This is a genomic window from Streptomyces sp. NPDC048604 (genome assembly GCF_043199435.1).
In the GTDB taxonomy this organism is placed as follows: Bacteria; Actinomycetota; Actinomycetes; order Streptomycetales; family Streptomycetaceae; genus Streptomyces.
Window position 1 is genome coordinate 503,102 of the sequence record NZ_JBICVX010000001.1, and the last position, 56,929, is coordinate 560,030.

Consider the following 56,929-nt stretch of genomic DNA (forward strand, 5'->3'; position numbering starts at 1 on the left):
GCGAGACGTCGAGGTCGTCCTCCAGGAGCACGGTCACCGACTGCGCGCTCCGGGCGACCTCGACGGGTCGGCCCAGCAGGTCGATGCCGGAGATCCGCGAGGTGCGGCCGGACGGCAGCACGGTCACCGCCTCGCCGACCCGGAAGGACCCGGCGGCGATCTGGCCCGCGTAGCCGCGGTAGTCGGGGTGCTCGGCGGTCTGCGGCCTGATCACGTACTGCACGGGCAGCCGGGCGTGCCGGTCGCCCGGGCCGTGACCGGCCGGGACCCGCTCCAGGTGCTCCAGGACGGTCGGGCCGCCGTACCAGCCCATGGTGGCGGACGGTTCCACCACGTTGTCGCCGGCCAGCGCGGAGATCGGGATGGCGGTGACCTCCGGGACGCCCAGCTCGGTGGCGTACGCGGTGAACTCCTCGGCGATCGCGGCGAAGACGGGCTCCGCGTAGTCGACGAGGTCCATCTTGTTCACGGCCAGGACGACGTGCGGGACACGAAGGAGCGCGGCGATCGCGGCGTGCCTGCGGGTCTGCTCGACGACGCCGTTGCGGGCGTCGACCAGGATCACCGTCAGGTCGGCCGTCGACGCTCCGGTGACCATGTTCCGGGTGTACTGGACGTGGCCGGGCGTGTCGGCGAGCACGAACCGGCGTCGCGGCGTGGCGAAGTAGCGGTACGCCACGTCGATGGTGATGCCCTGCTCGCGCTCGGCCCGCAGGCCGTCGGTGAGCAGCGCGAGGTCCGGGCCGTCCTGCCCCCGCGCGGCCGAGGCGCGTTCGACGGCCTCCAGCTGGTCGGCGAGGACCGACTTGGAGTCGTGGAGCAGCCGGCCCACGAGGGTGGACTTGCCGTCGTCGACGGACCCGGCGGTGGCGAAGCGCAGCAGGGTGGTGGCCGCGGGCGTCTCGGCGGTGGTCGTGGTCAGCGTGGTCATCGTCAGAAGTACCCCTCGCGCTTGCGGTCTTCCATGGCCGCCTCGGACAGCTTGTCGTCGGCGCGGGTGGCGCCGCGCTCGGTGAGCCGGGAGGCGGCGATCTCGGCGATGACCTGCTCCAGGGTCGCCGCGTCCGAGTCGACCGCGCCGGTGCAGGACATGTCGCCGACGGTGCGGTAGCGGATCCGCCGGGTCTCGACGTGCTCCCCGTTCCTGGGCCCGCCCCAGTCGCCGGCGGTCAGCCACATGCCGCCCCGCGGGAACACCTCGCGCTCGTGGGCGAAGTAGATCTCCGGCAGCTCGATGCCCTCGCGCCGGATGTACTGCCAGACGTCCAGCTCGGTCCAGTTGGACAGCGGGAACACGCGGACGTGCTCGCCGGGTGCGTGCCGGCCGTTGTACAGGTTCCACAGCTCGGGGCGCTGCCGGCGCGGGTCCCACTGCGAGAACTCGTCCCGCAGCGAGAACACCCGCTCCTTGGCCCGCGCCTTCTCCTCGTCGCGCCGGCCGCCGCCGAACACCGCGTCGAAGCGGTGCTGCTGGATGGCCTCGGTGAGTGGCACGGTCTGCAGCGGGTTGCGGGTGCCGTCCGGGCGTTCCCTGAGGGCCCCGCGGTCGATGTACTCCTGCACGCAGGCGACGTGCAGCCGCAGCCCGTGCCGGGCGACGACGCGGTCGCGGTACTCGATGACCTCGGGGAAGTTGTGCCCGGTGTCGACGTGCAGCAGCGTGAAGGGGATCGCCGCGGGGGCGAAGGCCTTCAGCGCCAGGTGCAGCATGACGATGGAGTCCTTGCCGCCGGAGAACAGGATCACCGGCCGCTCGAACTCACCCGCCACCTCACGGAAGATGTGCACCGCCTCGGACTCCAGCGCGTCCAGGTGCGAGAGGGCGTACGGGGACTCCGTACCCCCCGCCACCGTGGTGACGGTGGTCGTCATGCCAAACCCCTTTCGTTCAGCAACGCGTACAGACAAGCCGCCGACTCCTCCACGGTCCGGTGCTGGGACTCGATGCGCAGATCCGGCGACACGGGCGCCTCGTACGGGTCGTCGACGCCGGTCAGGCCGCTGAGTTCGCCCGCGGCCTGCCGGGCGTACAGCCCCTTCACGTCGCGCACGGAGCACACCTCCACCGGAGTGGCGACGTGCACCTCGACGAACGGCGTGCCCTCGGCGGCGTGCCGTGCGCGGACAGCCGCGCGGCTGTCCGCGTACGGGGCGATGACCGGGACGAGGACCTTCACGCCGTTCGAGGCGAGCAGTTCGGCGACGAAGCCGATCCGCTGCACGTTGGTGTGCCGGTCCTCGCGGCCGAAGCCGAGGCCCGCGGAGAGGAACGTGCGGATCTCGTCGCCGTCGAGCACCTCGACCCGGTGGCCCTCGCCGCGCAGCCGGCCGGCCAGCTCGTACGCGATCGTCGTCTTGCCCGCGCTCGGCAGACCCGTGAGCCAGACGGTGGCGCCGGTCACCCTCAGACCGCCGGGAGCGCCGTGGCCAGGGAATTCGCCGCCTGCAGGCTCAGGTTCAGGCCCGCCGCGGCCGGGTCGTCCGACCAGGGCTGGACGCGCGCGGCGGCGGTGAAGCGGCGCAGTGCGGCCGTGGGCGTGCTGCGCGGGGCCAGCCGGCCCGCTCGCCACGCCTCGCGGAACGCGATGCCGGCGCCCTTGCTGTTGCGGTGCGCGACCCGGAGCGCGGGCACGAAGTACACCTGGCGGTCCGACTCCGCGAGCCGTTCCACGAGTCCGTTGTCGCTGGCGGTGACCACGTCGGGGAAGCCGCCGGCGGTCAGGAACAGCTCGGTCCAGACGGCCGAGTTGCCGCCGGCGAAGAAGGTCACCGGGCTGTACGGCGCGTGCTGCGCGTAGCGCACCTCGTACCGGTACTGCCTGGCCCGCGCGACCACGCTGCTGTCGAACGGCAGGACCCGGCCGGTGATCGCGGCCCGTTCCGGGGTGAGCGCCTCGTCGAGGACGTGGAACCAGTCCGGCAGCGGGCGGGCGTCGTCGTCGAGGAAGGCCAGCACGTCGCCGGTGGCCTCCTTCGCCGCCAGGTTGCGGCTGGCGGCGGCGCCGCGCCGGGTGGCGTTGCGCAGCACCCGGACGGGGAAGGGGTACTCCGCGCCGTCGGTCTGCAGCGGCGTGTCGGACGCGTCGTCGACGAACAGGACCTCGTGGACGACGCCGGTGTCGCAGGCGGCGATCGCGGTCAGCAGGTGGCGGACGTCGCCGGGCCGGTTGCGGGTGGCGACGACCGCGGTGACGCGTTTGCTCGGGCTCTGTGCCGTGCTCACTGCCGTACTCCTCGGGCGGGCTCGTTCGTGGGGTTCGTGGTGGCGTTCATGTCGGCGGCGAAGGGGTCGAGCACCTCGTCGACCTCGTCGAGCAGCTCGCCGAGGGTGGCCTCGGGGGCCCCCGCGCCGGCCGCGGGCGCGGTGGTGATCACGATGCGGGCGGCGGCCTCCGCGGCGAGCCGTACGGCGGTCGCGGTGTCCTCGGCGTACGCCATCACGTAGCCGCAGCGGTCCTCCGACCAGCGCAGTTCGTGCACGGTGTCGCCGGGCTCGACGTCGACGTCGACGTCGACGACGCCCGGCGCGTTCTCGGCGTCCTCTGCGCCGGTCACGGAGGTGACGACGCCGGGCGGGGCGACGAGGTAGCGGATGGCGGCGGCGCCGTCGGCCGGGGCGGCCCGCAGCGGCGCGTCGTCCTCGGCCAGCCGGTAGGTGGTCTCCTCCAGGTCGACGCCGTGGACGAGTCGTACGAGCTCGTTGATGCGGTCGCCGCCGCGGCGGCTGTGCGACTCGACGACGCGCGGTCCGTCGGCGGTGAGGATCAGCTCGGTGTGGGCGGGGCCGTCCACGAGCCCGACCGCGTCGAGGAGGTCCAGGACGATTCGGTGCACGGCGGCGAGCTCGTCGTCCGCGAGGGGGGCGGGGACGACGTGGCCGAGCTCGACCACTCCCCCGCCGGTCTCCTTGCCGGTGACCGCGACGACCGTGTGCCGGCCGCCCGCGGAGAACGTCTCGACGCTCAGCTCCTGTCCGACGAGGAGCTGTTCGACCATGAAGGCGTCCAGGCCGAACTCCTCGCGCCAGGCCCATGCCGCGTCGGTCTCGTCCGGCGAGTGGATGAGGCGCACGCCGATGCTTCCGGAGCCCATGGTCGGCTTGAGCACGGCGGCGCCGTGCGTCTTCACGAAGTCCCGCAGCTCGTCGAGCGTGGGGCGGGTCAGGGTGGCGACCGGGCCCCTGCCGCGCTCGTTGAGCAGTGCGCGGAGTGCGGGCTTGTCGTGCAGCAGGCGGGTGGTGCGCGTGGTGTTGCCGGGCAGGCCCAGGGTCTCGGTGAGATGGCCCGCGACGACCTGGGCCGCCTCGGTCTGGGTGAAGACCCGGGCGATCGGCCGCTGTTCGTGCAGGGCGCGGACGAGGGCCGTGACGGTGGGGACGTCCTGGTAGTCGACGAGGAGCACCTCGGCGCAGTGCTCCACGACCGACGCGTCGAAGGCGGACGGCTTCTGGACGTGCACGAGCTCGTAGCCCAGGGCGGCGGCCTTGCGGACGATGCCGGCCTTGCCGCCGAGGACGAGGACTCGGGGTGCGGACATGGGGGTGGTCACCTCGGCGTGCTGGTGGTGGTCGTGAGGGCGGGGGCGGGCGCGGCGGCCTGTTGCAGCGCCGCCCAGACGGCGGCGGTCTCCGGCGGCAGGAGGTCGTCGGCGTGGGCAGCGGGATTGCGGGAGGCGAGTCCGGCCAGGTACGGGCGCAGGCTCATGCCCGTGAACTCCTCCAGGCGGGCGGTCTCCTCGCCGCGGCACAGCGCCTGGTACTCGATGACGAGGCGCCGTTCCGCCGGCACGCGCGGCGCGAAGTCCAGCCAGTGCGCGTTCCACGCGGTCCACTTGGCGAGGGCCGCGGCCTCGGTGACCGGCACCCAGGGCCGGTCGCCGGTCCACCGCAGCATGGACCGCGCGGCCTCCAGGGGGTGGCGGACGAGCATCACGTACCGCGCGTCGGGCAGGACCTCGCCGAGCCAGGGCAGGTGCAGCAGGTACTCGTTGTACTTGTCGCCCCAGCAGGGCAGGTCCTGGGTGCTCTCGGTGAGGACGCGCCGGGCGAGGGCCGCGAGGTCGTCCCCGGCGGCGCCCTCGGCGACCTCGCGCGCCGCGGTGCGCAGGCTCTGCTCGACGCGGGCCCGCCAGGCGTCGACGCCGGCGCCGTCCGGCGGCCGGCGGTCGAGGGCGTGCAGGATCTCGTCGGTGCGCAGGTGGCGGTCGGTGAGGTCCTGCCGGGACAGCCAGCGGTGCAGCAGGTACGGCACCTTGCCGTTGACGGTGAAGTGGCCGCCGGCGTCGTGGAAGGCCAGGTTCAGGGCGTAGGCGAAGGCGGTGGTGCCGCAGCGCTGGGCGCCGAGAAGGATCAGCGGTGACGTGGTCATGCGAGGTCCTCCACCATCTCGCGCAGCAGCCGCATGCACTGCGAACTGGCCTCGAAGCCGCCGGCGGTGAACTCCTCGCCCCACGGTTCGTCGCGCTGCTCCTGGGTCAGGGGGGCGCGGCCGACCCGCCAGTGGGTCTCCAGGGAGAGCCAGCCGTCGTAGCCGTCGCCGGCGAGCCGGGCGAGGATCGCGGGCCACGGCAGGTCGCCGTCGCCGAGGCGGACGTAGGCGGCCTGCCCGTCGGGGTCCTTCACATGGACGTGCCGGATGCGTTCCCGGCCGAGTTCGTAGTCCTGCGGGAAGGGGGCGGGGTCCCAGCCGCTGAAGACGCTGTTGCCCGGGTCCCACAGGATGCCGAGCCGGTCGTCACCGAGCTCGTCGAGGAACGCGAGGGTGTGGCGCATGGTGGGGCTGTTGGTGCGCATGCCCGTCTCCACGACGAGCGGGACCCGGTCGAAGGGGACGCCGTCCAGGACCTCCTGTGCGGCCTTCGCGGCGGCGCGCGGGTCCGGGTCGCCCTCGCGGTAGAACGTGAAGATGCGGACGAACGGGGCGCCGAGCAGTTCGGCCCGCCGGACCGCGTCGACGACGAGGTCGCGTACGGCGGTGATCTCGGCGCCGGTGCGCGGCAGGGCGCACTTCAGCGCGGGCGGGTCGAAGCCGGCGACGGCGAGGCCGTGGCGGGCGACCGTGTCGCGTACGGCGGTGAGTTCGGCGTCGCTCATCAGGTGCGGGGGCACGCCGCCGGAGGAGCGGATCTCCAGGCCGCCGAAGCCCAGCCGGGCGGTCTGCGCCGCGGCCGCCTCGATGTCCTGGGACAGCTCGTCGTTGATGATGGCGAGTCTCATCGGGGGGTTCTCTCTCGTGAGTGCGAGGCGTCGGGCGCGTACCAGTCGAGGAGGAGCGCGGTGTCCTCGGCGAGGGACGGCGCCTTCGACTCGACGGTGACCGCGCGCAGTTCGCCGGCCGCGGCGAGCACCTCGCGGGTGGCTTCGGCGCAGGAGGCGAGGGGACGGTGCCGGGACGTGCCGGGGGCCGTCCAGTCGAAGCCCTTGACCTGTCCGTGGCTGGTCCAGGGGGCCAGCCGGGCGGCGGCCGCCGCAGGGTCGTCCGTGATGCGGGCGAGGCCCATGGTGTCGAGCAGGATGCCGGTGCCGGCGCGCTCGCACAGGTCGGCGAGTTCGCCGACGGGCGCGTAGCCATGATGGGTCTCGACGAGGACGAGGCGGCTGTCGCCGGTGCGGGCGGACAGCGCGGCGAGCTGGGCGAGCGTCAGCTCGTAGCGTCCGGGGGCTGTGCAGCCCTCGGCCGCGAACACCTTCACGGGCCGGCCCGGCTCCAGCCAGGGCAGCACGGCGCAGCCGTCCGCCGGGTGGGCGGGGTCGCCGAGGACGGTGCCGACTCCGACGAAGCTGACGTCCACGCCCGCGGCCCGCAGCCCGTCCAGGCCGCCCGTGGCCTCCCAGCCGTGGCCCTTCCCGGCGCGTACGTCGACGGTGCTGCCCCCGAGGTCCCGGGTGAGCGCGGCGAGGGCGGCGGCGTCCAGGCCGGGGGCCGAGCCGGAGGAGAGTCCGACCCGGGTGGGCGGTGCGGTCACCCGGCTCACGGGGCCACCGCCAGTCCCTGCGCGACGAACGTCAGGATCTCCGTCACCGGGCGGGCGCCCTCCAAGTGGCAGCGCAGCGGCGGCCGTCCGGTCGCCACGGCCTCGGCCATGTCCTGGTAGACCATGCGCCGCAGTTCAGCGGTGGGCACGGTGGGCAGCGTCTGCTCGGTGTCGCCGATCTGCGTGGTGACCATGCCGTCGGCGACGCAGATTCCGCCGTCGGGGCCGAGGATCTGCAGCCGTTCGCTGCGGACGGCCGACTCGGCGGTGACGGTGAACGCGAGGGTGGCGCCGGCCCGGAACTCGATGTGGCCGGTGACCCGGGAGTCGATGCCGGGGGCGAGCTCCCGGCTGGGCGCGAGCCGTACGGTCTCGGGGTGGCCGAGCAACTGGCAGGCGAGGTCCAGGTAGTGCACGCCGAGGTGGGCGGCGATGCCCCCGAAGGCCTCGGCGGGGTCGCTGCGCCAGCCGGCCCTGCGGTAGTGGGCCGGCGGCCGGAACCGCGACACCTCCAGGACCGCCGTGACGGCGGGGTCGGCCCAGTTCGCGGCGAGGGCGGCGGCGGGCAGCCGCATCCGGTGCTGCAGCATGACCCCGACCGGCCGGCCGGCGCGCTGCGAGGCGGCGCTCACCAGGTCGATCTCGGTCACGGACAGGGCCGGCGGCTTCTCCAGGAGTACGGCCTTGCCCGCCTCCAGGGCCTGGACGGCGAGTTCGGCCCGGCGGCCGGGCGGCAGGCACAGGGACACCAGGCCGATGCGGGGATCGGCGAGGAGGTCCTGCCAGGAGCCGGCCCGGGGCAGACCGGCGACGTCGACCGCCGGGTCCAGTTCGAGCACGGCCAGGATCTCGGCCGCGGGGTGTCCGTCGAGGGCGGCGGCGTGCTGCCGGCCCGCGGCGCCGAAGCCGACGAGGCCCACTCCGATGCTCATCGCGCTCCTCCCGGGACGGCGGCGGTGCGGTCCGCGGTCCAGCCGAGCCGCTCGACGACCGCGAGCGGCACGGGTATCCCGTCGTCGCGGGCCGCCGCCTCGGCGAGCTCCTCCTGCTGTTCGGGCAGGTGGACCCGGGGGGCGCCCTGGGGGTAGCCGGCGGCGACGGCGTTCGACAGGACGGTGAGCAGTTCGTCGACGGGCGGGTCGCCGAAGGCCGACGGGGACAGGGCGAGGAACAGCTGGGAGCAGTCCATGGCCCGGTCGGGTTCGGCGCGCTGCTTGTGCACCAGCGGGCTGACGGTGTGGCCGGCGAGGATGCCGGCGAGGACCTCGGTGATCACGGCGACGCCGAGTCCCTTGTGGCCGCCGAACACCGGGACGGCGCCGCCGCGGTCCAGCTCCTCCGGGTCGGTGGTGGGCCGGCCCTGGCGGTCCACCAGCCAGGTCGCGGGCACGGGCTCGCCGCGGTGGGCGGCGTGCCGGATCTTGCCGCTGGCGACGGTGCCGGTGGCGAAGTCGACGACGAGCGGCCGGTGTTCGCCGCGGGGCACCACCATGCAGACGGCGTCGTTGCCGAGGGTGGGGCGTCCGGCGCCGGGGGCGGCGACGCTCGGTCCGGAGATGTTGAGCACCAGGCCGACGACGTCGTGCCGGACGAAGTGGTCGCGGTAGGCGGCGAGCATCCCGATGTGGTTGTTGCCGCGGACGGCCACGGCGGCGAGTCCGGTCTCCGCGGCTCGCTCGGCGCAGCGCGCGGCGGCGAGCTCGGCGGCGACCTGCCCGAAGCCGCCGCGGGCGTCGAGGACGGCGACGGGCCCGTCCTCGGAGTTCCACGCGGGTTCGGCGGCGGCGTCGATGCCGCCCTGCGCGAGCCGGTCCAGGTACATGGGGAGCAGGCCGACGCCGTGCGAGAAGTGGCCGCGCGCGTCGGCGTCGACGAGTACCCGCGCCACCAGGGTGGCGCGCTCGGCGCCGACCCCGGCATCGACGAGGGAGCCGACGGCCGCGTCGGTGAGCGCCGCCACGGAGAACCGGGCCTCGGGCTCCGCCGCGGCCGGCGGCTTCGGGGGCCGGTTGAGGTGGACGACCCGGTCGGCGGCCGCCGCGATGTCCGGGTCGGTGGTCACCAGGAGCACGCCGCTGCCGCCCCGGGCGGCGGCCTGCGCGGGCGCCGTGTCCGGTGCGCCGGCGGCGGGCCGGGTCGCGTCGACGACCACGACGGGCCGCGGGTCGCCGCCGGGCAGCGGCTGCCCGGCCCGTACGACGCCGACACCCGCCGGCCGGGCGGGGGCGACCCGCCGTGGGCGGCTGCCGCCCACGGTCATGGCCCCGTACTGGGCCCGCCGCCGTCCGTCCAGGACCTGCACCAGGGCGTCGGCCGCCTCCCTGTCGTCGGCGTGGACCGCGACGATCTCGCCGGCGGCCACGCCGACGGTCAGCCCGGCGATCAGGATGCGCTCGGCCCCCTCGGGGCCCTCGGCCACGATCAGGTCCGCCACGCTGAGTGCGGGCGGCCTGCCCGCTGCTTCGGTCATCACTGGCTCCTCTTGGTGCCGTGGTACGGATCGGACGGCGGTGGACCGCCGGTCGGACGGTCAGGAGGCCTGGGGCTCCAGGAACTCCAGCCGGTTGCCGAGCTTGTCGAAGGCGTAGAAGCGGTCGTGGCCGGGGAAGTTGTCGTCCCACGTCACCTCGTGGCCGCACTCCTCCAGGCGCTTGGCGAGGTCGCGCAGCGAGCGGACGAGGATGCCCGGGTGGGCCTTGCGGGCCGGGCTGAAGTCCTGCTCGACGCCGAGGTGGACCTCCAGGCCGCCGCCGCGGAACCAGCAGCCGCCGCGGGCCGCGAGCACCGGGGGCTTCTCCAGCTCGGTCATGCCCATGACCTCGCCCCAGAACTGGCGGCACAGGTCCTCGGCACCGGCCGGGATGGCCAACTGGACGTGGTGGAGGCCGCCGAAGGAGTACTCGGAAGCGGTCCCGGCGGTGTTGTCGGCGGTGTTCTCGGTGGTCATGTGCGTATCTCTCTTTCCTGTGCGTGCTGTTGCGGTCGGTGCGCGGGCGGCTGACGAAGGGTCAGCCGGTGGTGGCGGCGAGCGCCTCGTGGCGTGCGGCCATGCCGTCGCTGCGGACGGTGAAGGACAGCTTCCGCACCCCCTCCTTGGCGCGCTCCAGCGCCTCGTCCGGAGTGCTTCCCACGGCGCAGACGTGCGCCCCGCGCGCGAACGAGCCTGTCACGCCGTCGAGTCGCTTGCCCGGCTCGCGCAACACCTCGACGTCCACGACGCCTTCGAGGCCGCGGGCCTCCTCCTCGCCGGTGACCTCGGTGATCTCGCCGACGGCGTCAGGGCAGGCGTACCAGATGGCGGCGGCGCGCGGCCCGTCCGGCGTGCGCTTCAGGGCGTCCCGTACGTCGTCGAGGACGCTCAGTCCGACGGCCTGGCGGGCGACCACGTCGATCAGGTCCACACCGCTGATCCGCGCCCACAGTTCGGGGATCTCGTCGCCGGCGGGGCGCAGATGGGTCTCCACGACGTGCACCGCGTCGGCGGCGACGATCACCTCGGTGTGGGTGACTCCGCGGCGTACGTCCAGGGCGGTGAGCATGTCCCGGACGGCGGCGGTGATGCGCTCCTCGTCCCCGGCGGCCAGCGGGGCCGGGACGACGTGCCCGACCTCGACGAAGTGGTCGTGCTCGGAGATCTTGCGGGTGACGCCGACGACGAGGTGCTCGCCGTCCTCGCTGACGCTCTCGACGCTGTACTCGTCGCCGGCGAGGAACGGCTCGACGAGCAGTTCGGGCGAGTCGAGGTCGCCGGCCCCGGTGGCGCCCCACTCCAGGGCGCGCTCGATGTCGGCGGGGCCGTCGATGCGGGTCACGCCCTTGCTGGCGACGCCGCGGACGGGCTTGCAGATCAGCGGGTACCCGGCCTTCGACGCGACCTTCAGGATGCCCTCGGCGTCCCGCACGGTCTCGGCCACGACGTCACTGACGCCGGCGGCCGCGAGGACCCGCCGCATCTCGCACTTGTCGGCGACGGCGCGCACGGTCTCGGGGCTGTGCCAGGGCAGGCCGAGGTCGAGGCCGATGGCGGCGGTCTTCTCGGTGTCCTTCTCGGTGAAGTTGGTGAGCCGGTCGACCGGGTCGACGGCGTGCACGAACCGGGCGGCGGCCACCCACTCGTCGACCGACGCGTCCTCCTTCAGCACGATCAGCCGCTGGATCTTCTCCCGGCTGCGCAGCCGGGGCACCACCTCGGGGCGGCAGATGACGGTCGTGCGCAGGCCGGGCCAGGCGTCGCGGGCCCGGTCGGGCAGGTCGCGTCCGCCGCTGACGATCAGCAGGTGCAGCGGGGGCGGGGTGTCGGACATGGTGCTCCTCCGTGAAAGACGGGTGGGGTCGGCGGCTCAGCGGCCGGTCGCGGTGGACACGGCGCCGGGTTCGGCGGCGGCTTCGTCGTCGGCCTCGGGCCGTTCCGGCACGGCGGCCGGCCGGGGCCGGGTGCCCACCCAGCTGAGGGCGGCGGCGAGGGGGAAGCACACGGCGAGGACCAGCCAGCCCGTGGGCCCGGTCCGGGCCAGCAGCCACAGCACCACGGCCGGTCCGGCGATCTCGGCGGCCGAGAAGCCCAGGTTGAAGAAGGCGAGGTAGCGGCCCTGCGCCGCCTCCGGGGAGAGCGCGAAGGAGATCTCCCAGGAGGACGCCGAGTGCAGCAGTTCGGCGACGGTCAGCAGCAGCAGCGCGGCCATCAGGGCCACCGAGGCCCACAGCGGCGTCTTCACCATTCCGCTCGCGGCGAAGGCGCAGCAGGCGAACGTCAGCAGCAGCGCGGACCAGTTGGTGGCGCGTGTCGCGCTCGCCAGGCTGTCGATGTGCCGGGTCACCCGGACCTGGCCGAGCACCGTGATGATCGTGTTGGTGGTGATCAGGACGGTGATCATCCAGATCGGCGAGCGGGTGTGCTCGGCCACCCACAGCGGCAGCACCGTGATGAGTATGGCGTCGTGCAGGAACAGCACGCCGTTGGCGGCCATCGCGGCCGTGAACCGCCAGTCCCGGATCGGGGGGACGACGTCGGCGGCGGCCTTCTCCCCCTCGGCGTCCTTGGAGACGCTGGGGCCCACCTTCGGCAGCATGCTGACGAACACGAAGACGAAGACGAAGCTGATCGCGTTGCCGATGAACAGCCAGCGGAACGCGGCCTCCGAGCCGGTGGTCAGCGAGATGCCGGCGAGCGCGAAGCCGACGGTGAAGCCGAGATTGCGCAGTGACCGGATGAACCCCATGGTGCGGTTGCGTTCCGTGCCGATGATCAGCCGGCCCACCAGGGCCTGGTTCAGCGGCTGGCCGGCCCGGTCCATGACGAACAGCAGACAGGCCGTCACCACGAACTCGGTGAAGCCCTCCACGTTCAGGTAGGCGAGATAGCCGATGGCCCGCCAGATGATGACGACGAGCAGGACGTTGCGCGGTCCGAAGCGGTCCGCGAGCCGGCCCATGGGCACGGTGGTAGCCAGACCGACGAGGCCCGCGATGCCCAGGCCCACGCCGAGCTGTGTCTCCGTCAGTCCCGCGAAGCGGGTGAAGTACAGGGCCGAGCCGGCCAGGAACATGCCGGTGCCGACGGAGCCGACCAGCGCGTTGACCGCGATGATCCGGGATTCCCGGGTGGCGGGCATCGCCCCGAGGATCCGGGTGTGCCAGGAGGTGCTTTCGGTCATCGGTCCTTCCTTCCGGTCCACTGGCCTTGCCAGTGGTCCACCAGCGCGTCCCAGACGTGGGCCGAGCCCTCGGGCAGATAGGTGCGCCGTATCGCGTGCGGGCGCGCGGTCCACGGCTCGGCCGGCGAGCGCACGGTGCCGAAGGCGAGCGCGTCCCCCGGCAGCAGGTCCGGAGCGTCGGGGACGCCTCCGTACGGGTACGCGAACAGCCGCGCCGGCCCCGGTCCGTAGCGGGCCTCGACGTCGGCGAGCGAGCCGAGCGTCTCCTCGCGCACCAGGTCCGCGGGACTGCGGTCGAGGTGCGGGTGGGTGCGGGTGTGCGCGCCGATCAGATGGCCGTCGGCCGCCAGCCGGTCGCACTCCTCGTACGTGAGGTGGTCCTGGCGCGGCTGGTCGCTGCGCCGCCCGAGGAGGCCGGTGCAGACGAAGAACAGCGCCCGTACGCCGAGCCGGTCCAGGATCGGGGCGGCATGGGTCAGGTTGTCGCGGTAGCCGTCGTCGAAGGTGACGAGCACGCTGGGCCGGTCGGGCCGGTGCGGCCCGTCCGCGGCCAGCAGGCCGGACGGCTCGTACGGCGCGAAGTCCTCCAGCACGCGGGTCAGTCCGCGTTCGAAGTCGCCCGGGGTGAGCGCCGTGTAGTGGCGCACATCGGGGTGGACGTGGTGGAAGTAGAGCACCAGCGGCCAGCCCGCGGCACTGCCCGTGGCGGGCTGGTGCTCGTCGGGTATGCCGGTGACGTACGGGGCGGTGGGCGCGGTCATCGGGCGTCTCCGGCGGTGTCGTGGTCGGGGTCCGCCGTGGCGAGGACGGGTTCCGCCGTGGCGAGGACGGCGGTCATGACCTGTTCGACCGCCGCGGCGAGCTCCTCGATCCGCGCGGGGTCGAACCGGCCGGTGGAGTACTTGAGGCTGAGCTCCAGCTGCCCGTCGACGAGGTCGCCCTCGGCCATCAGCAGGTACCGCTCGCGCTGCTGCGGCGAGCGGTGCGCGCCGAAGCTCTCCCCGGCGGGGAGCAGCACCGTCCCGGGCGCCCGCTGTTCGAGGCGCAGCAGGTGGCCACGGAAGTTGAGCCGGACGGCGGGCCGGGGCCGGGCCTGCAGGGCGGCCCGCTCGGCCGCGACGGGCGAGGCGTGGCGGAGCGCGTCGTAGCCGTACCGCCGCTCGGGCAGCCGGGTCAGCTCCTCCAGGGCGGTGCGCAGGGCGGTGAGGCCCTCGCCCTGCCAGCGCAGCACGGCGGGGAAGGTGCTCTGCACGTAGCCGACGGTGCGGGACAGGTCGAGGTCGCCGACGGAGACGTCTCGGCTGTGCGCGTACACGTCCACGCCCTGCACCGGTTCGCCGGTCCACGCGGCGAGGCCGCCCGCGAGGGCGCCGAGCGCGAAGTCGTGCGGGGCGATGCCGTGGGCCGGCAGGACGTGCGTGACCAGCCGGGTCGCCTCCGCGGACAGCCGGAAGCGGTGGGTGCGCAGGCTCGGCAGCCGGTCGTCGCCGTCCCGGTCGGGCCGCAGGTCCGCGAACCCCGGGGTGCGCGCGGCCCAGACGGCGGCGTCCCGGCGGGCCTCGGGGCTGTGCAGCCAGGCGTCCATGGCCGTGCCGATCGCACGCGGCCCGGTCGCGGGCGGCTGTGCGACGGCTTCCTGCGTGAGCAGCGCTTCGAGGTCGTCGACGAGGAGCCCCATGGAGACGCCGTCGAGCACGAAGTGGTGCACGGTCATCAGCAGACGGGCCGTGCCGTCGCCGAGCTCCGCGTACAGCAGGCCGAACACCCGCCCGTCGGCGAGCGACATGGTCCGCTGCGCGGCGGCCAGTTCCGCTTCGAGCCGGGCGGTCTGCTCGTCGAGGGGTACGGCGGTGAGGTCGGCGTACCGGACCGCTCCGGGCCCGTCCGCCTCGGTCAGCGTGACCGTGCCGTCGGCGTGCAGGGCCGTGCGCAGTGCGGGGTGCCGCAGCAGCAGGGCCTGCGCGACGGCGTGCAGCCGGTCCGGGGTCAGCGCGGTCCCGGCGGTGAAGAGCGCGTTGAGGCAGAAGTGGTCCGGCTCGGGCAGTTCCCCGTCGTACAGCCAGCGCTGCTGCGCGGGCAGCAGGCCGAGCGGGCCGGCGGGCTCCTCCCCGGTCGGGGCCACGGGCGCGGACCGTTCCCCGGCTCGGGCGACGGCGGTACGGGCGGTGCGTCCGGTGAGCAGGTCGGCGGGGCGCAGGGGCACGCCCAGGGCGCGCATCCGGGCGCAGACGCGCATCGCCATGAGGGAGTCCCCGCCGCGGGCGAGGAAGTCGTCGTCGGGGCCGAGGCCGGGGTCCTGGAGCAGTCCGCGCAGCAGCCGGACGACGGTGTCGAGCGGCGAGAGCCCGTCGTCGCCGTCCGTGCCGGTGTCATCTCCAGCCGTATCGGCGAACTCCGCGGCGGCCGCGGCCGCGGCGGCGTGCCGGTCGGTCTTGCCGGACGTGGTGAGCGGCAGCCTGTCGAGCACGGCGATGCGGCCGGGCACCAGGTACGCGGGCACCCGCTCGCGCAGGTGGGTGCGGACGGCCTGCGGGTCGGGCCCTTCGGCGGTGCGGGCGAGCGCCGCCGCCAGGACGCGTCCGGCGGGGCCGCCGTCGACGGTGAAGGAGACCGCGGAGGTCACCCCGGGCACGGCGAGCAGATGGCGGTCGACCTCGTCGAGTTCGATGCGGTGGCCGCGTACCTTGACCTGGTTGTCGGCCCGGCCGAGGAACTCCAGGTTGCCGTCCTCGTGGCGCAGCACGAGATCGCCGGTGCGGTACATGCGCGCGGCGGGGTCCTGGGCGAACGGGTCGGGGACGAAGCGCTCCTCGGTGCGCGCCGGGTCGTGCAGGTAGCCGGCGGCGAGCAGCGGGCCCCCGATCCACAGTTCGCCGCTCTCGCCGGGGCCGACCGGCTTCCGGTTGTCGTCGAGCACGTGCAGCAGGCGGTCGCCGACCGGGCCGCCGATGGCCAGCCCGGCCCCGGCGGGCACCGGCGCGCCCGGCGGGAGCACCAGGGCGCTGGCGGTGATCACGGTCTCCGTCGGGCCGTAGCCGTTGACCAGGGTGGTGTGGCCGAGCGGGCCGCGCCGGTGGGCGCGGGCGTCGGCGGCGGCGGCGTTCTCGCTGCCGATGACGACGGTGCGGACGCCGGCGAAGGACGGCCCGGTCGCGCCGTCGAGCTCCGTGCCCAGCATCCGCCAGTAGGCGGTCGGCAGTTGGAGCACGGTGACGTCGAGGGACGCGGCGAGGCCGGCCAGCGACTCGGCGTCGGGGACGCCGCCGTCGTGGAAGGCGAGGGTGCCGCCGGCGGCCAGCGTGGGCCAGATCTCCTCCTGGGCGACGTCGAAGCCGATGCTGGCGAACTGCAGCACCGTGTCGTGCGCGGTCAGTCCGAGGAGGTCCTGCACGGCGGTGACGTGCCCGGCGAGCTGCGGGTGTCCGACCAGGACGCCCTTGGGAGTGCCGGTGGAGCCGGAGGTGTAGACGACGTACGCGGGCTCGCCGGCGTTCGGCCCGGTGCGGCCGGCCTCGCGGGCGGTCGGTCCGGCTCCGGGACCGTCGAAGACCGCGACGGCGCCGGAGTGTTCGAGCAGGTAGCCGCGGCGCTCGTCGGGGGTCGCGGTGTCGATCGGCAGGAACGCGGCGCGGGCCAGCCAGGTCCCGAGCAGGGCGACGATCGCGTCCGGCCCGTTCGGCAGCCGTACGGCGACGACGTCCCCGGGCCGTACGCCGAGCCGTACGAGGTCGCTGGCGGTGTCCTCGGCGCGCTCCCACAGTTCGGCGTAGGTGACGGCGCCGTGGGTGGTGCGCAGCGCGACGGCGGTCGGCGCGGCGGTGACGCGGTTGCGGACGAGCGCGGCGACGGCCGGCAGGTGCGGGTTCACGAGGGCCGGACCTCCGCGGTGGTGGCGGGACCGCAGGTGTCGAGGACGAGCCGTGCCTGCGCGAGGAGTTCGTCCCGGTACACCTCGTGGCGCTGGACGACGACGGTCAGGTCGGCGGCGGCTACGGCCGCCCGCAGGTCGCGGCTCGGGGCGAGCGGCCGGCGGCGTACGGCGAACGCCTCCACGTACGGGTCGTGGAAGGTCACGTCCGCGCCGGCGCCGAGCAGTTCGGCTGCCAGCGGCTCGGCGGGCGAGTGCCGGGTGTCGGCGATGTTCGGCTTGTACGTGACGCCGAGCAGCAGGATCCGCGCGCCGCGCACCGGCACACCGTGCCGGGTCAGGAGCTCGCGGGCGCGGGAGGCGACCCATACGGGCATCGAGTCGTTGACGCGCTGGGCCTGTTCGGCCATCCGGAACGGCACGCCGGCCTGGGTGGCGCGGTGGACGAGGTACAGCGGGTCGACCGGGATGCAGTGGCCGCCGACGCCCGCGCCGGGGCGGAAGGGCGTGAAGCCGAAGGGCTTGGTCGCGGCGGCCTCGATGGTGTCCCAGACGTCGACGTCGAGCCGGTGGCAGATCTGGGCGAACTCGTTGACCAGCGCGAGGTTCACCTGGCGGTAGGTGTTCTCCAGGATCTTCGCGGCCTCGGCCTCGCGCGGGGAGCGGGTGACGTGCACCCGCTCGGTCAGCCTCCCGTAGAACTCGGCGGCGCGGGTTCCGCATTGCGCGGTCAGACCGCCGACGACCTTGGGGGTGTTGTGGAAGCCGAACCGGGTGTTGCCGGGGTCGACGCGCTCCGGGGAGAACGCGAGGCCGAAGTCCCGGCCCGCGACCAGGCCCGACTCCTCGAGGATGTCGCGGATGACGCCCTCGGTGGTGCCGGGGTAGGTGGTCGACTCGATGATGATCAGCTGGCCCGGGGTCAGATGGTGTCGGACGGTCCGTGCGGCGGACAGCAGCGGTTCGAGGTCCGGCACCCCGTGGGCGTCCACCGGGGTGGGCACGCACAGCGCGACGATGCCCGCCTCGCGCAGGAACGCCGGGTCGGTCGTGGCGTCCAGCAGCCCTGCGGTGGCGGTCAGTTCGGCGCCGGTCACGGTGTCGACGGGCGGCCGGCCGATGTTGACCTGGGCCACCAGGAAGTCGCTGAGGTCGAGGCCGCGGGTGCGGTATCCGGCGGCCGCGGCGGCGACGGCGAGCGGGAGTCCGGCGTAGCCGATGCCGACGACGGCGACTTCGACGGTGCGGGACAGGCTCTGCGTACGGTCGCGGGCGGCCGTCTCCGCGTCTTCGGGCGGCGCTGCGGCGATGACGTCCATCTGATGCTCCTGGGCGGGACGGGCTGGCGTGGGGGCGGGAGGGCGCGTCGGCGCGGGGCCCCCTACCACCAGCCGTTGTCGTCGCGCGGGCCGTTGGGCTCGGTGGTGAGGGGCGCGACGGCCGTCCGGGCCTGCGGAGCGCTCGTGGCGTCCGTCTCGGCGGCCGGCCAGGCGCAGGCGAGGGCGAGCAGGAGCGGGGCGGTGCAGGCGGTACAGAGAAAGGCGCGGATGGTCGCAGACATGGCTGTCCCCCGGGATGGATGTCGGTGAGGTGCGCGATGTCGGTCCGGCCTTCGGCGGATGCCGCCCCGGCCGGGCTCGCACTGGAATCCTGCGCGCCCGGCTCCCGCCCGATCAAGCCATCGGAGCGGCGTCGACTCGACATGGCGGACGGGGGCCAACACCCGGCGACGTCTCACGATGCGAGACCGGAGGCAAAGCAAAGGTCAAGCACCCTTGCTTGGTCTGCGGAAACGCAAAGAGGCGGGCCCCCGGACCTTCAGGTTCCGGTGACCCGCCTCGGACGACGGAGGGATGCCTTCCGGCCTCAGCCCAGCAGCCCCGACTCCGCTATCCGCAGCGCCGCCTGAAAACGCGTCTGCGCGCCGAGCCGCTCCATGAGCCCGGAGATGGTCCGGCTGAGCGTGCGCGACGAGATGCCGAGCCGGCGGGCTATCACCTCGTCCTTGACCCCGTCCGCGAGCATCCGCACGATCACCAGCTCCTGGCTGTCGAGCACGAGGTCGACGGTCCCGCAGGTCTGCAGCAGCGGCGAGGGCGTGGCGTTGTACCAGCAGTAGTCGTACAGCGCGTGAAGCGAGCGGACCAGCGTCTTGCCGTGCACCGCGACGGCCCCCTGCCGGCTGTCCTCCGGGTCGATGGGGAGCACCGCGAGGTCGTCGTCGAACAGGATCATGCGCAGCGGCAGATAGTCGGCGGTACGGGCCTCCCGGCCCGGCCGCACCGCGTCCGTCAGGTAGCCGGCCATGAAGGGGACTTCGGCGGTCCGCCGCAGATAGAGCGCCTCGACCCGGATGCCGCGGCTCTCCATCTCCTTGTCCCGCAGCAGCATGTCGTCGATGAGCTCCTCGGGGGGCGGCCCGCCCGGGTGCATCGACCGCATCCGGGAGCGCGCCGCGCTGCCCGCGTCCTCCAGGAACGCGTTCACCAGCGTCGGGTCCGGCAGGATCTGCACCTCGACCGAGTCGCGCCGCTCCTCGGCGAGCCGGCTGTAGTCGCGCACGAGCGTGGAGATGCCCGAGCGGATCTTCGAGACGAGCTGGAGATGGGCGGCGGTCTGCCGCTCCTCGGCCGAGAACAACCGGATCAGGGCCGCCTCGGGGGCCACGGTCACATAGCCGCTGGGCGAGTCGGAGGCCGGTGTCAGCAGCCCGAGCAGACTGAGCTCGTCGCAGAGCTGCTCGGCCTCGGCGCGCGAGCAGCGGGCCTCGGCCGCGATGTCCTCGAGCGACCCCCCGGGGTTCCGGGAGATCAGCCCGTAGATCTCTCTTCGTGCGTCACTGTTCCCCTCCATGACGACGCCCCCCTGTAGCCCGGCCCGGCACCCCTGCGCTCGCGATCTTGGTCCGGACGAATGAACCGGGGGCGCCGCTTGGCGCGGCGCCCCCGGTTCTCACGTTCCCGCAGGTAGAAACGGTTCTGTAGGCGAACCGTCCAGTGGGGCGGGTGGGACTCGAACCCACGGCCGACGGATTATGAGTCCGCTGCTCTAACCGGCTGAGCTACCGCCCCTCCACGGCGTGGCGCGTACATGTGTGCGCGCCGTCTGCCGCAGCATAGCCGCTCATACGATCTCCTGCTCCGGATGCTCGGCCTTGCTCGACCATGAGGACTGCGCCCTGTGGCGCACGGTTCCCGGGGAACGAAAAAAGGACCCCGAAGGGTCCTCTTCCGTTGGCTCCCCCGGCTGGACTCGAACCAGCAACCCTCCGGTTAACAGCCGAATGCTCTGCCAATTGAGCTACAGGGGATCGCGCTCCCCCGACTGGACTCGAACCAGTAACCTGCCGGTTAACAGCCGGCTGCTCTGCCAATTGAGCTACAGGGGATTGCTGCGTTGCACCGAACTCACCCACCTGGGGTGTTCCCGGGCGGCGCTCGCTCGCTGCGACACATACATTAGCGCAAGCAGGGGGGTGCTCCGCCAATCGGTATCCCCCAGGGACGCCCGACGCTCCAGGGAAGGTTCGCAGCCATGCGGTACAAGCTGACGTTCGTCGCGGGACTGGCCCTCGGTTACGTCTTCGGCACCCGGGCCGGACGCGAGCGCTACGAGGAGATGAAGAAGTCCGCACGGGACCTCGCCCAGAACCCTGCGGTGCGCAACGCCTGCGAGACGGCCGCGACCACCGGCCGCCAGTACGCGGGCAGGGCGTACCACGCGGTCGGCGAGAAGGTCGGCGACCGGCTGCCGGCCTCCGTGGCGGGCCGGCTGCGGCCGCAGCGCCGCCGCTCCGACGAGGACCTCGACGACGACTGGGGCACCAGCAACACCTGAGCCGCCGGGCGCGGTGCGAGGTCGGCGGTCCACGCGCGTCACAGCAGGCCCGCGCGTGGGGCAGAATCTCCGGTATGGGGATAGTGGCCGGTCTGGACAGCTCTACCGACTTCACGCGCATCGTCGTCTGTGACGGCGACACCGGCGCGGTACTGCGGCAGGGCTACGCCCCGCATCCCGTCGAGCCCAAGGCGGCCGACGTCGACCCGCAGGCCTGGCTGCTCTCGCTCGGCGAGGCGGCCGGCGGCGGGCTCCTGGAGGGCGTGCAGGCGATCGGCGTCTCGGCGCAGCAGCACGGCATCGTGCCGCTCGACCGGACCGGCGGCCTGGTGCGGCCCGCGATGGTCGGCAACGACCGGCGGGCGCAGATCGCCGCGGCCGATCTCGTCGAGGCGTTCGGCGGCCGGCAGGCGTGGGCCGAGGCGGTGGGCTGCGTACCGCAGTCCGGGCAGCCGGTGGCCAAGCTGCGCTGGCTGGCGCGGAACGAGCCGGAGGCCGCGGCCCGGGTCGCGGCCCTCGTGCAGCCGCACGACTGGCTGGTCTGGCAGCTCCTCGGCCGGCCGGTGCGCCGCACCACGGACCGGGGCGCGGCGTCGGGCACCGGCTACTGGTCGGCGGCGACCGGCGCGTACCGTCCCGACCTCGTCGAGCTGGCGCTCGGCCACCAGGCGGCGCTGCCCGAGGTGCTCGGGCCGTCCGACGCGGCCGGCACCACCCCCGAGGGCCTGCTGATCTCCGCCGGCACCGGCGAGACCATGGCGGCCGCGCTCGGGCTCGGGCTCGGGCCCGGCGACGCGGTGGTGTCCCTCGGCGCGTCCGGCTCCGTGATGGCCGTGCACCACGAGGCGCTGGCCGACCCGCGCGGCATGATCACCTCCTTCGCCGACGCCACCGGCATGCACCTGCCGGTGGTGCACACCTCCAACGCGGTGCGGGCGCTGCGCGGCACCGCGGACCTGCTCGGCTGCGAGGACCTCGCGGAGCTGTCCGCAATGGCCCTGAAGTCCACGCCGGGCTCGTCCGGCCTGGTGCTGCTCCCCTATCTGGAGGGCGAGCGGACCCCGCAGCTGCCGCACACCGCGGGCACGCTCAGCGGGCTGCGGCGCGAGTCGATGAAGCCCGAGCACCTGGCGCGGGCCGCGTTCGAGGGCATGCTGTGCTCGCTGGCCGACGCGATGGACGTCCTGCGCGGGCGCGGCGTGGAGGTGCGCCGGGTGTTCCTGCTCGGACAGGCCGCCGAGCTGCCCGCCGTCCAGGCCATCGCCCCGGCGGTCTTCGGCGCGCAGGCGGTCGTCCCCCAGCCGGCCGACTACGCGGCGCTGGGCGCGGCACGGCAGGCGGCCTGGGCGCTCGGCGTGGCGCGGGGCACGCTGTCCCCGCAGACCCCGCCGGCCTGGCAGGGCGCGGTGGCCCAGGTCCTGGAGCCGGGCGACGAGCTGGCGGTGGGTCAGGCGGTGCGGCAGCAGTATGCGGCGACGCGCGAGCAGATCCACCCGGGCGCGTTCGCGTAGGACGGCGAGGGGCGGAGGACGGCCGGAGGCCTGCCGGGGCGGGCCGTGTAGGACGGTACGACTTACGACCGGGGCTGGGGAAAACCGAGTCGTAACGTCCCCCGGGCACGGGCGATAGTAGAACCCGTGCTCATAAGACTCCTCCGAACCTTCCTCGGACCGTACCGAAAGCCCATCGCCCTGCTGGTGCTGCTGCAGTTCCTGCAGACCTGCGCCACCCTCTACCTGCCCACCCTCAACGCCGACATCATCGACCGCGGTGTCGTCGAGGGGAACACCGGCTACATCCTGCGGTTCGGCGCGCTGATGCTCGCCGTGTCCGTGGTGCAGGTCGTCTGCAACATCGGCGCCGTCCACTACGGAGCCCGGACGGCCTCCGCCCTGGGCCGGGACGTCCGCGCCGCGGTGTTCGCTCGGGTGCAGTCCTTCTCGGCCCGTGAGCTCGGGCATTTCGGCGCGCCGTCGCTGATCACCCGGACCACGAACGACGTCCAGCAGGTGCAGATGCTGGTCCTGATGGCGTTCACCCTGATGGTCTCGGCGCCGATCATGTGCGTCGGCGGCATCGTGATGGCGCTCTCGCTGGACGTGCCGCTGTCGGCGGTGCTGCTCGCGGTGGTGCCGGTCCTGGGCATCGCGGTCTCGCTGATCGTGAAGCGGATGCGGCCGCTGTTCCGGACGATGCAGGAGCGCCTCGACACGGTGAACCGGGTGCTGCGCGAGCAGATCACCGGCAACCGGGTCATCCGGGCCTTCGTCCGCGACGGGTACGAGAGCGAGCGGTTCCGCGGCGCGAACACGGAGCTGACCGACGTCTCGCTGGCGACGGGCCGGCTGATGGCGCTGATGTTCCCGACCGTCATGACGGTGGTGAACGTCTGCAGCGTGGCCGTGGTCTGGTTCGGCGCGCACCGCATCGCCGGCGGCGGGATGGAGATCGGCGCGCTGACCGCCTTCCTCGCCTATCTGATGCAGATCGTGATGGCCGTGATGATGGCCACCTTCATGTTCATGATGGTGCCGCGCGCCGAGGTCTGCGCCGAGCGCATCCAGGAGGTGCTGGACACCGAGTCCAGCGTCGTCCCGCCGGCCGAGCCGGTGCGGGAGCTGGACCGGCGCGGCCATCTGGAGATCCGGGGCGCGGACTTCCGCTACCCGGGCGCCGAGGAGTCGGTGCTCCGGGAGGTGGGCCTGGTGGCCCTGCCGGGCGAGACCACCGCGATCATCGGCTCGACCGGCAGCGGCAAGTCGACGCTGCTCGGCCTGGTGCCGCGGCTGTTCGACGTGACCGGGGGCGAGGTGCTCGTCGACGGCGTGGACGTGCGGACGCTGGACCCGGAGCTGATGGCCCGGACGGTGGGCCTGGTGCCCCAGAAGCCGTACCTGTTCTCCGGGACGGTGGCGACGAACCTGCGGTACGGGAAGCCGGACGCGACCGACGAGGAACTGTGGCACGCCCTCGAGGTGGCGCAGGCGGCCGACTTCGTACGGAAGCTGGAGCACGGGCTGAACGCACCGATCGCGCAGGGCGGCACCAACGTCTCCGGAGGCCAGCGGCAGCGGCTCGCGATCGCGCGGACCCTGGTGCAGCGGCCGGAGATCTACCTCTTCGACGACTCGTTCTCGGCGCTCGACTACGAGACGGACGCGCTGCTGCGCGCCGCTCTGGCGCGGGAGACCGCGGACTCGACCGTGGTGATCGTCGCCCAGCGGGTGTCCACCATCCGCGAGGCCGACCGGATCGTGGTCCTCGACGAGGGCCGGGTCGTGGGCGCCGGACGGCACCACGAGCTGATGGCGGACAACGAGACGTACCGGGAGATCGTGCTCTCCCAGCTGACCGAGGCGGAGGCTGCCTGATGGCCGGTCCTGGCGGACGCATGATGATGGGCCAGTCCGGCGAACGGTCCATGGACTTCAAGGGCTCCGGCAAGCGGCTGCTGAAGCAGCTGGCGCCGGAGCGGAGCGTGCTGTGGCTGATGCTGGCCGCCGGCGTGCTCAGCGTGGCGGCCTCGGTGGTGGGGCCGTTGATCCTCGGCAAGGCGACGGACCTGGTGTTCGCGGGCGTCGTGGGCCGCGAGATGGACGCCGGCGCCACCAAGGAGCAGGCGATCGCCGAGGTGCGCGCCCAGGGCGACGACGGCATGGCGGACATGCTCTCCGGCGTCGACTTCACCCCCGGGCAGGGCATCGACTTCTCCGCGGTCGGCAAGGTGCTGCTGCTGGTCCTCGCGATCTATGTGGCGGCCGGTCTGCTCATGCTGGTGTCGACCCGGCTGTCGATCACGGTGATCAACCGGACCGTGTACCGGATGCGCGAGGAGGTCCAGGCGAAGCTGTCGCGGCTGCCGCTGTCGTACTTCGACAAGGCCAAGCGCGGCGAGGTGCTGAGCCGGGCCACCAACGACATCGACAACATCTCGCAGACCCTGCAGCAGTCGATGGGCCAGCTGATCAACTCGGTGCTGACCATCGTCGGCGTGCTGGTGATGATGTTCTGGATCTCGCCGCTGCTTGCGCTGGTCGCGCTGGTGACGGTGCCGGTGTCGGTGGTGGCGGCGGCCCGGATCGGGAAGCGCTCGCAGCCGCACTTCGTGCAGCAGTGGCAGTCCACCGGCAAGCTGAACGGGCACATCGAGGAGATGTACACCGGGCACACCCTGGTGAAGATCTTCGGGCGGCAGGAGGAGGCCGCGCGGGACTTCGCCGAGCAGAACGAGGCGCTGTACGAGGCGGGCTTCAAGGCCCAGTTCAACAGCGGCGTGATGCAGCCCGTGATGTTCTTCATCTCCAACATCAACTACGTCCTGGTCGCCGTGGTCGGCGGTCTGCGGGTCGCCACGGGCACCCTGTCCATCGGCGACGTGCAGGCGTTCATCCAGTACTCCCGGCAGTTCTCGATGCCGCTGACACAGGTCGCCTCGATGGCGAACCTGGTGCAGTCGGGCGTGGCCTCCGCCGAGCGGATCTTCGAACTGCTCGACGCGGAGGAGCAGGAGCCGGACGCGCCCGAGTCGCAGCTCCCGGAGCAGTTCAAGGGCCGGGTGGCGCTGGAGAAGGTGGCGTTCCGCTACGAGCCCGACAAGCCGCTGATCGAGGACCTGTCGCTCACGGTGGAGCCGGGACAGACGGTCGCGATCGTCGGCCCGACCGGCGCCGGCAAGACGACCCTGGTGAACCTGCTGATGCGGTTCTACGAGGTCACCGGCGGCCGCATCACCCTGGACGGGGTGGACGTGACGGCCATGTCGCGGGAGGACCTGCGGTCCGGGATCGGCATGGTGCTCCAGGACACCTGGCTGTTCGGCGGCACCATCGCCGAGAACATCGCGTACGGCGCCTCGCGCCGGGTGAGCCGGGCGGAGATCGAGGAGGCGGCCCGCGCGGCGCATGTGGACCGGTTCGTCCGGACGCTGCCGGACGGGTACGACACCGTCCTCGACGACGAGGGAACGGGCGTCAGCGCCGGCGAGAAGCAGCTGATCACCATCGCGCGGGCGTTCCTGTCCGACCCGGTGATCCTGGTCCTCGACGAGGCGACCAGCTCCGTCGACACCCGCACCGAGGTGCTGATCCAGAAGGCGATGGCCCGTCTGGCGCACGGCCGCACGTCCTTCGTGATCGCGCACCGGCTGTCGACGATCCGCGACGCCGACGTGATCTTGGTGATGGAGAATGGAGCGATCGTCGAACAGGGGACGCACAGCGAGCTGCTGGCGGCCGGAGGCGCGTACGCGCGCCTGTACGCCGCCCAGTTCGCGCAGGCGGTCGCCGAGGTCGACTGACGCACCACGACTGACGCACCACGCACGACCACGAAGGGGGAATCGGACGCGATGGCGGACGACACGGAGAAGAACAAGGCGGCCAAGCCGGGGCAGGGCTTGGCGCTGTGGATGCCGATCGGGCTCTGTCTGGGCATCAGCCTCGGGCAGCTGAGCGACAACCTGGGCCTGGGCATCTCCCTGGGTCTCGCCGGCGGCACCGCCATCGGTGTCGCCTTCGACGCCGCGATCAAGAAGCGGCAGGAGGGGGCGTCCGGGCCGGACGCCTGACGGGGAGCGGACCGCCTCAGTCGAGGTAGCCGCGCAGCTGGTCGGCGAAGGCGTGGTCCCGCAGCTTGCTGAGGGTCTTGGACTCGATCTGGCGGATGCGCTCGCGCGTCACGCCGAAGAGCCGTCCGATCTCCTCCAGGGTGCGGGGCCGCCCGTCGTCGAGCCCGTAACGCAGCTGGACGACCTTGCGCTCCCGCTCGCCGAGCGTCGAGAGCACCGCGTCCAGGTGTTCCCGCAGCAGCAGGAAGGCGGCGGACTCCACGGGGGACGCGGCGTCGCCGTCCTCGATGAGGTCGCCGAGAGCGACGTCATCCTCCTCGCCCACCGGCGCGTGCAGCGACACCGGCTCCTGCGCCAGCCGCAGCACCTCGCTCACCCGCTCCGGCACCAGGTCCAGCTGGGCGGCGACCTCTTCGGGCGTGGGCTCGTAGCCGCGTTCCTGCAGCATCCGGCGCTGCACCCGGACCACCCGGTTGATCAGCTCCACCACGTGCACCGGGACGCGGATGGTGCGGGCCTGGTCGGCGAGGGCCCGGGACATCGCCTGCCGGATCCACCACGTCGCGTACGTGGAGAACTTGTAGCCGCGGGCGTAGTCGAACTTCTCCACCGCCCGGATGAGGCCCAGATTGCCCTCCTGGACCAGGTCGAGCATGGTCAGACCGCGGCCCACGTACCGTTTGGCGACCGAGACCACCAGGCGCAGGTTCGCCTCGATCAGCCGGCGTTTCGCCATCCGGCCCATGACGACCAGCCGGTCCAGGTCGTGCGCCAGGCGGGAGTCCAGATCGGGGGTGCGGGTCAGCTTCTCCTCGGCGAACAGCCCGGCCTCGACCCGGCGGGCCAGGTCGACCTCCTCCTCCGCGGTGAGCAGCGGGATCCGGCCTATCTCGCGCAGGTACTGCCGGAACAGGTCGCCGGTGGGTCCGCTCCCGCCGAGCTCGGGACGCCGCGGCGCCGGCTCGGGGGTCTCCTCCACGAGCTCCTCGGGCGCCGGCTCCTCCGGCTGCGGCGCTCTGCGCTGCTCGGGCACGGCGTCCGCCGGGGTGAGGGTCTCGGTCTGCACGGGGGCGACCTCCAGGGCTCCGAGGGCTCAGGCACCGGATCCAGTGTGGGGTACGACACATCGCCGCCACGAGGGGCGTGCGGTGACTTTTTGAATCCGGTACGTGACGGGGGCGCTACCGCCCGTCAGAGCGCCGCCGCTCCATGGGTGCGCAGCGACTGGGCGTACTGGGTGAGCACCCAGAGCTCGTTCTGCACCGCGGCGACCTGCTCGGGCGCGCCGTGCGCGCCGAGCCGGGCCAGGGTGCCCTGGACGTCGCGCAGCCGGCGGTCGACCGCCCGCAGCCGGACGGTGACCAGCTGGTCTCCGGCGTACACCTCGTCGACGCTCTTCGCGAAGACGGTTTCGACGGCCAGCTCGCGGACCAGTGCCCGGACCGTGTCGTCGGGGGCCGACTGCTGGACGACGTCCAGGTAGTCGGCGGGGGCGTCGGTCGCGCCGCCGGCGTCCTGGATGCACTGGCGCACGGCCGCGTAGGGCGGCGCGGTGAACTCGTCGATCCCGTACGCGTCGAACGCCGGCGAGACCAGCTCGGGCCGCTGCAGCGCCAGTTTGAGCAGTTCGCGCTCGGTGCGGTGGGCGGGGCTGCGGAGGTTGAGCGCGGGCCCGGAGGGGGCGACGGGCGCCTGGATCGACGGGGCCTGCTGCCGGTTCGGCGCGGGCGACGGGCCCTTGCCGCCGCGGTCGCGCTGCCAGCGGGCGATCTGGGCGACCCGCTTGACGACGAACTGGGTGTCGAGGATGCCGAGGAGCCCGGCGAGCTGCACGGCGACCTCGTGCTGCGAGGCGATGTTCTTGATCCGGGCGACGACCGGGGCGGCCTCGTCGAGCGCGGCGGCGCGGCCGGCCGGGGTCTCCAGGTCGTACCGGTTCACGATCTGCCGCAGCGCGAACTCGAACAGCGGGGTGCGCGGCTCGACCAGGTCGGCGACGGCCTCGTCGCCCTTGGCGAGGCGCAGCTCGCAGGGGTCCATGCCGTCCGGGGCGATGGCGATGTAGGTCTCGGCGGCGAACTTCTGGTCGTCCTCGAAGGCCCGCAGGGCGGCCTTCTGGCCGGCCGCGTCGCCGTCGAAGGTGAAGATCACGCGGGCCGAGCCGTTGTCCATCAGGAGCCGGCGCAGGATCTTGATGTGGTCGCCACCGAAGGCGGTGCCGCAGGTGGCGATGGCGGTGGTGACGCCGGCCAGGTGGCAGGCCATGACGTCGGTGTAGCCCTCGACGACGACGGCCCGGCTGGTCTTCGCGATCTCCTTCTTCGCCAGGTCGACGCCGTAGAGGACCTGGGACTTCTTGTAGACCGGCGTCTCGGGCGTGTTGAGGTACTTGGGCCCGTTGTCGTCGTCGCGCAGCTTGCGCGCGCCGAAGCCGACGACCTCGCCGCCGACGTCCTTGATCGGCCACATCAGCCGGCCGCGGAAGCGGTCGATGGGGCCGCGGCGGCCGTCCTGGGAGAGTCCGGAGAGGAGCAGTTCCTTGTCGGAGAAGCCCTTGCCGCGCAGGAAGCGGGTGAGGTGGTCCCAGCCGGCCGGGCTGTAGCCGACGCCGAAGTGCGCGGCGGCGGCCTGGTCGAAGCCGCGCTCGGCGAGGAACCGGCGGCCGATCTCGGCCTCGGCCGAGCCGAGTTGGTCCACGTAGTACTGGGCGGCGGCCTTGTGCGCCTCGATCAGCCGGATCCGCTCGCCGCGCTGGTGGCCGGGGTTGTAGCCGCCCTCCTCGTAGCGCAGGGTGATGCCCGCCTTGGCGGCGAGCCGCTCGACCGTCTCCGAGAAGGAGAGGTGGTCGATCTTCATCACGAAGGCGATCGTGTCGCCGCCCTCCTGGCAGCCGAAGCAGTGGAAGAGTCCCTTGCTCGGGCTGACCTGGAAGGACGGGGACTTCTCGTCGTGGAAGGGGCACAGGCCCTTCAGGTTGCCGCCGCCGGCGTTGCGGAGCTGGAGGTACTCGGACACGACGGCGTCGATCGGGACCGCGTCCCGTACCGCCTTCACGTCGTCATCGTTGATCCTGCCTGCCACGCACAGATTCTATCGGGGGTCCGGGGGTCTCCCCCCGGGTTGTGGAGCCTGCGGCTGCCGGACGGCGGTCAGACCAGGCTGTCGAGCGGCACGGACGGGTCCGCCAGGGCGTCCGGGTCCACGGTCGCGCCGGAACGGATGAGTTTCTGGATGTCCTCTGTGACGTCCCACACATTCACGTTCATGCCCGCGACGACCCGGCCCTCGTTCAGCCAGAACGCGATGAACTCCCGCTTCCCGACGTCGCCGCGCGCCACGACCTGGTCGTACGAGCCGGGCGGCGCCCAGCCCGAGTACTCCATGCCGAGGTCGTACTGGTCGGAGAAGAAGTACGGCACCCGGTCGTACGAGACGCTGCGGCCGAGCATGGCCCGGGCGGCGGCCGGGCCGCCGTTGAGCGCGTTGGCCCAGTGCTCGACGCGGATCCGGGTGTGCAGCAGCGGGTTCTGCGCGGCGGCCACGTCGCCGGCGGCGAAGACGTCCGGGTCGGAGGTGCGCAGGCTCGCGTCGACGGCGATGCCGCCGCCGTCGGCCCGGTCGACCAGGGCGAGGCCGGCGTTCTCGGCGAGCGCGGTGCGCGGGGCGGCGCCGATCGCGGCGAGCACGGCGTGGGCGGGGTGCTCCTCGCCGTCGTCGGTGCGGACCGCGAGGACCATGCCGTCCTGGCCGACGATCTCGGTGAGCCGGGCCCCGAAGTGGAACCGGACGCCGTGCTCGGTGTGCAGATCGGCGAAGAGCTGGCCGAGCTCGGGGCCGAGCACGCGGTTCAGCGGGGCGGGCTCGGACTCGACGACGGTGACCTCGGCGCCGTAGGTGCGGGCGGCGGCGGCGACCTCCAGGCCGATCCAGCCGGCGCCGGCGATCACCAGGTGGCCGTTGTCCCGCCCGAGGGTGGTGAGGACCTGCTTGAGCCGGTCGGAGTGGGCGAGCCGGCGCAGGTGGTGCACTCCGGCCAGCTCGGTGCCGGGGAGGTCGAGGCGGCGCGGCTCGGCGCCGGTGGCGAGCAGCAGCTTGTCGTAGCGGATGACGGTGCCGTCGCCGAGGCGCACGGTGCGGGCGTCGCGGTCGATGGCGACGACGGACTGGCCGAGGTGCAGCTCGACGTCGTTCTGCGCGTACCAGGAGGGCTCGTGGACGAAGACGCTGTCCCGCTCCTCCTTGCCGAGGAGGTAGCCCTTGGAGAGGGGCGGGCGTTCGTAGGGGTGGTCGCGCTCGTCCCCGATCAGGATCACCCGGCCGTTGAAGCCCTCGGCGCGGAGCGTCTCCGCCGCCTTCGCCCCGGCCAGGCCCCCGCCGACGATGACGAAGTTCAGATCTGCGTCGACCACTTGATGCCTCCTCGTTGCGACCGCTTCCCACGCTACGCCTCCCGGCGTGGGGACGGGCCGTGCCGCCCCGGCGCTCCCAGGGAGCGTCCCGCACGGAGCGTGATGGCGGAAGAGGGCCGTGGCCGGGGCTTGGCGGAGCCGGGCCCTCCGCGGCGGACGACGCGGTCAGGCCGGGCGTCAGGCAGGGCGGGCGGTGAGGCGTTCGTGCAGGGCGCGGGCTGATGCGTCGGTGAGCGAGGCGATCTGATCGACGATCACCCGTTTGCGGGAGCGGTCGTCGGGGGCGGCCGCGTACAGCGCGTGGAACTGCGGTTCCAGGCCGTGCGGGGCGCGGCCGGTGAGCGCCTCGGCCAGTTCGGCGAGCACGATCCGCTGGTCGGCGCGCAGGGCCTCCTGTTCGGCGCGCTGCATGACGTAACGGTCCGCAACCGCCTTGAGGACGGCGCATTCGTTGCGGGCCTCGCGGGGGACGACGAGCTCGGCGGCGTACCGGGTGAGCCGGCCCGACCCCCACGCGGTGCGGGTGGCGCCCTCGGCGGCCAGGCACAACCGGCCGATGAGCTGGCTGGTGGCGTCCTTGAGCCGGGCCTGGGCGACGGCCGAGCCGTCGTATCCGTGCGGCCACCAGTCCTGTTCGATCAGCCGGTCGAGGGCGTCGGCGAGCTCCTGCGGGTCGGTGTCCTCGGGGACGTACCGCCCGATGGCGACCCGCCAGATGTCGGTTCGCTCGGGCTCGGAGTAGAGCAGGTTGGGGTCGATGTGCCCGGCGTGCAGCCCGTCCTCGAAGTCGTGCACCGAGTACGCGACGTCGTCGGCCCAGTCCATGACCTGGGCCTCGAAGCACTTGCGGTGCTCGGGCGCGCCGCGGCGGATCCACTCGAAGACCGGCAGGTCGTCCTCGTAGACGCCGAACTTGGGCGAGCCCGGGTCGGTGGGGTGACCGGCACGCGGCCAGGGGTACTTGGTGGCGGCGTCGAGCGAGGCGCGGGTGAGGTTGAGGCCGACGCTGACCGGCTCGCCGGTCACGGGGTCGGCGAGGAAGCGCTTGGGCTCGATGCGGGTGAGCAGCCGCAGGGACTGGGCGTTGCCCTCGAAGCCGCCGCAGTCCTTGGCGAAGTCGTTGAGCGCCTGCTCGCCGTTGTGCCCGAAGGGCGGGTGGCCCATGTCGTGGGAGAGGCAGGCGGCCTCGACGAGATCGGGGTCGCAGCCGAGCGCGGCGCCGAGCTCGCGGCCGACCTGGGCGCATTCGAGGGAGTGGGTGAGGCGGGTGCGCGGGCTGGCGTCCCAGGCGTGGCTGCGCGTGCCGGGGGTGACGACCTGGGTCTTGCCGGCGAGCCGGCGCAGCGCGGCGGAGTGCAGCACCCGCGCCCGGTCGCGCTGGAAGGCCGTCCGCCCGGGGCGTTTGTCGGGCTCGGCGTCCCAGCGCTCGATGGCCGCCTCGTCGTAGCCGGGGGTGTCCGTGTTGCCGTCCATAGCCCCGAAGGTAACCGGCGGGACCGACAGAAGGGGTCAGGTGGTGGCGAGTTCCCGCCTGGGAGCGGCGAGGCCGGCGAGGCCGGAGGCACGATCGTGGCGCGGTGCACGGTCGTGGCGCAGTGCGCGGTCGTACCGGTGCAGGACCAGGCGGGCCAGGGCGGGGTGCGGGCCGAGCGGGGCGGCGGCGAGCCAGGGGGCCTCGGCGGCGCTGCGGGCGGCGAACAGGCCGGGGGCGGTGAACAGGGAGGCGACGGCGATCCGGTGCCGGCCGCGGGCGGCCAGGGCCCGGACCGCGTCGGGGACGGTGGGCGCGGCGGCGGAGGCGTACGCGGCGACGACGGGCACGCCGCCGAGGCGTTCGCGGAGCAGGGCGGCGGTGCGGCGGGTGTCGGCGGCGGACTCGGGAGCGCGGGAGCCGGCGGAGGCGAGGACGACGGCGGTGTCGCGGGCGGCGCTGTGCTCCGCGGTCCAGCCGGCGTCGACGAGGCGTCCGTACAGGGCCTCGATCAGCAGGGGGTGGGCGCCGAGCGGATCGGCGACGCGGGTGCGGACCGCGGGCGCGGCGGCCGCGGCGGCGGGCAGGTCGTGGGTCACGTGGTACCCGCGGCCGAAGAGCAGCGGCACGAGGACCGCCTCGCCGCCCGGGGCGAGGTCCGCGAGCGTGTCGGAGAGCAGCGGGGCGTTCAGTTCGATGTGGCCGAGGCGGACGTCGAGCCCGGGGCGGATCTCGCGGACCCGGTCGAGCAGGGCCTGCACCTCCGGCAGCGCGCGGGGGTCGCGGCTGCCGTGGGCCACGGCCACGAGGGCGGGGGGTCGCGCGGCCCGGCGCGGCCCGCCGGGCCGGACGCGGCGCAGCCCGGTCCCGAGCTCGTCGGTGATCCGGCCGAGCAGCTGGGCCGTGCCGGCGAGGGTGATGTCCGGATCCGTCATGGACCGATCCTGACCGCGGCACGTTGCCTGCCCGTTGCGTGGGCGTCACGAGTGTTTTCCACAGGCTCACCGGGCCCGGCGGGGCGCTGTCAGTCCGGTCACCTACTGTGATCGCCATCGGAACCGGAAGGTCGGGGAGGCGGTCTCGCCATGGGCTGGATCGAGACGGGGAGCGGCGGCTACGCCGTGACGCTGGAGGGCACGCGGGTGCTCTGCCGGAACGCGCAGGGGCGCACGCTCAAGCAGGTGCCGGCGAAGTTGAAGGACGACCCGGAGGTCGTACGGCTGCGGCAGCTCGCCGAGTGGCTGGAGCGGCACGAGCGGGAGTGCCGCGAGCAGGTCGACGCGTGGCTGGTGCGCTCCCTGCCGGTGCCGGTGGCCCTGCTGGCCCGGGTGTGGCCGGACCCGGCGTGGCGGGCCGCGCTGACGGACCTGGTGGTCGCGCCGGTGGGCGCGGACGGCGCGGCGGACGTGGCCCGGGCCGGGTTCCTGCGGGACGCCGACCCGGAGCGGGGGCTCGGTGTGGTGGACCTCGACGGCGACTCGGTGCGGCTGGGCGCGGCGCAGGGCGTGGAGTCGGTGCTGATACCGCATCCGGTGCTCCTCGACGAGCTGGACGAGCTGCGGGAGTTCGCGGCCGAGCTCGGTGTGGAGCAGGGAGCGCAGCAGCTGTTCCGCGAGGTGTGGCGGCGGCCCGGGGCGCGGGACGGCGAGGCCGCCGCGGGGGACGCCGCTGCGGGGGACGCCGTGGAGGCGTACGCGGGCGGCAGGTTCGAGCAGTTGCGGCACGCCACGGCGCGGGCGACCTCGTTCGGCTACCGGGTCCGCGGCGGTCACGCGGTGTGTCCGCTGGTGGAGGACGGCCGCGCCCTGGAGGCGGCGTACTGGCTCGGTGAGGACTACCCGGACGCGGAGACCTGGACGGGCTCCCTGGAGTGGCGGGACCGGGCGGGGCGGCGGCTGCCGCCGGCCGAGGTGGGGCCGGTCGCCTGGTCGGAGGGCGAGCGGATGGCCGCGCTGGTGTACGCGGGCCGGGTCGTGGACGAGGAGGGGGACGCGCGATGAGCGTGCGGGACGAAGGACTGCTGCAGGCGGGGGCGGTGCTGCCGGCGGGCGCCGGCGGGGACGGTACGGACGTGCTGACCGCGCGCGCGTACGCGCATCCCGCGCTGGAGGACCGGCCGGTGGTGCGGCTGGTGCCGGAGACGATCGCTGCGGCGGAGGACCTGGCGCTGGAGTACCTGGGCTTCACGGCCGGGGACGCGGCGGAGCCGGTGGGCCGGGTGCGCCGGCAGTCGCTCGGCTTCCCGGCGTGGGCTCTGGTCCACGACCCGGCGAACGGGCACCACGCGCTGGCCGTGGTGAAGGAGATGGAGCGGCTCGCCCGGCTGGTCGCGACGAAGCCGGGGCTCGCGAAGGAGGGCTTCGAGGAGCTCGGCGTCCGCCTGGACCGCTCGGTGCCGCAGTTCCTGCCCACGTACTTCGAGCAGGTCGCCCGGCTGTACCTGGCGGCCGACGCGAAGCAGCAGGCCGCGGTGTTCTTCGGCAAGGCCCGCGCCGCCGAGCAGCGGCACGCCCTCGCCGTGGACGAGGAGCGGGTCCGCGAGGTGTTCCTGGAGTTCGCCGGGGCGGGCGCGCTGACCGCGAAGTCGCTGCGGGACCACGCCAAGACCCTGGCGGCCCGGCTGCCGGCGCCCGAGGCGTACGAGAACTTCCGCACGCTGTCCCTGGAGCGCTGCGCGGCGGGCCTCGCCCCGTACGCGGGGATGCTGGAGGACCTGCGGCGGCTCGCGAAGGCGGCGCGGCTGGACGCGCGCGCCGAGGAGTGCGCGCTGCTCGCCGGGATCCTGCCCACCGGGGCGATGAACCGTGCGGCGCCCGGTTTCTGGAAGTCGGCGCTGCCCGCGCTGCGGGACCTCGCGGCCGGGGATCCGGCGGTGCGCCGCCGGCTCGTGACGCTGCTGCCGGCCGTGGCCGGGGACGACACGGAGGGGTTCGACACCTCCTGGCTGGAGCTGCTCGACGCCTGCGGGGCGACGGAGCTGCTCCTGGACGGCACGGTCCCGGCCGCCGAGTGGCTGGCCGCCTGGACGGAGCACCGGCGGCGCGGCTGGGGCGGCCGCGGCGGCCGGATCGAGGCCGAACTGACTCTGGTGGAGCGGCTGGCGGCGCGGCTGATCGCGGACGGGACGCCGGTGCGGCTGCTCTCCGGGCGGGGCCGGCGGAGCGGGGTCGACATCGACGTGCTGGACCTGTGTCTGGCGCTGGGCGTGCCGGTCGCCGCGCCTGAGGGCGACTCCGCGCGGTTCGGCCTGGAGTCCTGGATGCGCGACGAGCGGCCGGGCCGCCGGGACCTGGCGGCGCTCGCCGCCGACGAGCGGTTCGCGCCGCAGCTGCGGGCCGCGGTCGAGAACGTGGCCGGTTCGAACGGCGGCTCGGCCCGGCTCCTGGAGGTCGTGGAGCATCCGGCGCTGCGCCTCGTGCTCGCGGGCTGGGTGGCCGACCGGGCGGACGACCTGGAGCGGCCGGTCGGACTGCCGGAGCTGAACGAGCAGTTGACCCGGCTCTCGCGGTTCTCCTCGCCGGCGGTGCTGGCCGCGGCCCCGGAAGCGGTGGACCGGATCACGGCGTACTCGCCGGCGACGGCGCTCGAGCGCACGCTGCGCGCGGGCGTCCTCGACGAGCTGGGCTGGCCGGCCCTGGAGAAGGGGCTGGCGTCCCTGGGCGAGGTCGACCCCAAGGCCCCCGGCGGGCGGCGCGGCCACGGCGAGCTCTGGTACCGGCTCGCGGACGCCTACCCGGCGCTGACGGTCCGGCTCGGCATGGAGGTGGTGCTCGTCGGCCCGGAGGAGGTGCTGGAGCGGCGCACGCTGTCCCTGCCGGCGAAGCAGCAGAACCGGTGGGACGAGCCGACGGTCCGTCATGTCGCCGGCCAGTGGCTGGTCGCCTCCGGTCACGGCGACGCCCGCCGCGCGGTGTGGTCGGGCCGGCCCGCGGACGTGTTCAAGCCGACCGGGGACCTGCGCGACACCTGGGACCACGCGCACCTTCCGTCGCTGGCGCTGCCGGACGGCAGCCGCTGCTTCGGCGGCCGGCCGGTGCGTCCCGGGGACACCTCGTTCGCGGCCGAGCACCGCGCGACGGCCTCGGACGGCATCTCGGTGTGGGTGCTGCACGAGGACCGGTGGTGGGAGTACGACCCGGCCGCCGCGCGCCGCGGCCGGGCGGCCGCGCCCGGCTTCTTCGACGCGGCCCTGGAGGGCGCGGCCGGGCAGCGGCTGGTGTCGCGGGCCTGCCGGCTGCTGCCGGCGGCGCCGGGCACGGAGTCCTCGCCGTTCGGCAGCAAGGACGGACTGCTCGGCTGGTGGGTCCGCCTGGACCCGAAGTCCGGGACGATGAAGGCCTGTTCGGTGGACGGCACGACCGGCCCCGCGGTGCCGGCGGACCCCGGGGCGGTGTCGCCGTACCAGACGCTGGGCGTCCCGCTGCCGCCGCTGCGGCTGCCCGGCGGCGCGGTGCTGCACCCGCGCGAGTCGGCGCGGTTCGACCGGTACGTCGAGCTGTACGACGCGGACGGCGTGCGGCTGTCCAAGCACGACCTGGGCGACCGGGGCGGACGCTACGCGGCGGGCACGGCACTGGTGCCGCCGCTGGCGTACTGGCACGCGCTGCGGCCCCGGGACGAGGCCGGCTCGGCGCGGCTGCGCGCGGTCACCGCGGCGGACGCGCGGGCGCTGCTCGACGCGGTCGCGGACGGCGCAGCGCCGGGCGACGCCGTGGCGCGGGTGCTGCCGGAGCTGACGCACCCGGGCCTGGTCGCGGGCGTGGCCGGGATCGTGGAGTTCGCGGCGAAGTGCGCGGAGCGGCTGGCGAAGCTGGCCGAGCGGGCGGCAGAGGGCCGCGAGCCGGGGAAGGCGAAGCAGGTGGTCCGGGCGCGGACCCTGCATGCCCTGGACGGGCGGCTGATGTCGGCGCTCACCGGTCTGGACGACGGCCTGTACGGGAACGCCTGGCTGCCGCACGGCCCGGACGCGGACGCCACGGTGGCGAACGTGCGCCGGCTCGCGGAGGTCCTGGCCACGGACGAGGGAGCGGAAGAGGCGGCGTCATCGGCGCCTCCGGCGTCCTCCTCCGACCCGGACCGGGCGGTCCGTGAGACCCGTGTGCCCTGGCAGTCGTTCGTCGGCGTCGGCGTCGCGAGCGTGGTGGTGCGGGCCCTGTCGCCGCTGACCGGGCAACAGGACCGGGACGCGTTGGCCGAGTTCGCGGGCGCGCTGCTGGACGTGGCGGCGGACGGCGACGCCGTCCTGGCCGACCCGCGCGGCCGGCTGCGGATCGTCGAACTGCGCTCGCCCTGGGACGACGGGAACGCCACCGGCGGCCAGGAGCATCTGGGCGAGGTGCACCGGGACGGCCGGCGGGCGCTGCTGCTCATCGGGCGCTGCCGCCTCGACGACGGCTACGCGTGGTGGACCGGCGTCGAGTACGACCCGGAGCGCCGCTTCGGGGCCTGGGAGGGCTTCGTCGAGACGGAGTCGCAGGTGCTCGGCGCGCCGGACGACCCGCTGCGCGCCCCGGCGCTGCGCGAGACGCTGCGGCTGCTGAAGGAGCGCGGGCCGGCGCCGTACCGGCCGGAGCGGACCGCGGAGTTCGCCGAGGCCGCGGGCGTGTCGCAGCCGGGCGCGGCGCTGGTGCTGCTCGGGCTGCCGGGTCTGGTCGGCTGGGGCCGCGAGGGGCTGCTGCCCGCCGAGATCCTGGCGACGATGGGCGCGAAGGTCGCCGAGGCGGAGGCCGCGCGGGAGCTCGTGAAGGAGCTGCCGGTAGCCGAACGGCGCGCGTACGCGGGCCTGTTGCTGCCGCTCGCGGCCGAGGACGCGGCGGCCGTGTGGGAGCGCGGTTTCGACGTGACGGCGGCCGTGGCGCACTGGGTCGCGGTACGCGGCCTGCGCCGGGTGCCGCCGCCGGAGCTGATGGCGCGGGCGAACGCGGAGCTGGCCCCGAGCCGGATGGCCGAGATCGCGGTCAACCCGGAGGCCCAGCCGGAGCTGACCGGCCGGACGACGCAGCGCATGGTGGAGCAGCGGCTGCAGCCGGCCGAGCCGGCGAAGCTGTTCACCGGCATCCAGCTGTACACGTACGTGAAGGCGCTGACCTGGCTGGCGTACCGGCTGCCGTTCGGCGACCCGCTGCGCGCGGTGCTGCCGGTGACGCTGAGGATGCTGCGGGAGCGGCTGTCCGACCCCGGGCTGCTCCTTGACCTCCAGCTCGACTGGGCCCCCGACGGCAGCTCGGCCGCGGCGCGGCTGCGGGAGCATTGCGGGCTGCCCGCGCAGGGCGGCACGGACGCGGACGGCGTGATCGAGATCGCCGACGGGCTGGTGCTGTGCCCGATGCAGTACCACGCGGCGGCCGAGGAGGTCTGGGTGCGCCCGGCCGCGCTCAGCGGCGGCGACCTGGCCCTCCACCCGACGATGAAGCTCCTGGAGGCCACCTGCCGGTCCCTGGGCCGGCTGGAGGCGCTGAAGGCCCTGTTCTCCGCGGAGTTCGAGGCGCTGGTGACGGCCGACGGCCCGGCCGGCGCGGCGCAGCATCCGGTGCACAGCGTGCCGGAGCTGGTCGCGGAGGCCGCGGCCCGGTTCGGCCTGTCGCAGGACGCGGCGGCGCTGTACCTGATGCTCCTTGCGCTGCCCGACCCGACGGACCGCAAGCAGGCCGAATGGACCGGCTGGAAGCCGGCCCGGCTGAAGAAGGCGCGCACCGAACTGGCCGCGACCGAGCTGGTGGTGGAGGCGAAGCGGGCCCGTGCGGGCCGGTCGCTCTTCCTGCCCGGCGGCTGGCAGGAGGCGAAGTCCCCGCAGCTGCCGATGGAGACCTGGAAGCTGCCGCTGCTGCCGCGCGAGGGGTACGCGTTCGTCGTGCCGGACCGGCCGGTGGCGGCGCAGTTCGCGGCGGCGTGGCAGCGGATCGTGGACGGCGACGTGCCGGGTTACGTGGAGTTCGAGGGCCGGGGAGGCAGGCGATGAGCGAGTACGGCGGGGGCGCGCGGCAGGTGGCGCTGGCCGAGGACCGGTACGCGGCGGAGCTGGAGTTCCTCGCCGCGTACGACGACGGGCCGCGGCCGCCGGCGTGGCGGCTGACGCCGCGCGCGGTGGTGCTGTTCGTCTGCGGCTCGGGCGACGAGGAGCTGGCCGCCCCCGACGGCCGGCGGATGGCGGTGACCCGGAAGTTCGTCGGCGAGCGGTCGCTGGTGGAGCGCTGTGTGGTGACGCTGGCCGGGGAGCGCGGGCTGCTGCTCGTGGGCGAGCCCGGCACGGCCAAGTCGATGCTGTCGGAGCTGCTGGCGGCGGCGGTCTGCGGCAGCAGCACGCTCACCGTGCAGGGCACGGCCGGAACGACGGAGGACCAGCTCCGCTACGGCTGGAACTACGCGATGCTGCTCGCCAAGGGACCGAGCCGGGAGGCGCTGGTGCCGTCGCCGGTGCTGACGGCGATGACGCGGGGCGCGGTGGCCCGGGTCGAGGAGATCACCCGGTGTCTGCCGGAGGTCCAGGACGCCCTGGTGTCGCTGCTGTCGGAGCGCCGCCTGGCGGTGCCGGAGCTGGCCGGCGGGGACGGGTCGGGGGACGGGGACGGGTCGGGGGACGGCACGGTCCACGCGTCCCCCGGTTTCACCCTGATCGCCACGGCGAACCTGCGGGACCGGGGCGTCTCGGAGATGTCCGCCGCCCTGAAGCGGCGCTTCAACTTCGAGACGGTGGGCCCCATCGGGGACCTGGCCGAGGAGACCGCGCTGGTGCGCCGGCAGGCGACGGCGGCGCTGGCCCGGGGCGGGGCGGAGTTCGCGGTGGACGAGGCGGTCCTGGAGGCGCTGGTGACCGCGTTCCGGGACCTGCGGACCGGGCGGAGCGCGGAGGGCTGGGACGTCGAGCGGCCGTCGACGGTGATGTCGACGGCGGAGGCGGTGCAGGTGGCCGCGTCGATGGGCCTGAGCACGGCGTACCTGGGCGACGGCCGGGACGTGCTGCGCACGCTGCCGGGCCATCTGCTCGGCACCGTCCACAAGGACGACCCGGCGGACCACGCCCGCCTGCTCGGCTACTGGGACGGCCCGGTCCGCCGGCGCGCCGAGAGCGGCGCGGCGCTGTGGCGCACGCTGTGGGACCTGCGCGATGAACTCGCCTGAACTCCCCGGGGCGGCCGTCGACCGGCTGGCGGGCTGCCGTGAGCCGTACCTGATCGGCGTACGGCACCACTCCCCCGCGCTGGCCGCGGCGATGCCGGCGCTGCTGGCGGCGGCCGCGCCGGAGGTCCTGCTGGTGGAGCTGCCGGAGGAGTTCGCGCCGTGGCTCCCGTATCTGGCGTCCCCGGGGACGGTGCCGCCGGTGGCCCTTGCGGGGAACGGGGCGGACGGCGGGCTGGTGTTCCTGCCGTTCGCGGAGTTCTCCCCGGAGCTGGCGGCGATCCGCTGGGCGCGGGAGGCGGGTGTGGAGGTGGTCCCCTTCGACCTCCCGCTGGCCGCGCGGACCGGGGAGCGCGGCACGGACGGCCGCCGACTGGGCCTGGCCGAGGCCCTGAGGGCGCGGGCCGGCGGGCGCGAGGACCTCTGGGACCACCTGGTCGAGTCCGCCGCGCCCGGCGCGCCCCCTCAGACCCTGCGCCGCGCGGCGCTGGCGGTGGGCTGGGCGTTGCGCACGGACACGCCGGCGGTGCCCGAGCTGGACCTGCGCCGCGAGGCCCATATGCGCGACCGTCTGGCCGGGTACGGCGGCCGGCGCACGGCGGCGGTGATCGGCGCGTTCCACGCGCCGGCGCTGGCGGCGGGGGCGGACAGCGCCGACGTGGAGCCGCGCACCGGCGGTGAGCCGGGCGGCACGGAGGTCGTGACGTCTCTGGTGCCGTACGAGTACCGGTTGCTGGACGAGCGGTCCGGCTATCCGGCGGGGATCCGGGACCCGGAGTGGCAGCACGGGGTGTATCTCGCCGGGGGCGAACCCGCGGCGCTGGACGAGCTGTTGGTCGGCACGGCGGTGCGGATCTGCGCGGCCGTGCGGGAGGCCGGTCATCCCGCCGGGCCCGCCGACGCCCGCGAGGTCGTGCGGATGGCACGCGACCTGGCGGCCCTGCGGGGACGCCCGGCCGCCGGGCGCGCCGAGCTGGCGGAGGCGGCGCAGTCGGTGCTCACCCAGGGCCGGCTGATGGGCCGCGGCCGGGTCGTGGCGGCCGCGATGGAGCGGACGCTGGTCGGCGACCGGCAGGGCGTGCTCGCGCCGGGCACCCCGCGGTCCGGGCTCGGCCCGGCCGTGGAGGCGCTGCTGGCCGAGCTGTCGCTGCCCCGCCCCGGCGCCCCGGACCGCCGCGAGCTCCGGCTCGACCCGCACCGCAGCGAGCCGGACCTGCGCCGCGAACTGGCCCTGCGGCGGCTCGCGGTGTGCCGGGTGACGTACGCGGAGCAGGGCGAGGTCGCGGGCGTGGGCGGCGCGGAGGCGCTGACGACGCGGTGGACGGCGGCCTGGACCCCGGCGACGGCTGCGTCCCTCGACCTGGCGGGGCTGCACGGGGTCACCCTGGAGCAGGCCGCGCAGGGTGTGCTGCGCCGGCGCCGCGCCGCGCAGGAACGGGCGGGCGGCACGACGGCCGCGCAGGCGCTGGAGGCCCTGCGGGACGCGGCGGGCTGCGGGCTCACGGACACGGCGGAACAGTGGCTGGCGCTGGTGGCGACGGTCCTGCCCGCGACGGGAACGCTGCCCGAACTCCTCGACGGCCTCGCCCTGGTGGACGGTCTGCGGGCCGGCCATGTGCCGGGCGTCCCGTCCGGCTGGGCGAAGGCGGAGCTGGACACGGCGTACGAGGCGCTGGGCGCGGCGGGCGTCCGGGCGCTGGACGGCCTGGCGGGTTCCACGGATCCGGACGACGCGCGGGCGCTGGTGGCGCTGGCCTGCCGCACGGACGCGGACCGCGGCGGGCTGCGGCTGGCCGACGCGCTGGCCCGCCTGGACGCCGACGGCGCCCCGCTAGTCCAGGGCGCGGCGGGCGCGGCGCGGGTGCTGCTCGGGCAGCGGGACGCGGCGGCGTTCGGCACGCGGCTGGCGTCCCGCGTGGACGGCGCGACGACGCCCGGACTCCGCACGGACCTGGCCGGGTTCCTGAGCGGCGTGCTGCTGGCGGCGGGCCCGCTGCTGGAGACGTCCGGCCCGCTGGACCCGCTCCTTGAGCGGGTGGAGTCCCTCTCCGACCGTGACTTCCTGACCCGCCTCCCGGCCCTGCGCGCCGGCTTCGACACCCTCTCCCCCGCCGCCCGCTCCCGCCTCCTGGCGGTGGTGGAGGACCGCACGGGCGTGGCGGCGGGCACGCTGCAGGGCGACCCGGAGGCCCTGGCCCGGCTTGCGGCCGCCGACCTGGCGGGCCGGGAGGCGCTGGGGGCACTGGGGTTGGAGATCCCGGCGGAGGTCCCGACGGAGTCGGTGGCCACCGAGGCGGTGAGGGTCCCGCCCGACCCGAAGCGCACCACGGCCCGGCCGGCCGCGGCGGCCCCGCAGGCCGGGCAGCACGACGCGGCGCTGAGTCCCGGGGAGCGATGGCGGCTGCTGCTCGGCCGGGGTCAGGGGCTGACCGGCCGGGCCGGCCGCGTGGCGACCGTGCTCGACGAGCTGTACGGCGGCGGCCGCGGCGAGGGCGCGCGCAGCGAGGAGTACGGCCCGGGCGGCGGCGACGAGGCCTCGTACCCGGACGTGCGGGCCTGGTCGCAGGAGCTGGCCGCGCTGTTCGGGCCGGGCGTCCGGGAGGAGGTGCTCGCGGCGGCCGCGCAGGCCGGCCGCCTCGACGCGGCCCTGGAGCTCGACCCCGGGGCCGCGCGCCCCTCCGTCGAGCTGCTGCGCACGGTGCTGTCGTACGCGGGCGGGCTCCCCGAGGACCGGCTGGCGCGGCTGCGGCCGCTCGTCGCCCGTCTCGTACGGGAGTTGACCGACGTACTGGCCCGGCGGCTGCGCCCCGCGCTGACCGGGCTCACGCACCCGCGGCCCACCCGTCGCCCCGGCGGCCCGCTGGACCTGCCGCGCACGCTGCGGGCCAACCTGGCGACCGCGCGGCGCGACGTGGAGACCGGCGCGGTGACGGTCGTACCGGAGCGGCCGGTGTTCCGGACCCGCGCCCGGCGGGAGGCGGACTGGCGGCTGGTCCTGGTGGTGGACGTGTCCGGGTCGATGGAGGCGTCGACGGTCTGGTCGGCGCTGACGGCCGCCGTCCTGGCCGGAGTGCCCACGCTGAGCACCCACTTCGTGGCGTTCTCCACCCAGGTCCTGGACCTGTCGGGCCATGTGGAGGACCCGCTGGGCCTGCTGCTCGAGGTGCGCGTGGGCGGCGGCACGAACATCGCGCGGGGCCTGCGGCACGCACGGAGCCTGGTGACGGTCCCGTCGCGGACGCTGGTCGTGCTGGTCAGCGACTTCGAGGAGGGCGGTCCGACGGCCCCGCTGCTCGGCGAGGTCCGGGCGCTGGCGGAGGCCGGCTGCCATGTGATCGGCTGCGCCTCGCTGGACGACGAGGGCCGGCCGCGGTACTCGGCGGGCGTCGCCGGGCAGTTGGTGGCGGCGGGGATGCCGGTGGCGGCGCTCAGCCCCTTGGAGCTGGCCCGCTGGGTCGGCGAGCGGATCGGAGGTGAACGGCGATGACGACGGCCCTTCCCCCGGTGGCCGCGGAGGTCGCGGCGGCCGCGCTGGACCTGCTGCCCGCGCGGCTGCGCAAGCGCGTCGACGCGACGGTGACGAAGGCGGCGGCCTGGCCGGTGGAGCCGGCGGCGGACGGCCCGGGCGTACGGGTGCTCGCGGCCGAGGACACGACGGTGACCCTGACGACGACGGACGGCGTCGTGGCCACGGCGGACGCCGCCGTCTGCACCTGCCTCCTGGCCCCCGCCTGCCTCCACCGCGCCGCCGTCCTGTCGGCAGCACCACTCGCTGCCGACCAGGAGCCGGCCGTCGCCGAGGAGCCGGCCGAGACGCCCACCCCGCCGGCCCTGCCGGAGGACGCCACCGCGCCCGTACCGGATCAAGGAATCCCCGCCGGTCCCTCCCCCGCGCAGCTCCATGCCCTCGGTGCCCTGCAGCAGGTCGGGGAGCGGGTGTTGGCGGCCGGGGTCGGCGGAACCGGGGCCGTGGTGCGGGCCGAGCTGGTGCGGGCCGCGCACGGGGCGCGGGTGGCCGGGCTGCACCGGGCGGCCGCCGTGGGGCTGCGGATCGCGCAGCGCGTGGCCGAGGCGCGGGCGGACGACCCCGGGTTCCGGCTGGACGCGCTGGCGGCGGACCTGGCCGAGCTGTTCACACTGGCGCTGCGCCCGGCCGACGCCGCCGGGACGGCGCGCCGCGCGTACCGGCAGGCCGGGCAACTGCGGCTGACCGGCCTGTTCACCGAGCCCGTGGTCACCGCCTCCGGCTACGCGGGGGTCGCCACGTACGCGCTCGCCCCGGACGGAACGCCGTACACGCTCGCGGACGTCCGGCCGGGCGGGCCGGAGCGCGTCCCGCAGGCGGCGGCCGCGCCGGTGCCCGGCGGCTGCGCCCTGTCACTGCGGGAGCTGGGGGACGGGGGCGGGGTGCTGATGACCGCGCCGGCCGTGTCGCACGACGGCCGCGTCGGCGGCGGCGCGGGCGTACGGTCCGTCTCCGTGCAGGGGACCGGCTGGTCGGAGGAGCCCGCCGCTGCGCTCTGGAGGCGGCCGCCCGCCGAGCAGTTCGCCTCCGTGGACACCGAAGGCCCCGGCGAGGGGCTGCTGTTCCTCGACGGGACGCTCACCTCGTCCGGCCTCGCGGTGACGGACGGCCCGACGGTGGCCCTGTACGCCCCGGACGAGCGCCCCGAACTCCCCTACGCGGAGAACCTCCGGCTCCTCGCCGCCCACCCGGGCCTGCGTATACGTCTGATCGCCCGGGTCGTCCCCGGCCGGCCCGGCGGGGTGCACGCCCTCGCGGCGCAGTGGACCGACCGCACCGGCGCCCCGCTCCGCGCGGACCTCGGACTGCGCCGGATCCATCGCGCCGATCTGCCCGACCCTGCCGATCCGGGCGATCCGGCCGATTCGGCCGACGCGGACCCCCCGGCCACGCCGTCCGCGCCCGTACCCGCCCTCCCCCTGGAACTGGAGCTGCTGCGGCGGGCCGTGGAGCGGGCGGTGGCCGGCGGACGGGCCGTCGGTGCGGCCGGCGACGCGGACCTGCCGCGGCGGCTGCGCGCCGTGGGCCTCGGCACCGGGGCGGAGTGCGCCCGGGCGCTGCGCGACACGGCCGCCGACCACCGCCCCGACGCCCTCGGCCGGATGGTCCCGGCGGACCCCACCGCGTACGCCCGCGCGTGGCTGACGGCCGCCGTGTACGTCGCGGCGGCGACCAGGTCCTGTCTGGCCGCCGCCTGGGCGGGCTGACTCAGGCGGCCGGCGCGAGCCAGACCCGCAGCGGCGCCGTCGCCGTGAATCCCGCGGCGACGGCCGCCGTCAGTGCGTCCCCGTGCTCGTAGCCGACCACCGGCAGCGCGGGCCACCGCGCCGCGGCGGCCGTGAGGGCACCCGCCCAAGCCTCCGCCACACCCGCCTCGCCCGTCGCGTCCGTCCCGTCCGTCGCGTCCGTCGCGAACAGGTTCGAGACGCCCACGACGCCCGCGCCCTCGGTCAGGACCGCGCCCGCGACCACCCGGCCGGAGGCCGCGTCGCGGCCCGCGAGCACCGTCGTCGTGGGGTCGGCGAGCAGTTCGGCGCGGAACAGCCCGGCCGCGTCCTCGTCGTCGCCGCGCCAGGCGGCCTCCCAGGCCGCGAGCCCCTCCGCCGTACGGACCTCCGTCCACTCCGCGGCCGTCGGCGCGGGCGCCGGCCGCTCCGCCGGGCGGTGGATCCACTCGGCCGAGAACAGCGGTACGAAGCCCTCCGCCTCCAGGTCCAGCGTCGCGTAGCTGTCCTTCACCGAGGCGTACGGCGTGCCGCGGTCGATCCCGGCCAGCACCTCACCGACCGTCGCGTCCGCCGTCAGCGTGACGGCGTCCGGGTAGTACAGCGGGGTCCGGCGGGCGTTGGTCCAGGCCCGCGGGCCGAAGACCCCCGGCCGGCCGTGCGCCCGGCACATCGCCTCGCACCAGAGCGCGTTGTTCCGCACGGCCCGCTCGATCTCGTTCGTCGTCTTCGTCGTCTTCGTCGTCGTCTTCGTCGTCCGATTCACAGTCGCCGATCCTGGCAGATCTTCACCCTCCCTCCCCACCTTTCACGTCGTGGAATACTTTTTCCGCATCACGGCAAAATCGCGGCTGCATCGCGACAACACCCCACCGTTTCCCCCCGCGGAAAGGACCCTCCATGACCACACCCCGCGCGCTGGCCCGCCGGGCCGGCACCGAGTTCGTCGGCACCGCGGCCCTGGTCGCCGTCGTCATCGGCTCCGGCCTCCAGGCCGGCGCGCTCAGCCCCGACGCGGGCGTCCGGCTGCTGGCCAACTCGCTCGCCTCGGCCATCGGACTCGCCCTGCTCATCGCCCTGTTCGGACCGGTCTCCGGGGCCCACCTCAACCCCGTCGTCACCCTCTCCGAGTGGTGGTCGAACCGCCGTACCACCCGCCCCCGCGAGGCCGCCGCCTACATAGCCGCCCAGTGCGCCGGGGCGGTCGCCGGCGCGCTGCTCGCCGAGGCGATGTACGGCCGGGCCCCCGGCGTCTGGTCCACCCAGGTCCGCTCCGGGAACCACCTGCTCCTCGGCGAGCTCGTCGCCACCGCCGGCCTCGTCCTGCTCATCCGCGGCCTGCAGCGGATCGACCGCGCCGCGCTCGTCCCGGTGGCCGTCGGCGGCTATCTCGCGGCGGCGATCTGGTTCACCTCCTCCGGCTCCTTCGTGAACCCCGCCGCCACCGTCGCCCGTTCGCTCTCGGACTCGTTCACCGGGATCGCCCCCGGCTCGCTCCCCGGCTTCGTCGCCGCCCAGCTCGCCGGCGGCCTCCTCGGCGTCGTCCTCGCCACGGCTCTGTACGGACCCGAAACGAACCGAGCGGCCCGAATCGACGTCTGATCATGTGAACGGACACAAACCCCCCGGGAGGACTCCGCATGTCAGGCGTACGGGACCGCATGTCAGGCGTACGGGACCGGCTCCGCACCGCCCTGGGGCGCGCCCCCCGCACCCGGCGCGGCCGCCGGCGCGCCGTGCAGGCCGTCATGCTCGGCACCGTCCTCGCTCTCACCCCGGCGACCTGGATGCACCTGACCGCCGACGGCCGGCTCCGCACCACGGCCGACGTGCCCGCCCGGGAGGTCGCCGTCGTGTTCGGCGCCGGCCTGTGGAAGGGCCGGCCGACCCCGTACCTCGCGCACCGGCTCGACACCGCAGCCGAGCTGTATCGTTCCGGCAAGGTCAAGGTCGTCCTGGTGACCGGCGACAACAGCCGGATCGAATACGACGAGCCCGACGCCATGCGCACCTATCTGACCGCGCGCGGGGTGCCCGACGGCCGGATCGTCAGCGACTACGCCGGCTTCGACACCTGGGACTCCTGCGTCCGCGCCAAGAAGATCTTCGGCGTCGACCGGGCCGTCCTCGTCACCCAGGGCTTCCACATCCGCCGAGCCGTCGCCCTCTGCGACGCCGCGGGCGTCGACGCGTACGGGGTCGGCGTCGCCGAGCCGCTCGACGCGACCTGGTACTACGGCGGCGCCCGCGAGCTGGCCGCCGCCGGCAAGGCGGCCCTCGACGCCGCCCTCGAGCCCGACCCGCGCTTCCTCGGGGACCGCGAGCCCGGCGTGACCGAGGCCCTGGCCTCCGCCACCGCCGGCTGAGGCGCCCTCGCAGCCCCTCGCAGCCCCTCGAAGCCCTCACCTCCCCCGCCCCCGCGGACAGAGCAGCTCGCACCCCGCCCGTAATCCGCCGCGTCGTCGCCCGTAACACGGCCGTCGCACCCTGACAGACATGTCCGACGTCACCACCGCCGCCACCCACTGCCCCTACTGCGCCCTGCAGTGCGGCATGTCGCTCCGCCCGACGGGCGCGCCGGAGCTGCCCGTCGAGGTGGTCGAACGGACGGACTTCCCGGTCAACCGGGGCGCGCTGTGCGGCAAGGGCCGCACCGCCCCGGCCGTGCTCTCCTCCCGGGTCAGGCTGACCGAGCCCCTGGTCCGATGCCCTGACACAGGCCGGCTCGAACCCGCCACCTGGGAGGAGGCCCTCGCCGCCGTCGCCGACGGGCTGCGCCGGACCCGCGCCGATCACGGTCCGGATGCCGTGGGGGTCTTCGGCGGCGGCGGTCTCACCAACGAGAAGGCGTACCTGCTGGGCAAGTTCGCCCGGCTGGTGCTCGGCACCTCGCAGATCGACTACAACGGCCGTTTCTGCATGTCGTCCGCGGCGGCCGCACACAACAGGGCCTTCGGTCTCGACCGCGGGCTGCCGTTCCCGCTCGCCGACATCCCGAAGTCCGGCTGTGTGATCCTCGTCGGCTCCAACCTGGCCGAGACCATGCCGCCGGCGCTGCGCTACCTCACGGAGCTGAAGGAGAACGGCGGCAAGCTGATCGTCGTCGACCCGCGCCGCACCCGTACCGCCGAGCAGGCCGACCTCCACCTCGCGCCCCGCCCCGGCACCGACCTGGCGCTCGCCCTGGGCCTGCTGCACCTGGTCGTCGCCGAGGGGCGGGTGGACGAGGAGTTCGTCGCGTCCCGCACCGACGGCTGGGAGGCCGCGCGGGCCGGCGCGATGGCGCACTGGCCCGAGCACGTGGAGCGGATCACCGGCGTACCGGTCCCGCAGCTGCGCGCGGTCGTCGACATGTTCTGCGACGCGCCCTCCGGCATGGTCCTCACCGCCCGCGGTCCCGAGCAGCAGTCCAAGGGCACGGACACCGTCGGCGCGTGGATCAACCTGTGCCTGGCGACCGGCCGCGCCGGACGCCCGTACTCCGGCTACGGCTGCCTCACGGGCCAGGGCAACGGCCAGGGCGGCCGCGAGCACGGCCAGAAGGCCGACCAGCTGCCCGGCTACCGCAAGCTCGACGACCCGGCCGCCCGCGCGCACGTCGCCGGCGTGTGGGGGGTCGCGCCCGAGTCGCTGCCCGGACCCGGCCGGAGCGCGTACGAGCTCCTCGACGCGCTCGGCGGCGATGTGCGCTCGCTGCTTCTGATGGGCTCCAACCCGGTGGTCTCCGCGCCGCGGGCCGGGCACATCGAGGAGCGGCTGCGTTCGCTGGACTTCCTCGCGGTCGCCGACGTGGTCCGGTCCGAGACCGCGGAACTCGCCGACGTGGTCCTGCCGGTGACGCAGTGGGCCGAGGAGACCGGCACCACCACCAACCTGGAGGGCAGGGTGCTGCTGCGCCGGCAGGCGATCACCCCGCCCGCCGGGGTCCGCAGCGACCTCGAGGTGATGAACGGGCTGGCCTCCCTGCTCGGCTGGGAGAAGGGCTTCCCGACGGACCCGGAGGAGGTCTTCGAGGAGCTGCGCCGCGCCTCGGCCGGCGGCCCCGCGGACTACTCCGGCATCAGCTACCGCCGTATCCAGCAGGAGAACGGCGTCTTCTGGCCCTGCCCCGCGGACCCCGACGAGACCGCGCGGGCCGGCGCCGCCGCGCCGGAACACCCCGGCACCCCGCGCCTGTTCCTCGACCGCTTCGCGACCCCCGACGGCCGGGCCCGGTTCGTGCCGGTCGTGCACCGCGCCGCCGCCGAGGAGACGGACGCCGAGTACCCGGTCGTCCTCACCACCGGCCGCGTGGTCTCGCAGTACCAGTCCGGGGCGCAGACCCGCCGGGTGGACGAGCTCAACGCGGCCGCCCCGGGCTCCTTCGTGGAACTGCACCCGCGGCTCGCCGCACGGCTGGGGGTGGCCGACGGCGAGCGGGTCGCGGTGGTCTCGCGGCGCGGCCGGTCGGTGGCCCCCGCGCGGATCACCGCGGCCATTCGCCCGGACACGGTCTTCATGCCGTTCCACTGGCCGGGCGAGGGCCGGGCGAACACGCTCACCAACCCGGCTCTCGACCCCGTCTCGCGGATGCCGGAGTTCAAGGTGTGCGCGGTCCGTCTGGAGCGGGCCGGGGAGCCCGGGGACGCGTGAGCCAGTCGCCGCCCCCGATGAGCGGCCCGAGCCGCGCGGCAGGGGCGGCGAAGTACACCCAGGCGGGGACGGTCGCCCCGTCCCGCAGCCGCAGCACCTCGCGCCGCTCCCGTTCGTACAGGTTGCGCGGGTGGCGGGGGCCGAAGTAGTCCTCCAGGCGGTCCAGTACGACGAGCAGTTCGGCGTACGCGCCGGGCGCGGCGGTCACCAGCTCGCCGGCGACCCGGCCGTCGCCGTGGGCCGCGTAGGGGTAGCCGGGGCCGTCGTACAGGAGCGCGCCGGTCAGTCGGGCGGGCTCCTCGGCGGTGACGCGTCCGCGCAGGAACAGGTCGTGGTTGACCTCGCCGGGGCGCAGGGTCCCGTAGACGAAGAACGGGAGCTGCTCAGCGGTCACCGGGCGACCGTCTCGGCGGCGATCCACTCCAGATAGGCCGCGGAGCCGCGGACCACGGGGGTGGCGACGATCTCCGGCGTCTCGTAGTCGTGGGCGGCCAGCAGGTGCGTCTCCAGGGCCTCGTAGCGGTCCTCGGTGGTCTTGAACAGGACCTGCCACTCCTCGCTGGTCTCCACCGCCTGCTTCCAGTGATAGACCGACGTGACGGGCCCGGAGACCTGGGCGCAGGCGGCGAGGCGCGCCTCGACCGCGCCCCGGGCCAGCGCCCCGGCCTTCTCGGCGCTGTCGGTGGTGGTGAGCACGGTCAGGGCGAGGGGCGGCACGGCGCTCTCCGATCGGGACTGGGTACGGACCCTCACCGTACGCGCGGCCGCCTCCTCCCCTCACCCCGTGTACGGGACCCGGGACTTGGCGTCCTTCAGGGCGCGCCCCCACCAGGCGAGCTGGTCGAGCAGGGACTTGGCTGCGGCCTCGACCGCGGCCGGGTCCCGGTGTGTCCCCTCCCCGTCGAACTGGGTCCAGGCGTTCGTGAAGGAGACGGTGTCGCGGACGGTCACGGCGTGCAGTTCGGCGAAGACCTGCCGCAGGTGCTCGACGGCGCGCAGGCCGCCGGAGATCCCGCCGTAGGAGACGAAGGCGACCGGCTTGGCCTGCCATTCGCCGAAGTGCCGGTCGATGAGGTTCTTCAGGCCGGCCGGGTAGGAGTGGTTGTACTCGGGGGTGAGGACGACGTAGGCGTCGGCGGCGGCGAGCCGGGGCGTCACCTCGGCGAGTGCGGCGCGGGTGGCCTCGTCCGGGTTCGGGGAGAAGGCGGTCGGCAGGTCGTGCTCGGCGACGTCGACGATGTCGACGGTGAAGTCGGGGCGGTCGGCGACCTGCGTGAGGAACCAGTCGGCGATGACGGTCCCGAAGCGCCCGGCCCGGTCGGAGCCGATGACGAGGGCGAGCTTGAGGGGCTCGGGGGCGGTGGCAGGGGTGGCGGGGGCGAGCTGCGCGGAAGGCGTCGTGATGTCCATGCGGGAGAGCTTGTTACCTCAACCTTGCTTGAGGTCAAGCGCCGTCCGACACTGTGGGGGAATCACCCGCACCGCCTACCGTGGAACCATGACGAACGCACCCGTACACATCGAGATCGACGGCCGCCCGCTCCCCGATCCGGCGCCGACGGCCTCGCTGATGAGCGGGTACGGCCACTTCACCGCCCTGCAGGTCCGCGACAGCCGGACGCGCGGTCTGGCGCTGCATCTGGCCCGCCTGGACGGCGCGCACCGGGAACTGTTCGGCTCCGGCCTGGAGGCGGCCCGTCTGCGCGCGCTGATCAGCGGGGCGCTGCGCGGCGCGGGACGGCGGGACGCGTCGGTGCGGGTGTACGGCTTCGAGGACACGGTCGTCGTGACGGTGGCCGAGCCGTTCGTGCACGACCCCTCCCCGCAGCTGCTGATGTCGGTGCCGTACGTGCGTCCCGCGGCGCACCTCAAGCACGTGGGCGGCTTCGGGCAGGCCTACCACCGGCGGGCGGCGGCCCGCGCGGGCTTCGACGAGGCCCTGCTGACCGGACCGGACGGGGCGGTGGCGGAGGGCGCGATCACGAACGTGGCGTTCTGGGACGGCGAGCAGCTGATCTGGCCGACGGCGCCCCATCTGACCGGCGTCACGATGGCGCTGCTGATGCGCCGGCTGCCGTCCGTGCCGCGCCCGGTGACGCTGGCGGACCTGCCGTCGTTCCGCGCCTGTCTGGTGACGAACTCGCGCGGCATCGCCCCGGTGAGCCGGATCGACCGGGTCGCGTACCCGGTGGACGAGGAGCTGATGGCGCGGGTGCAGGCGGCGTACGAGCAGGCGCCCTGGGACCCGTTCGACTAGGGCGCCGCCCGCTCCCTGTCACCCGTTCGGGACAGAGCCGCCACGAACACGAGCACACCCCCTCCGACCTGCGGCGATGCCGGGTCGACAAGCCGACACGCCGACACCGTCGGCGTAATCTGACCCTCCATCAGCAGGCGCGGGCGCCGGGCTGCGCCTTACCTCGGATCAAGGACACCCGACCGTCGCGCGCCCCGGAGGACCTCATGCGCACCACTGCCCGCCTGCTCACGACAACCGCGCTGTCGGTCGTTGCGATCGGCGCCTTCGGCGCACCCGTGGCGCTCGCCGGGGACGTCGAGTCGCTGGAGATCAACCCCGCCACCGCCTCGCCGGGCACGACGGTCACCGTCAACACGCTCGCCTGCGGCCACAAGGGACGCGGCGTCGGCGACGCCAACTCACTCGGCGCCGGCGAGTTCCAGCTGCACCCGAGCACGCACAAGGAGGTCGTGGTCGGCCAGTTCACCGTCCCGGAGCACACCAAGCCGGGCACCTACGGGATCTCGGTGGCCTGCGACAACGGCAAGACGGCCTCCGGCGACCTCGAGGTCAAGCACCACGGCGGGCATCAGCCGAGCGGCCATGTGAAGACCGGTGTCGGGGGCAGCGTCGGCCCCGACACCGCCCAGGTCACGGCGGGCGTGGCGGTGCTGGCCGCGGCCGTCGTGGGCGGTGCCTGGCTCCTGCGTCGCCGGGCGAGCGGCACGCAGGACGGGTAGCCGGGACCGGCGGCAACGGCCGTCCCGCGTACCGCCCGCCCCGCCCCCGCCGCGTGCCCGCAACGGCCCGGCGGGGGCGGGGCCGTACCCCACCGACGAGCCCGCCGACGACCCCTTCCGTGACCCCGTCCATGACCCTGTCCATGACCCCGTCCAGACCCTGAGGACGACAGCGTGAGCAGCAACAGAAGCAAGGGCTGGGGCATAGCGGTCGCCGCGCTGGTCGGCCTGTGGCTGGTCCAGAACGGCTCCGAGGACGTCACCCCGCCCGTCCCCACCGCCGCGCAGGCCTTCGCCGCGGGCGGCGACTTCCACACCGACGCGGCCGCGGACCCGCTGCCGCCGTCCGAACCGGTCCGGCTGCGGATCCCCAAGATCGAGGTGGACGCCCCGGTGATGCGGCTGGGGCTCGGCGCGCAGGGCACGCTGGACGTGCCTCCGGCCGCCGACCCCAACCTGGCCGGCTGGTTCCGCGACGGCACCCCGCCGGGCGCGAAGGGCACCGCGCTCCTGGCCGGGCACGTCGACAACGCGCAGGGCCCGGCGGTGTTCTACGCGCTCGGCGCGCTCCAGAAGGGTCACCGCGTCGAGGTGCTGCGGAAGGACGGCCGTACCGCGGTGTTCACCGTGGACGCGGTCGAGGTGTACGACAACGACGCCTTCCCGGACCGGAAGGTATACGGCGACCGCGGCCGCGCCGAACTCCGCGTCATCACCTGCGGCGGCGGCTTCGACAAGAAGTCCGGCGGCTACCAGGGCAACGTGGTCGCCTTCGCGCACCTCATCGGGGTGCGCTGAGCCGGCCGGTCAGGCCCCGGCCGTCGGCTCCGGCCGGTCAGGCCCACTGGTCGAAGGCGAGCTTCGCGACCAGCGAGAAGACCACGAACAGCAGCACCCCGCGGACGAACTCCGCGCCCTTGCTCAGCGCCATCCGCGCCCCGATCATCGCCCCCGCCAGGTTGAACGCGGCGAGGATCGCCGCGAGCTGCCACAGCACCGTGCCCTGGTAGGCGAACATCGCCAGCGCGCCCGCGTTCGTGCAGACGTTCACGATCTTCGCGGTGGCCGACGCCGTCACCAGGTCGAGGTGGAGCACCGCGGTCAGCCCCAGCACCAGGAACGTGCCGGTGCCCGGTCCGAACATGCCGTCGTAGAAGCCGATCCCGCCGCCGACCAGCAGGATCGCCGTGACCACCCGGGCCCGCGTCAGCTCCCGCCGCTGCTCCTGCGGCCGCGTCCCGAAGGACGGCCTGAGCATCACGAACGCGGCGACGCCGACCAGCACCACCATGATCAGCGGCCGCAGCACCGCCTCGTCGATCCCGGCCGCGAAGAACGCCCCCGCCGTGGAGCCGCCGACCGCCGCGAGCCCGACCTTCACCGCCGTCCCGACGTTGACCGGGGCCTTGCGCACGTAGGTGACCGCGGCTCCGGAGGTGCCGACGATCGCCAGCGCCTTGTTGGTGCCGAGGGCGTACGTGTGGTGCAGGTTCGGCAGGCCGAGCAGCAGCGCCGGCAGCATCACGAGGCCTCCCCCGCCGACCACCGCGTCGATCCAGCCGGCGACGAGGGCGGCGGCGCAGAGGAGGAGGAGGAGGGTGGTCAGCGATATGTCAGGCATGATCAGGACCCTAACTGCTGACATCTGCGGCACTGCGTGCCACGACCTCACACCCGGGTGTCCCGCGCACTGAGGTCAGCGTTCCGTACGGGAAACAGTCGGGATGCCGACGGGTAACACCGGCCCCGCACTCTTCCGGGTATGAGTACACGGATCGTGGTGGTCGGGGGCGGAACGGCGGGCGCCCGGCTCGCCCAGCGCCTGCCCGTCACCCTGCTCGGCGAAGAGCCGCACGCACCGTACAACAGGGTGCTGCTCGCCGACGTCCTGGCCGGCCGGTACGCGCCCGAGGTCATCGCGCTGCCGGCCGCCCGGGAGCCGGTGCGGCGCGGCGTGCGGGCGGTGCGGATCGACCGGGCGGCGCGGTTCGTGGAGTGCGCGGACGGCTCCACCGTCCCGTACGACCGGCTGGTCCTGGCCACGGGCTCGAACCCGGTGCTGCCGCCGCTGCGCGGTCTGCGCGGCTCGCAGCTGCCGGCGGGCGTCCACCCCTTCCGGACCCTCGACGACTGCCTGGAGCTGCGGGACCTGGTACGGCCCGGGGGCAGGGCGGTGGTCATCGGCGGCGGGCTGCTCGGCGTCTCCGCGGCCCGCGCCCTCGCGGCCCGCGGCGCCGAGGTGATGCTGGCGCAGCAGGGCGAGCGGCTCATGGAGCGCCAGCTCGACGCGCAGGCGTCGGCGCTGCTCCAGGAGCACGTGGAGTCCCTCGGCGTCGAGGTGCACACCGAGTGCCGGGTCAGCGGTCTGCGGCAGCGGGACGGCGCGGTCACGGCGGTCGAGCTGGCGAACGGCTTCGTCCTGGACGCGCAGGTCGTCGTCCTGGCCTGCGGGGTCCGCCCCCGGGTGACCCTGGCGCGGGAGGCGGGCCTGGAGGTCCGCACGGGCATCGTCGTCGACGACGAACTGCGCACCTCGGACCCGTACATCCACGCGATCGGCGACTGCGCGGAACACGACGGCCGGGTCTACGGCCTGGCGGGCCCGGCCCTGGAACAGGCGGACGTCCTGGCCGACGTCCTGTCCGGAGTGGCGCCCGCCCGCCCCGCCTACACCGGCACCCGCGCACTCACCCGCCTCACCCTCTCCGGGCCCGACGGGCTCGACCTCGCCGCTTTCGGTGACGCGACCGCCCGGCCCGGCGACGACGTCGTGCAGCTCACCGACGCCACCCGGCGGGCCTACCGGAAGGTCGTCGTCCGCGGCGACCGCCTCGTCGGCGGAGTCCTCCTCGGCGATCTCGCCTCGGTCGGCACGCTCGCCCGGGCCTGGGAGGGCGACGAGGCCCTGCCGGACGCTCCCCTGCTCCACCTGCTCACCCATGACGGAGGCTCCTGATGACGCACACCCCCACCATCGTCCTGGTCGGCCACGGAATGGTCGGCCAGCGGTTCCTGGAGGCGCTCGCGGACCGGGGCGTCACCGAGGCGGCCCGGGTCGTGGTGCTCTGCGAGGAGCCCCGGCCGGCCTATGACCGCGTCCAGCTGACCTCGTACTTCTCGGGCCGGACGCCCGACGACCTGTCCATGGTCGAGGCCGGCTTCATGGAGAAGCACGGCATCGAGCTGTACGTCGGCGACCCGGCGGAGAGCGTCGACCGCGCCGCCCGTACGGTCACCGCCCGCTCCGGGCAGGTGTTCGCGTACGACTCGCTGGTCCTGGCCACCGGCTCGTTCCCCTTCGTGCCGCCGGTGCCCGGCAAGGACGCGCGCGGCTGTTTCGTGTACCGGACGATCGAGGACCTGCTCGCCATCGAGGAGTACGCGAAGACCGCGACGACCGGCGCGGTCGTCGGCGGCGGTCTGCTCGGCCTGGAGGCGGCGGGCGCGCTCAAGGGCCTGGGCCTGGACACCCACATCGTCGAGTTCGCCCCGCGCCTGATGCCGGTGCAGGTCGACGACGGCGGCGGCGCGGCGCTGCTGCGCACCATCGAGCAGATGGGGCTGACGGTCCACACCGGCACCGGCACCCAGGAGGTGGTGACCGAGGACGGCGTGGTCACCGGCATGAAGCTGTCGGACGGCTCCGAACTCGCCACCGACATGGTCGTGTTCTCCGCCGGCGTGCGGCCCCGCGACCAGCTGGCCCGGGACTGCGGCCTGGACGTGGGCGAGCGCGGCGGCATCGCCGTCGACGCGCACTGCCGCACCTCCGACCCCGCCGTGTTCGCGATCGGCGAGTGCGCGCTGGCGACGGACGGCCGGGTGTACGGCCTGGTCGCGCCCGGCTACGAGATGGCGCAGACCGCCGCCGCGGCGATCGCCGACGAGGCCGGCGACGGCTTCACCGGCGCGGACCTGTCCACCAAGCTGAAGCTGCTCGGTGTGGACGTCGCCTCCTTCGGCGACGCGCACGGCACGGCCGAGGGCTGCCTGGACGTCGTCTACTCCGACTCCCGCTCCGGCATCTACAAGAAGCTCGTGGTCGACTCCGAGGGCGTGCTGCTCGGCGGTGTCCTGGTCGGCGACGCCGAGTCGTACGGGCTGCTGCGCCCGCTGACCGGCTCGGTGCCGCCGGTCTCCCCCGAGCAGCTGGTGCTGCCGGCCGGGGCGGGCGCG

Annotated in this window: 46 protein-coding genes and 3 tRNA genes (2 of these 49 cut by a window edge); 18 read left to right on the forward strand and 31 right to left on the reverse strand. The window is 74.5% G+C overall.

Annotation, left to right across the window (positions count from 1 at the left end):
- The 21 genes from ACGFMM_RS02470 to ACGFMM_RS02570 form a co-directional block, all read right to left on the reverse strand.
- A protein-coding gene (locus tag ACGFMM_RS02470; protein ID WP_393642356.1) for a sulfate adenylyltransferase subunit 1 crosses the window boundary here: on the reverse strand, positions 1–931 show its 5' portion. The gene continues 407 nt to the left of window position 1, outside the view; 931 of the gene's 1,338 nt are visible here — the first part of the coding sequence; the start codon lies at positions 929–931; the stop codon falls past the left edge of the window.
- A 2-nt stretch (positions 932–933) separates the two neighbouring features.
- Positions 934–1,872, reverse strand: a complete 939-nt coding sequence (gene cysD / locus ACGFMM_RS02475) for a sulfate adenylyltransferase subunit CysD (RefSeq protein ID WP_393642358.1) — start codon at positions 1,870–1,872, stop codon at positions 934–936.
- A complete protein-coding gene (gene cysC / locus ACGFMM_RS02480; protein WP_393642796.1) occupies positions 1,869–2,408 on the reverse strand; it encodes an adenylyl-sulfate kinase in 540 nt (179 codons plus the stop codon). The genes cysD and cysC overlap by 4 nt, the downstream gene beginning before the upstream one ends.
- Positions 2,405–3,223, reverse strand: coding sequence for a glycosyltransferase family 2 protein (locus ACGFMM_RS02485; protein ID WP_393642360.1), 819 nt, complete (start codon positions 3,221–3,223; stop codon positions 2,405–2,407). The genes cysC and ACGFMM_RS02485 overlap by 4 nt, the downstream gene beginning before the upstream one ends.
- Complete coding sequence (locus ACGFMM_RS02490; RefSeq protein WP_393642361.1) at positions 3,220–4,536, reverse strand: ATP-grasp domain-containing protein; 1,317 nt, start codon at positions 4,534–4,536, stop codon at positions 3,220–3,222. Before ACGFMM_RS02490 ends, ACGFMM_RS02485 begins: the two co-directional genes overlap by 4 nt.
- A gap of 8 nt (positions 4,537–4,544) precedes the next feature.
- The gene (locus ACGFMM_RS02495; RefSeq protein WP_393642363.1) at positions 4,545–5,366 is read right to left on the reverse strand and encodes a sulfotransferase; all 822 of its coding nucleotides are present in this window, start codon (positions 5,364–5,366) and stop codon (positions 4,545–4,547) included.
- Positions 5,363–6,214 carry a sugar phosphate isomerase/epimerase family protein gene (locus tag ACGFMM_RS02500; protein WP_393642365.1) on the reverse strand — a complete coding sequence of 284 codons (852 nt, stop codon included), beginning with the start codon at positions 6,212–6,214 and terminating at the stop codon, positions 5,363–5,365. The genes ACGFMM_RS02495 and ACGFMM_RS02500 overlap by 4 nt, the downstream gene beginning before the upstream one ends.
- Positions 6,211–6,963: a hypothetical protein gene (locus ACGFMM_RS02505; protein WP_393642366.1), complete on the reverse strand. Its 753-nt coding sequence runs from the start codon at positions 6,961–6,963 to the stop codon at positions 6,211–6,213. The genes ACGFMM_RS02500 and ACGFMM_RS02505 overlap by 4 nt, the downstream gene beginning before the upstream one ends.
- Positions 6,964–6,968: 5 nt before the next feature.
- Positions 6,969–7,904, reverse strand: coding sequence for a Gfo/Idh/MocA family protein (locus tag ACGFMM_RS02510; protein ID WP_393642367.1), 936 nt, complete (start codon positions 7,902–7,904; stop codon positions 6,969–6,971).
- Positions 7,901–9,442, reverse strand: a complete 1,542-nt coding sequence (locus ACGFMM_RS02515) for an Ldh family oxidoreductase (protein ID WP_393642368.1) — start codon at positions 9,440–9,442, stop codon at positions 7,901–7,903. Before ACGFMM_RS02515 ends, ACGFMM_RS02510 begins: the two co-directional genes overlap by 4 nt.
- 60 nt (positions 9,443–9,502) lie before the next feature.
- Positions 9,503–9,919 carry a glyoxalase gene (locus ACGFMM_RS02520; protein ID WP_393642369.1) on the reverse strand — a complete coding sequence of 139 codons (417 nt, stop codon included), beginning with the start codon at positions 9,917–9,919 and terminating at the stop codon, positions 9,503–9,505.
- Positions 9,920–9,980: 61 nt separating this feature from the next.
- The gene (locus ACGFMM_RS02525) at positions 9,981–11,276 is read right to left on the reverse strand and encodes an ATP-grasp domain-containing protein (protein WP_393642371.1); all 1,296 of its coding nucleotides are present in this window, start codon (positions 11,274–11,276) and stop codon (positions 9,981–9,983) included.
- Positions 11,277–11,312: 36 nt separating this feature from the next.
- Positions 11,313–12,626: an MFS transporter gene (locus tag ACGFMM_RS02530; RefSeq protein ID WP_393642372.1), complete on the reverse strand. Its 1,314-nt coding sequence runs from the start codon at positions 12,624–12,626 to the stop codon at positions 11,313–11,315.
- Positions 12,623–13,387: a polysaccharide deacetylase family protein gene (locus tag ACGFMM_RS02535; RefSeq protein WP_393642374.1), complete on the reverse strand. Its 765-nt coding sequence runs from the start codon at positions 13,385–13,387 to the stop codon at positions 12,623–12,625. The genes ACGFMM_RS02530 and ACGFMM_RS02535 overlap by 4 nt, the downstream gene beginning before the upstream one ends.
- Positions 13,384–16,494 (reverse strand): amino acid adenylation domain-containing protein, encoded by a 3,111-nt coding sequence (locus ACGFMM_RS02540; RefSeq protein ID WP_393642376.1) that lies wholly within the window; start codon positions 16,492–16,494, stop codon positions 13,384–13,386. The genes ACGFMM_RS02535 and ACGFMM_RS02540 overlap by 4 nt, the downstream gene beginning before the upstream one ends.
- Entirely contained in the window at positions 16,491–17,813 is a 1,323-nt protein-coding gene (locus ACGFMM_RS02545; RefSeq protein ID WP_393642377.1) for a nucleotide sugar dehydrogenase, read from the reverse strand. The genes ACGFMM_RS02540 and ACGFMM_RS02545 overlap by 4 nt, the downstream gene beginning before the upstream one ends.
- Before the next feature lie 62 nt (positions 17,814–17,875).
- A complete protein-coding gene (locus tag ACGFMM_RS02550; protein ID WP_393642379.1) occupies positions 17,876–18,055 on the reverse strand; it encodes a hypothetical protein in 180 nt (59 codons plus the stop codon).
- Between the two features lie 305 nt (positions 18,056–18,360).
- On the reverse strand, positions 18,361–19,347 hold the full coding sequence (locus ACGFMM_RS02555; RefSeq protein ID WP_393642381.1) for a LuxR C-terminal-related transcriptional regulator: 987 nt from the start codon (positions 19,345–19,347) through the stop codon (positions 18,361–18,363).
- Positions 19,348–19,491: 144 nt separating this feature from the next.
- Positions 19,492–19,565 (reverse strand) — tRNA-Ile (locus ACGFMM_RS02560).
- Between the two features lie 163 nt (positions 19,566–19,728).
- Positions 19,729–19,804 (reverse strand) — tRNA-Asn (locus tag ACGFMM_RS02565).
- Positions 19,805–19,809: 5 nt separating this feature from the next.
- Positions 19,810–19,882, reverse strand: a tRNA-Asn gene (locus ACGFMM_RS02570).
- 146 nt (positions 19,883–20,028) lie between these two features.
- Between ACGFMM_RS02570 and ACGFMM_RS02575 the strand changes: the two genes are divergently transcribed.
- From ACGFMM_RS02575 to ACGFMM_RS02595, 5 genes are all read left to right on the forward strand, one after another.
- On the forward strand, positions 20,029–20,331 hold the full coding sequence (locus tag ACGFMM_RS02575; protein WP_393642382.1) for a YtxH domain-containing protein: 303 nt from the start codon (positions 20,029–20,031) through the stop codon (positions 20,329–20,331).
- A gap of 74 nt (positions 20,332–20,405) precedes the next feature.
- Positions 20,406–21,842 (forward strand): FGGY-family carbohydrate kinase, encoded by a 1,437-nt coding sequence (locus tag ACGFMM_RS02580; RefSeq protein ID WP_393642383.1) that lies wholly within the window; start codon positions 20,406–20,408, stop codon positions 21,840–21,842.
- Positions 21,843–21,968: 126 nt separating this feature from the next.
- Positions 21,969–23,702 (forward strand): ABC transporter ATP-binding protein, encoded by a 1,734-nt coding sequence (locus ACGFMM_RS02585; RefSeq protein ID WP_393642385.1) that lies wholly within the window; start codon positions 21,969–21,971, stop codon positions 23,700–23,702.
- Positions 23,702–25,627, forward strand: coding sequence for an ABC transporter ATP-binding protein (locus ACGFMM_RS02590; RefSeq protein ID WP_393642386.1), 1,926 nt, complete (start codon positions 23,702–23,704; stop codon positions 25,625–25,627). The genes ACGFMM_RS02585 and ACGFMM_RS02590 overlap by 1 nt, the downstream gene beginning before the upstream one ends.
- A gap of 51 nt (positions 25,628–25,678) precedes the next feature.
- The gene (locus ACGFMM_RS02595) at positions 25,679–25,897 is read left to right on the forward strand and encodes a hypothetical protein (protein ID WP_393642387.1); all 219 of its coding nucleotides are present in this window, start codon (positions 25,679–25,681) and stop codon (positions 25,895–25,897) included.
- A gap of 16 nt (positions 25,898–25,913) precedes the next feature.
- On the opposite strand, the gene ACGFMM_RS02600 is transcribed toward ACGFMM_RS02595, so the two are convergent.
- The 5 genes from ACGFMM_RS02600 to ACGFMM_RS02620 form a co-directional block, all read right to left on the reverse strand.
- A complete protein-coding gene (locus ACGFMM_RS02600; RefSeq protein WP_393642798.1) occupies positions 25,914–26,978 on the reverse strand; it encodes an RNA polymerase sigma factor in 1,065 nt (354 codons plus the stop codon).
- 110 nt (positions 26,979–27,088) lie between these two features.
- Complete coding sequence (dnaG, locus tag ACGFMM_RS02605; RefSeq protein ID WP_393642388.1) at positions 27,089–28,978, reverse strand: DNA primase; 1,890 nt, start codon at positions 28,976–28,978, stop codon at positions 27,089–27,091.
- Positions 28,979–29,046: 68 nt separating this feature from the next.
- Entirely contained in the window at positions 29,047–30,306 is a 1,260-nt protein-coding gene (locus tag ACGFMM_RS02610; RefSeq protein ID WP_393642390.1) for an NAD(P)/FAD-dependent oxidoreductase, read from the reverse strand.
- A gap of 177 nt (positions 30,307–30,483) precedes the next feature.
- Entirely contained in the window at positions 30,484–31,779 is a 1,296-nt protein-coding gene (locus ACGFMM_RS02615) for a deoxyguanosinetriphosphate triphosphohydrolase (protein WP_393642392.1), read from the reverse strand.
- A gap of 36 nt (positions 31,780–31,815) precedes the next feature.
- Entirely contained in the window at positions 31,816–32,712 is an 897-nt protein-coding gene (locus ACGFMM_RS02620; protein ID WP_393642394.1) for a sirohydrochlorin chelatase, read from the reverse strand.
- Positions 32,713–32,862: 150 nt separating this feature from the next.
- On the opposite strand from ACGFMM_RS02620, the gene ACGFMM_RS02625 reads away from it, so the two are divergent.
- The 5 genes from ACGFMM_RS02625 to ACGFMM_RS02645 are packed head-to-tail and all read left to right on the forward strand — an operon-like array spanning position 32,863 to position 45,124.
- Positions 32,863–33,777: a DUF4132 domain-containing protein gene (locus tag ACGFMM_RS02625; RefSeq protein ID WP_393642395.1), complete on the forward strand. Its 915-nt coding sequence runs from the start codon at positions 32,863–32,865 to the stop codon at positions 33,775–33,777.
- The gene (locus tag ACGFMM_RS02630) at positions 33,774–38,735 is read left to right on the forward strand and encodes a hypothetical protein (protein WP_393642397.1); all 4,962 of its coding nucleotides are present in this window, start codon (positions 33,774–33,776) and stop codon (positions 38,733–38,735) included. The genes ACGFMM_RS02625 and ACGFMM_RS02630 overlap by 4 nt, the downstream gene beginning before the upstream one ends.
- On the forward strand, positions 38,732–39,895 hold the full coding sequence (locus tag ACGFMM_RS02635) for an AAA family ATPase (protein WP_393642398.1): 1,164 nt from the start codon (positions 38,732–38,734) through the stop codon (positions 39,893–39,895). The genes ACGFMM_RS02630 and ACGFMM_RS02635 overlap by 4 nt, the downstream gene beginning before the upstream one ends.
- Complete coding sequence (locus tag ACGFMM_RS02640; protein WP_393642400.1) at positions 39,882–43,379, forward strand: DUF5682 family protein; 3,498 nt, start codon at positions 39,882–39,884, stop codon at positions 43,377–43,379. Before ACGFMM_RS02635 ends, ACGFMM_RS02640 begins: the two co-directional genes overlap by 14 nt.
- Positions 43,376–45,124, forward strand: coding sequence for a hypothetical protein (locus ACGFMM_RS02645; RefSeq protein ID WP_393642402.1), 1,749 nt, complete (start codon positions 43,376–43,378; stop codon positions 45,122–45,124). The genes ACGFMM_RS02640 and ACGFMM_RS02645 overlap by 4 nt, the downstream gene beginning before the upstream one ends.
- 1 nt (position 45,125) lies before the next feature.
- Here ACGFMM_RS02645 and ACGFMM_RS02650 read toward each other — a convergent pair whose 3' ends face one another.
- Positions 45,126–45,908, reverse strand: a complete 783-nt coding sequence (locus tag ACGFMM_RS02650; RefSeq protein WP_393642403.1) for a hypothetical protein — start codon at positions 45,906–45,908, stop codon at positions 45,126–45,128.
- A 134-nt stretch (positions 45,909–46,042) separates the two neighbouring features.
- Between ACGFMM_RS02650 and ACGFMM_RS02655 the strand changes: the two genes are divergently transcribed.
- From ACGFMM_RS02655 to ACGFMM_RS02665, 3 genes are all read left to right on the forward strand, one after another.
- Positions 46,043–46,744, forward strand: coding sequence for an aquaporin (locus ACGFMM_RS02655; protein WP_393642405.1), 702 nt, complete (start codon positions 46,043–46,045; stop codon positions 46,742–46,744).
- A gap of 38 nt (positions 46,745–46,782) precedes the next feature.
- Entirely contained in the window at positions 46,783–47,508 is a 726-nt protein-coding gene (locus ACGFMM_RS02660; RefSeq protein WP_393642406.1) for a vancomycin high temperature exclusion protein, read from the forward strand.
- Positions 47,509–47,638: 130 nt separating this feature from the next.
- Positions 47,639–49,774: a molybdopterin oxidoreductase family protein gene (locus ACGFMM_RS02665; protein ID WP_393642408.1), complete on the forward strand. Its 2,136-nt coding sequence runs from the start codon at positions 47,639–47,641 to the stop codon at positions 49,772–49,774.
- Here the strand turns inward: ACGFMM_RS02665 and ACGFMM_RS02670 are convergent.
- From ACGFMM_RS02670 to ACGFMM_RS02680, 3 genes are read right to left on the reverse strand one after another with little or no spacing between them, the layout of a single operon-like run.
- A complete protein-coding gene (locus ACGFMM_RS02670; protein WP_393642410.1) occupies positions 49,722–50,168 on the reverse strand; it encodes a gamma-glutamylcyclotransferase family protein in 447 nt (148 codons plus the stop codon). The genes ACGFMM_RS02665 and ACGFMM_RS02670 overlap by 53 nt on opposite strands.
- A complete protein-coding gene (gene cutA / locus ACGFMM_RS02675; RefSeq protein ID WP_393642412.1) occupies positions 50,165–50,491 on the reverse strand; it encodes a divalent-cation tolerance protein CutA in 327 nt (108 codons plus the stop codon). The genes ACGFMM_RS02670 and cutA overlap by 4 nt, the downstream gene beginning before the upstream one ends.
- A gap of 60 nt (positions 50,492–50,551) precedes the next feature.
- Positions 50,552–51,184, reverse strand: a complete 633-nt coding sequence (locus ACGFMM_RS02680) for an NADPH-dependent FMN reductase (RefSeq protein WP_393642414.1) — start codon at positions 51,182–51,184, stop codon at positions 50,552–50,554.
- 88 nt (positions 51,185–51,272) lie between these two features.
- On the opposite strand from ACGFMM_RS02680, the gene ACGFMM_RS02685 reads away from it, so the two are divergent.
- From ACGFMM_RS02685 to ACGFMM_RS02695, 3 genes are all read left to right on the forward strand, one after another.
- Positions 51,273–52,031 (forward strand): aminotransferase class IV, encoded by a 759-nt coding sequence (locus ACGFMM_RS02685; RefSeq protein WP_393642416.1) that lies wholly within the window; start codon positions 51,273–51,275, stop codon positions 52,029–52,031.
- 206 nt (positions 52,032–52,237) lie between these two features.
- The gene (locus tag ACGFMM_RS02690) at positions 52,238–52,753 is read left to right on the forward strand and encodes a hypothetical protein (RefSeq protein ID WP_393642418.1); all 516 of its coding nucleotides are present in this window, start codon (positions 52,238–52,240) and stop codon (positions 52,751–52,753) included.
- 174 nt (positions 52,754–52,927) lie between these two features.
- On the forward strand, positions 52,928–53,551 hold the full coding sequence (locus ACGFMM_RS02695) for a class F sortase (protein WP_393642419.1): 624 nt from the start codon (positions 52,928–52,930) through the stop codon (positions 53,549–53,551).
- A gap of 37 nt (positions 53,552–53,588) precedes the next feature.
- Here the strand turns inward: ACGFMM_RS02695 and ACGFMM_RS02700 are convergent, their stop codons facing one another.
- Positions 53,589–54,374, reverse strand: a complete 786-nt coding sequence (locus ACGFMM_RS02700; protein ID WP_393642421.1) for a TSUP family transporter — start codon at positions 54,372–54,374, stop codon at positions 53,589–53,591.
- A gap of 141 nt (positions 54,375–54,515) precedes the next feature.
- Here ACGFMM_RS02700 and ACGFMM_RS02705 point away from each other — a divergent pair, with 141 nt between their 5' ends.
- Entirely contained in the window at positions 54,516–55,709 is a 1,194-nt protein-coding gene (locus ACGFMM_RS02705; protein ID WP_393642423.1) for an NAD(P)/FAD-dependent oxidoreductase, read from the forward strand.
- Positions 55,709–56,929 carry the 5' end (the start) of a nitrite reductase large subunit NirB gene (nirB, locus tag ACGFMM_RS02710; protein ID WP_393642425.1) on the forward strand. 1,302 nt of this gene lie beyond the right edge of the window, so 1,221 of the gene's 2,523 nt are visible here — the first part of the coding sequence; the start codon lies at positions 55,709–55,711; its stop codon lies beyond the right edge, outside the window. The genes ACGFMM_RS02705 and nirB overlap by 1 nt, the downstream gene beginning before the upstream one ends.

What these genes read in the sequence shown, in the direction of transcription:
- ACGFMM_RS02575 (WP_393642382.1), top strand. Translation starts at nt 20,029, where the DNA reads ATGCGGTACAAGCTGACGTTCGTCGCGGGACTGGCCCTCGGTTACGTC.
- ACGFMM_RS02615 (WP_393642392.1), bottom strand. Translation starts at nt 31,779, where the DNA reads ATGGACGGCAACACGGACACCCCCGGCTACGACGAGGCGGCCATCGAG.
- ACGFMM_RS02580 (WP_393642383.1), top strand. Translation starts at nt 20,406, where the DNA reads ATGGGGATAGTGGCCGGTCTGGACAGCTCTACCGACTTCACGCGCATC.
- ACGFMM_RS02645 (WP_393642402.1), top strand. Translation starts at nt 43,376, where the DNA reads ATGACGACGGCCCTTCCCCCGGTGGCCGCGGAGGTCGCGGCGGCCGCG.
- ACGFMM_RS02685 (WP_393642416.1), top strand. Translation starts at nt 51,273, where the DNA reads ATGACGAACGCACCCGTACACATCGAGATCGACGGCCGCCCGCTCCCC.
- ACGFMM_RS02665 (WP_393642408.1), top strand. Translation starts at nt 47,639, where the DNA reads ATGTCCGACGTCACCACCGCCGCCACCCACTGCCCCTACTGCGCCCTG.
- ACGFMM_RS02660 (WP_393642406.1), top strand. Translation starts at nt 46,783, where the DNA reads ATGTCAGGCGTACGGGACCGCATGTCAGGCGTACGGGACCGGCTCCGC.
- ACGFMM_RS02545 (WP_393642377.1), bottom strand. Translation starts at nt 17,813, where the DNA reads ATGGACGTCATCGCCGCAGCGCCGCCCGAAGACGCGGAGACGGCCGCC.
- ACGFMM_RS02680 (WP_393642414.1), bottom strand. Translation starts at nt 51,184, where the DNA reads ATGGACATCACGACGCCTTCCGCGCAGCTCGCCCCCGCCACCCCTGCC.
- ACGFMM_RS02640 (WP_393642400.1), top strand. Translation starts at nt 39,882, where the DNA reads ATGAACTCGCCTGAACTCCCCGGGGCGGCCGTCGACCGGCTGGCGGGC.
- ACGFMM_RS02510 (WP_393642367.1), bottom strand. Translation starts at nt 7,904, where the DNA reads ATGAGCATCGGAGTGGGCCTCGTCGGCTTCGGCGCCGCGGGCCGGCAG.
- ACGFMM_RS02550 (WP_393642379.1), bottom strand. Translation starts at nt 18,055, where the DNA reads ATGTCTGCGACCATCCGCGCCTTTCTCTGTACCGCCTGCACCGCCCCG.
- ACGFMM_RS02700 (WP_393642421.1), bottom strand. Translation starts at nt 54,374, where the DNA reads ATGCCTGACATATCGCTGACCACCCTCCTCCTCCTCCTCTGCGCCGCC.
- ACGFMM_RS02705 (WP_393642423.1), top strand. Translation starts at nt 54,516, where the DNA reads ATGAGTACACGGATCGTGGTGGTCGGGGGCGGAACGGCGGGCGCCCGG.
- cysD (WP_393642358.1), bottom strand. Translation starts at nt 1,872, where the DNA reads ATGACGACCACCGTCACCACGGTGGCGGGGGGTACGGAGTCCCCGTAC.
- ACGFMM_RS02535 (WP_393642374.1), bottom strand. Translation starts at nt 13,387, where the DNA reads ATGACCGCGCCCACCGCCCCGTACGTCACCGGCATACCCGACGAGCAC.
- ACGFMM_RS02590 (WP_393642386.1), top strand. Translation starts at nt 23,702, where the DNA reads ATGGCCGGTCCTGGCGGACGCATGATGATGGGCCAGTCCGGCGAACGG.
- ACGFMM_RS02620 (WP_393642394.1), bottom strand. Translation starts at nt 32,712, where the DNA reads ATGACGGATCCGGACATCACCCTCGCCGGCACGGCCCAGCTGCTCGGC.
- ACGFMM_RS02690 (WP_393642418.1), top strand. Translation starts at nt 52,238, where the DNA reads ATGCGCACCACTGCCCGCCTGCTCACGACAACCGCGCTGTCGGTCGTT.
- ACGFMM_RS02555 (WP_393642381.1), bottom strand. Translation starts at nt 19,347, where the DNA reads ATGGAGGGGAACAGTGACGCACGAAGAGAGATCTACGGGCTGATCTCC.
- ACGFMM_RS02630 (WP_393642397.1), top strand. Translation starts at nt 33,774, where the DNA reads ATGAGCGTGCGGGACGAAGGACTGCTGCAGGCGGGGGCGGTGCTGCCG.
- ACGFMM_RS02525 (WP_393642371.1), bottom strand. Translation starts at nt 11,276, where the DNA reads ATGTCCGACACCCCGCCCCCGCTGCACCTGCTGATCGTCAGCGGCGGA.
- ACGFMM_RS02530 (WP_393642372.1), bottom strand. Translation starts at nt 12,626, where the DNA reads ATGACCGAAAGCACCTCCTGGCACACCCGGATCCTCGGGGCGATGCCC.
- ACGFMM_RS02595 (WP_393642387.1), top strand. Translation starts at nt 25,679, where the DNA reads ATGGCGGACGACACGGAGAAGAACAAGGCGGCCAAGCCGGGGCAGGGC.
- ACGFMM_RS02515 (WP_393642368.1), bottom strand. Translation starts at nt 9,442, where the DNA reads ATGACCGAAGCAGCGGGCAGGCCGCCCGCACTCAGCGTGGCGGACCTG.
- ACGFMM_RS02500 (WP_393642365.1), bottom strand. Translation starts at nt 6,214, where the DNA reads ATGAGACTCGCCATCATCAACGACGAGCTGTCCCAGGACATCGAGGCG.
- ACGFMM_RS02495 (WP_393642363.1), bottom strand. Translation starts at nt 5,366, where the DNA reads ATGACCACGTCACCGCTGATCCTTCTCGGCGCCCAGCGCTGCGGCACC.
- ACGFMM_RS02635 (WP_393642398.1), top strand. Translation starts at nt 38,732, where the DNA reads ATGAGCGAGTACGGCGGGGGCGCGCGGCAGGTGGCGCTGGCCGAGGAC.
- ACGFMM_RS02520 (WP_393642369.1), bottom strand. Translation starts at nt 9,919, where the DNA reads ATGACCACCGAGAACACCGCCGACAACACCGCCGGGACCGCTTCCGAG.
- ACGFMM_RS02625 (WP_393642395.1), top strand. Translation starts at nt 32,863, where the DNA reads ATGGGCTGGATCGAGACGGGGAGCGGCGGCTACGCCGTGACGCTGGAG.
- ACGFMM_RS02490 (WP_393642361.1), bottom strand. Translation starts at nt 4,536, where the DNA reads ATGTCCGCACCCCGAGTCCTCGTCCTCGGCGGCAAGGCCGGCATCGTC.
- ACGFMM_RS02655 (WP_393642405.1), top strand. Translation starts at nt 46,043, where the DNA reads ATGACCACACCCCGCGCGCTGGCCCGCCGGGCCGGCACCGAGTTCGTC.